The sequence below is a fragment of the Polyangium sp. 6x1 genome (genome assembly GCF_029946515.1).
Classification (GTDB): domain Bacteria; phylum Myxococcota_A; class Polyangia; order Polyangiales; family Polyangiaceae; genus Polyangium.
This window is the reverse complement of the sequence record NZ_JARZHH010000035.1, coordinates 1-56083: the sequence shown is the minus strand read 5'-3', so window position 1 is coordinate 56083 and position 56083 is coordinate 1. Positions and strand designations below refer to the sequence as shown.

Annotated in this window: 51 protein-coding genes and 1 pseudogene (1 of these 52 cut by a window edge); 25 read left to right on the top strand and 27 right to left on the bottom strand. The window is 69.8% G+C overall.

Going from position 1 to position 56083, the window contains the following annotated elements; genetic code table 11:
- The 4 genes in view from QHF85_RS28880 to QHF85_RS28865 are tightly spaced (at most 58 nt apart) and all read left to right on the top strand, a layout consistent with a single transcriptional unit that may run on beyond the window.
- Nucleotides 1-406, top strand: the 3' portion of a protein-coding gene (locus tag QHF85_RS28880; RefSeq protein ID WP_281330571.1) for a glycosyltransferase. It extends 173 nt beyond the left edge of the window; only the last 406 of its 579 coding nucleotides appear in the window; the start codon falls outside the window, past its left edge; it ends in the stop codon at nt 404-406.
- Nucleotides 407-455: 49 nt separating this feature from the next.
- Nucleotides 456-1337: a class I SAM-dependent methyltransferase gene (locus QHF85_RS28875; RefSeq protein ID WP_281330570.1), complete on the top strand. Its 882-nt coding sequence runs from the start codon at nt 456-458 to the stop codon at nt 1335-1337.
- A gap of 58 nt (nt 1338-1395) precedes the next feature.
- Nucleotides 1396-2664 (top strand): AAA family ATPase, encoded by a 1269-nt coding sequence (locus QHF85_RS28870; RefSeq protein WP_281330569.1) that lies wholly within the window; start codon nt 1396-1398, stop codon nt 2662-2664.
- Complete coding sequence (locus QHF85_RS28865) at nt 2661-4871, top strand: metallophosphoesterase (RefSeq protein ID WP_281330568.1); 2211 nt, start codon at nt 2661-2663, stop codon at nt 4869-4871. Before QHF85_RS28870 ends, QHF85_RS28865 begins: the two co-directional genes overlap by 4 nt.
- 11 nt (nt 4872-4882) lie before the next feature.
- Here the strand turns inward: QHF85_RS28865 and QHF85_RS28860 are convergent, their stop codons facing one another.
- From QHF85_RS28860 to QHF85_RS28845, 4 genes are all read right to left on the bottom strand, one after another.
- On the bottom strand, nt 4883-5515 hold the full coding sequence (locus QHF85_RS28860) for a hypothetical protein (RefSeq protein WP_281330567.1): 633 nt from the start codon (nt 5513-5515) through the stop codon (nt 4883-4885).
- A gap of 74 nt (nt 5516-5589) precedes the next feature.
- Entirely contained in the window at nt 5590-6138 is a 549-nt protein-coding gene (locus QHF85_RS28855) for a hypothetical protein (RefSeq protein ID WP_281330566.1), read from the bottom strand.
- Between the two features lie 10 nt (nt 6139-6148).
- A complete protein-coding gene (locus tag QHF85_RS28850) occupies nt 6149-6733 on the bottom strand; it encodes a Uma2 family endonuclease (RefSeq protein WP_281330565.1) in 585 nt (194 codons plus the stop codon).
- Nucleotides 6734-6777: 44 nt separating this feature from the next.
- Nucleotides 6778-8529, bottom strand: coding sequence for a carbamoyltransferase C-terminal domain-containing protein (locus QHF85_RS28845; RefSeq protein WP_281330564.1), 1752 nt, complete (start codon nt 8527-8529; stop codon nt 6778-6780).
- A gap of 102 nt (nt 8530-8631) precedes the next feature.
- On the opposite strand from QHF85_RS28845, the gene QHF85_RS28840 reads away from it, so the two are divergent.
- The 4 genes from QHF85_RS28840 to QHF85_RS28825 are packed head-to-tail and all read left to right on the top strand — an operon-like array spanning nt 8632 to nt 13285.
- Nucleotides 8632-9870, top strand: a complete 1239-nt coding sequence (locus QHF85_RS28840) for a glycosyltransferase family 4 protein (protein WP_281330563.1) — start codon at nt 8632-8634, stop codon at nt 9868-9870.
- A 55-nt stretch (nt 9871-9925) separates the two neighbouring features.
- Entirely contained in the window at nt 9926-11446 is a 1521-nt protein-coding gene (locus tag QHF85_RS28835) for an MraY family glycosyltransferase (RefSeq protein WP_281330562.1), read from the top strand.
- Between the two features lie 46 nt (nt 11447-11492).
- The gene (locus QHF85_RS28830; RefSeq protein ID WP_281330561.1) at nt 11493-12242 is read left to right on the top strand and encodes a polysaccharide deacetylase family protein; all 750 of its coding nucleotides are present in this window, start codon (nt 11493-11495) and stop codon (nt 12240-12242) included.
- 8 nt (nt 12243-12250) lie between these two features.
- A complete protein-coding gene (locus QHF85_RS28825; protein ID WP_281330560.1) occupies nt 12251-13285 on the top strand; it encodes a GNAT family N-acetyltransferase in 1035 nt (344 codons plus the stop codon).
- A 22-nt stretch (nt 13286-13307) separates the two neighbouring features.
- Here QHF85_RS28825 and QHF85_RS28820 read toward each other — a convergent pair whose 3' ends face one another.
- On the bottom strand, nt 13308-14870 hold the full coding sequence (locus tag QHF85_RS28820) for a hypothetical protein (RefSeq protein WP_281330559.1): 1563 nt from the start codon (nt 14868-14870) through the stop codon (nt 13308-13310).
- Nucleotides 14867-17185, bottom strand: a complete 2319-nt coding sequence (locus QHF85_RS28815; RefSeq protein WP_281330558.1) for a polysaccharide biosynthesis tyrosine autokinase — start codon at nt 17183-17185, stop codon at nt 14867-14869. The genes QHF85_RS28820 and QHF85_RS28815 overlap by 4 nt, the downstream gene beginning before the upstream one ends.
- A 164-nt stretch (nt 17186-17349) precedes the next feature.
- On the opposite strand from QHF85_RS28815, the gene QHF85_RS28810 reads away from it, so the two are divergent.
- A complete protein-coding gene (locus QHF85_RS28810; RefSeq protein ID WP_281330557.1) occupies nt 17350-17616 on the top strand; it encodes a hypothetical protein in 267 nt (88 codons plus the stop codon).
- 99 nt (nt 17617-17715) lie between these two features.
- On the opposite strand, the gene QHF85_RS28805 is transcribed toward QHF85_RS28810, so the two are convergent.
- Genes QHF85_RS28805 through QHF85_RS28775 form a run of 7 tightly spaced genes read right to left on the bottom strand, consistent with a single transcriptional unit; the run spans nt 17716 to nt 23322 of the window.
- Nucleotides 17716-18078: a 2Fe-2S iron-sulfur cluster-binding protein gene (locus tag QHF85_RS28805; protein WP_281330556.1), complete on the bottom strand. Its 363-nt coding sequence runs from the start codon at nt 18076-18078 to the stop codon at nt 17716-17718.
- The gene (gene hscA / locus QHF85_RS28800) at nt 18078-20036 is read right to left on the bottom strand and encodes a Fe-S protein assembly chaperone HscA (protein ID WP_281330555.1); all 1959 of its coding nucleotides are present in this window, start codon (nt 20034-20036) and stop codon (nt 18078-18080) included. Before hscA ends, QHF85_RS28805 begins: the two co-directional genes overlap by 1 nt.
- 16 nt (nt 20037-20052) lie before the next feature.
- On the bottom strand, nt 20053-20583 hold the full coding sequence (gene hscB, locus QHF85_RS28795; RefSeq protein ID WP_281330554.1) for a Fe-S protein assembly co-chaperone HscB: 531 nt from the start codon (nt 20581-20583) through the stop codon (nt 20053-20055).
- Between the two features lie 40 nt (nt 20584-20623).
- On the bottom strand, nt 20624-21043 hold the full coding sequence (locus tag QHF85_RS28790; protein ID WP_281330553.1) for an iron-sulfur cluster assembly accessory protein: 420 nt from the start codon (nt 21041-21043) through the stop codon (nt 20624-20626).
- Nucleotides 21044-21078: 35 nt separating this feature from the next.
- Entirely contained in the window at nt 21079-21483 is a 405-nt protein-coding gene (gene iscU, locus QHF85_RS28785) for a Fe-S cluster assembly scaffold IscU (RefSeq protein ID WP_281330552.1), read from the bottom strand.
- A 24-nt stretch (nt 21484-21507) separates the two neighbouring features.
- Nucleotides 21508-22725, bottom strand: coding sequence for an IscS subfamily cysteine desulfurase (locus QHF85_RS28780; RefSeq protein WP_348652770.1), 1218 nt, complete (start codon nt 22723-22725; stop codon nt 21508-21510).
- A gap of 33 nt (nt 22726-22758) precedes the next feature.
- Nucleotides 22759-23322 (bottom strand): MerR family transcriptional regulator, encoded by a 564-nt coding sequence (locus tag QHF85_RS28775; RefSeq protein WP_281330550.1) that lies wholly within the window; start codon nt 23320-23322, stop codon nt 22759-22761.
- 171 nt (nt 23323-23493) lie between these two features.
- On the opposite strand from QHF85_RS28775, the gene QHF85_RS28770 reads away from it, so the two are divergent.
- A complete protein-coding gene (locus QHF85_RS28770; RefSeq protein ID WP_281330549.1) occupies nt 23494-24429 on the top strand; it encodes a hypothetical protein in 936 nt (311 codons plus the stop codon).
- 75 nt (nt 24430-24504) lie between these two features.
- Here the strand turns inward: QHF85_RS28770 and QHF85_RS28765 are convergent, their stop codons facing one another.
- The 4 genes from QHF85_RS28765 to dctP all read right to left on the bottom strand — a co-directional run bounded on the left by QHF85_RS28765 (nt 24505) and on the right by dctP (nt 29958).
- On the bottom strand, nt 24505-25791 hold the full coding sequence (locus tag QHF85_RS28765) for a choice-of-anchor L domain-containing protein (protein WP_281330548.1): 1287 nt from the start codon (nt 25789-25791) through the stop codon (nt 24505-24507).
- A 177-nt stretch (nt 25792-25968) separates the two neighbouring features.
- Nucleotides 25969-27435 carry a choice-of-anchor L domain-containing protein gene (locus tag QHF85_RS28760; protein ID WP_281330547.1) on the bottom strand — a complete coding sequence of 489 codons (1467 nt, stop codon included), beginning with the start codon at nt 27433-27435 and terminating at the stop codon, nt 25969-25971.
- Nucleotides 27436-27554: 119 nt separating this feature from the next.
- Complete coding sequence (gene metK, locus QHF85_RS28755; RefSeq protein ID WP_281330546.1) at nt 27555-28811, bottom strand: methionine adenosyltransferase; 1257 nt, start codon at nt 28809-28811, stop codon at nt 27555-27557.
- A gap of 145 nt (nt 28812-28956) precedes the next feature.
- Nucleotides 28957-29958, bottom strand: a complete 1002-nt coding sequence (gene dctP, locus QHF85_RS28750; RefSeq protein WP_281330545.1) for a TRAP transporter substrate-binding protein DctP — start codon at nt 29956-29958, stop codon at nt 28957-28959.
- A 249-nt stretch (nt 29959-30207) separates the two neighbouring features.
- On the opposite strand from dctP, the gene QHF85_RS28745 reads away from it, so the two are divergent.
- Complete coding sequence (locus QHF85_RS28745; RefSeq protein ID WP_281330544.1) at nt 30208-30603, top strand: YbjN domain-containing protein; 396 nt, start codon at nt 30208-30210, stop codon at nt 30601-30603.
- A gap of 43 nt (nt 30604-30646) precedes the next feature.
- Here QHF85_RS28745 and QHF85_RS28740 read toward each other — a convergent pair whose 3' ends face one another.
- A complete protein-coding gene (locus tag QHF85_RS28740; RefSeq protein WP_281330543.1) occupies nt 30647-31027 on the bottom strand; it encodes a PDZ domain-containing protein in 381 nt (126 codons plus the stop codon).
- Nucleotides 31028-31102: 75 nt separating this feature from the next.
- Between QHF85_RS28740 and QHF85_RS28735 the strand changes: the two genes are divergently transcribed.
- Both QHF85_RS28735 and QHF85_RS28730 read left to right on the top strand, forming a co-directional pair.
- Nucleotides 31103-31351, top strand: coding sequence for a hypothetical protein (locus QHF85_RS28735; protein ID WP_281330542.1), 249 nt, complete (start codon nt 31103-31105; stop codon nt 31349-31351).
- A 298-nt stretch (nt 31352-31649) separates the two neighbouring features.
- Nucleotides 31650-32648, top strand: coding sequence for a phosphatase PAP2 family protein (locus tag QHF85_RS28730; protein WP_281330541.1), 999 nt, complete (start codon nt 31650-31652; stop codon nt 32646-32648).
- Between the two features lie 31 nt (nt 32649-32679).
- Here the strand turns inward: QHF85_RS28730 and QHF85_RS28725 are convergent, their stop codons facing one another.
- Nucleotides 32680-32994 carry a 2Fe-2S iron-sulfur cluster-binding protein gene (locus tag QHF85_RS28725; protein WP_281330540.1) on the bottom strand — a complete coding sequence of 105 codons (315 nt, stop codon included), beginning with the start codon at nt 32992-32994 and terminating at the stop codon, nt 32680-32682.
- Between the two features lie 78 nt (nt 32995-33072).
- Between QHF85_RS28725 and QHF85_RS28720 the strand changes: the two genes are divergently transcribed.
- Nucleotides 33073-34320 carry an NAD(P)/FAD-dependent oxidoreductase gene (locus tag QHF85_RS28720; RefSeq protein WP_281330539.1) on the top strand — a complete coding sequence of 416 codons (1248 nt, stop codon included), beginning with the start codon at nt 33073-33075 and terminating at the stop codon, nt 34318-34320.
- Nucleotides 34321-34327: 7 nt separating this feature from the next.
- Here QHF85_RS28720 and QHF85_RS28715 read toward each other — a convergent pair whose 3' ends face one another.
- From QHF85_RS28715 to QHF85_RS28705, 3 genes are all read right to left on the bottom strand, one after another.
- Nucleotides 34328-34621 carry a hypothetical protein gene (locus tag QHF85_RS28715; protein ID WP_281330538.1) on the bottom strand — a complete coding sequence of 98 codons (294 nt, stop codon included), beginning with the start codon at nt 34619-34621 and terminating at the stop codon, nt 34328-34330.
- Nucleotides 34622-34714: 93 nt separating this feature from the next.
- The gene (locus tag QHF85_RS28710) at nt 34715-36079 is read right to left on the bottom strand and encodes a DNA methyltransferase (protein ID WP_281330537.1); all 1365 of its coding nucleotides are present in this window, start codon (nt 36077-36079) and stop codon (nt 34715-34717) included.
- The gene (locus QHF85_RS28705; protein ID WP_281330536.1) at nt 36079-36846 is read right to left on the bottom strand and encodes a zinc ribbon domain-containing protein; all 768 of its coding nucleotides are present in this window, start codon (nt 36844-36846) and stop codon (nt 36079-36081) included. The genes QHF85_RS28710 and QHF85_RS28705 overlap by 1 nt, the downstream gene beginning before the upstream one ends.
- 218 nt (nt 36847-37064) lie before the next feature.
- Here QHF85_RS28705 and QHF85_RS28700 point away from each other — a divergent pair, with 218 nt between their 5' ends.
- Complete coding sequence (locus QHF85_RS28700) at nt 37065-37673, top strand: CPBP family intramembrane glutamic endopeptidase (RefSeq protein ID WP_281330535.1); 609 nt, start codon at nt 37065-37067, stop codon at nt 37671-37673.
- A gap of 30 nt (nt 37674-37703) precedes the next feature.
- Here the strand turns inward: QHF85_RS28700 and QHF85_RS28695 are convergent, their stop codons facing one another.
- Nucleotides 37704-39488, bottom strand: a complete 1785-nt coding sequence (locus tag QHF85_RS28695; protein WP_281330534.1) for a response regulator — start codon at nt 39486-39488, stop codon at nt 37704-37706.
- A 157-nt stretch (nt 39489-39645) separates the two neighbouring features.
- Here QHF85_RS28695 and mnmA point away from each other — a divergent pair, with 157 nt between their 5' ends.
- From mnmA to QHF85_RS28655, 8 genes are all read left to right on the top strand, one after another.
- On the top strand, nt 39646-40761 hold the full coding sequence (gene mnmA, locus QHF85_RS28690; RefSeq protein ID WP_281330533.1) for a tRNA 2-thiouridine(34) synthase MnmA: 1116 nt from the start codon (nt 39646-39648) through the stop codon (nt 40759-40761).
- A complete protein-coding gene (locus QHF85_RS28685) occupies nt 40758-41405 on the top strand; it encodes a hypothetical protein (protein ID WP_281330532.1) in 648 nt (215 codons plus the stop codon). Before mnmA ends, QHF85_RS28685 begins: the two co-directional genes overlap by 4 nt.
- A gap of 143 nt (nt 41406-41548) precedes the next feature.
- Nucleotides 41549-44041 (top strand): protein kinase, encoded by a 2493-nt coding sequence (locus tag QHF85_RS28680; RefSeq protein WP_348652769.1) that lies wholly within the window; start codon nt 41549-41551, stop codon nt 44039-44041.
- A 72-nt stretch (nt 44042-44113) separates the two neighbouring features.
- Entirely contained in the window at nt 44114-45487 is a 1374-nt protein-coding gene (locus QHF85_RS28675) for an RsmD family RNA methyltransferase (RefSeq protein ID WP_281330530.1), read from the top strand.
- A 28-nt stretch (nt 45488-45515) separates the two neighbouring features.
- Entirely contained in the window at nt 45516-45710 is a 195-nt protein-coding gene (locus QHF85_RS28670) for a hypothetical protein (protein ID WP_281330529.1), read from the top strand.
- Nucleotides 45707-46597, top strand: a complete 891-nt coding sequence (gene tilS / locus QHF85_RS28665; protein WP_281330528.1) for a tRNA lysidine(34) synthetase TilS — start codon at nt 45707-45709, stop codon at nt 46595-46597. The genes QHF85_RS28670 and tilS overlap by 4 nt, the downstream gene beginning before the upstream one ends.
- Nucleotides 46598-46745: 148 nt before the next feature.
- Nucleotides 46746-48689, top strand: coding sequence for an ATP-dependent zinc metalloprotease FtsH (ftsH, locus tag QHF85_RS28660; protein WP_281330527.1), 1944 nt, complete (start codon nt 46746-46748; stop codon nt 48687-48689).
- Nucleotides 48686-49315 carry a DUF882 domain-containing protein gene (locus QHF85_RS28655; protein ID WP_281330526.1) on the top strand — a complete coding sequence of 210 codons (630 nt, stop codon included), beginning with the start codon at nt 48686-48688 and terminating at the stop codon, nt 49313-49315. Before ftsH ends, QHF85_RS28655 begins: the two co-directional genes overlap by 4 nt.
- A gap of 120 nt (nt 49316-49435) precedes the next feature.
- Here the strand turns inward: QHF85_RS28655 and QHF85_RS28650 are convergent, their stop codons facing one another.
- Genes QHF85_RS28650 through QHF85_RS28640 form a run of 3 tightly spaced genes read right to left on the bottom strand, consistent with a single transcriptional unit; the run spans nt 49436 to nt 54517 of the window.
- On the bottom strand, nt 49436-50944 hold the full coding sequence (locus tag QHF85_RS28650) for an alginate export family protein (protein ID WP_281330525.1): 1509 nt from the start codon (nt 50942-50944) through the stop codon (nt 49436-49438).
- A gap of 1 nt (nt 50945) precedes the next feature.
- Nucleotides 50946-51731, bottom strand: coding sequence for a hypothetical protein (locus tag QHF85_RS28645; RefSeq protein ID WP_281330524.1), 786 nt, complete (start codon nt 51729-51731; stop codon nt 50946-50948).
- A 2-nt stretch (nt 51732-51733) separates the two neighbouring features.
- Complete coding sequence (locus tag QHF85_RS28640; protein ID WP_281330523.1) at nt 51734-54517, bottom strand: DUF4339 domain-containing protein; 2784 nt, start codon at nt 54515-54517, stop codon at nt 51734-51736.
- Between the two features lie 160 nt (nt 54518-54677).
- Here QHF85_RS28640 and QHF85_RS28635 point away from each other — a divergent pair, with 160 nt between their 5' ends.
- Nucleotides 54678-55358 (top strand): phosphoribosyltransferase family protein, encoded by a 681-nt coding sequence (locus QHF85_RS28635; RefSeq protein WP_281330522.1) that lies wholly within the window; start codon nt 54678-54680, stop codon nt 55356-55358.
- Here the strand turns inward: QHF85_RS28635 and QHF85_RS28630 are convergent.
- Nucleotides 55355-55570, bottom strand: a complete 216-nt coding sequence (locus tag QHF85_RS28630) for a hypothetical protein (RefSeq protein ID WP_281330521.1) — start codon at nt 55568-55570, stop codon at nt 55355-55357. The two genes, QHF85_RS28635 and QHF85_RS28630, sit on opposite strands and share 4 nt — an antisense overlap.
- A 25-nt stretch (nt 55571-55595) precedes the next feature.
- Here QHF85_RS28630 and QHF85_RS28625 point away from each other — a divergent pair.
- Nucleotides 55596-56083 (top strand): annotated as a pseudogene (locus QHF85_RS28625) (hypothetical protein); the annotation flags it as partial.

Here is a 56083-nt window from a genome sequence, read left to right as displayed (position 1 = left end):
ATTCGAGCGCGAAATGGATCAGGCCGACGTGGTCGTCTGCCACGCGGGCGTCGGAACGCTCGCCGATGCGCTTCGCCGCGGCCATCGCCCGATCGTCGCCGCGCGCCGCGCCGGGTTCGGCGAAATCGTCAATGACCACCAGCTCGAGATCGTCACGGTCCTCGGGCAGGAGGGGCGTATCGAGGTCGCGGAGGACGCCGAATCCCTTCGTGCGGCGCTCCTGCGGTATGCGCGGGGCGAGGCGCGGCGCGGCGCTCCGCGGGACGAGGATCCTGCGCGGCTCTTGCCCGTGGCGCGCGCGATCGCCGAGGGTCCTGCCCGCGCGCGCCCGCCGCTCTTCGGAAAACTCGCCATGGGCGCGCTCGCCGCGCTGGGCCCTTCCCTCGATCGCTTGCGCGTCCGATGAGACCGCGCGCTTGCCCCGGCGCCGCGCTCCCGCTACGTTCGGCGGCGCGATGAGCATGACCCGCGAAAACGCGCGTTCCGCGTGCCGGATCTGCGGGGCGCGTGGAGCGCCGGAGGAGTCCTTCGAGGAGATCGCCTGTTTCCGCTGCGCCACCTGCGGCACCGTGCAATCGAACGTTCTGCCCACGGTGGAAGAGCTGGCGACGCATTACGCCGGTTTTTCCGAGGGCTACACGGCCGGCATGGGCGCCGAGCGGTTCGCCCGCGAGATGCCGAAACGACACGCCGCGAAGCTCGCGCTCGTGCGCCGTCATGCGCCCTCCGGCAAGCTGCTCGACGTCGGCTGCGGGGAAGGCGGGTTCCTCTCGCAGGCCCTCGAAGCCGGCTTCGACGCCGTCGGCTGCGATTACTCCGTACGAAAAGAATACCCGCCCGGCGTCAAGGTTTTTCCGGGCAACCTCGACGCCGAGGGCGGGCTGCCGTTCGAGGACGCGAGCTTCGACGCCGTCACGTCCTGGGCCGTGATCGAGCACGTCCGCGACCCGCACGCCGCGATGCGCGAGGTGCGCCGCGTCCTCAAGCCAGGCGGATTTTTCTTTTGCGATACGCCCCTCTGCGGCGATGCCTCGGAGCGCCTCGTCGCGGCGCGCTCGCACTGGTTCTGCCCGCCCGAGCATATTCACGTGTTCTCGTATGGCTCGCTCTCGCGCCTCGTCTGGGCCGCGGGCCTCGACGTCGTGTATTCGACGCCCTCGTTCGAGCGCTCGGCGCCGAGGTATGTGGCGCGGCGCCTGCGAAACGTGCTGGTCGGCGTCGTCCTCGGGCGCACGCTGCGCCATTTCGACCCGGGCGCGTGGGAGCGACGGCGGCAGAGCGTGGTCACGCAGATCGGGGACATCCAGCTCCTCGTCGCGCAGAAGCCGCGGGGCTGACCGTGCCGCCCGCTTGCCCCCCGGCCGCGAGGCCGCTAGTTTCATCGGAGGTGCCGGCATGAGCCCCGATCCTCGAGCGAAATTCCGCGCGCTGACCCGGGTCTTCGACCCGATTTACCGGCCGTACCTCGACGCCGACGACGGACCCGGCTCGTCGTACGTCCCGGAAGCGCACGAGCACTATCGCGCCGAGCTCGAAGCCGCGCTCGACCTGAACGACAACGCGAAGCTCCTGCTCGCAGGCCAGCCCGGATGCGGCAAGACCACGCTCTTGCTCAGCATCGCCCACAGGCTGCGGCGCGAGGGGCGGCTCGTCGCGTTCGTCGACCTCGAAGCACAGACGGCCGTGCAGGACCTCGGCTCGCTGGAGATGTACCTCGCGGCCAAAGCCGAGATCGTCGCGGAGGTGAAACAAGCGGGAATCAGCCTCTCGGAGAAGACGACCGAGATGCTGCGCAGCGCCCTCGAGCGCCTGCTGGGCTCGCCCGTCGCGCCCGACCTCGACGCCCTCGGCGCAGCGCTCCGCCGGCTGCTCTCCACGGTACGCGAGAGCAAGCTCTTGCGCGACGAGCTGCGGCGGCAAATCAAGGAATCGGGCTTCGAGCCGATCGACATGCTCGCCGGCCTGCTTGACGATCTCGAAGAGCACCGGCCCGTCGTGCTGCTCGATGGCCTCGACAAACTCCCGCCCGTGCAGGCGCGCGACGCGTTCCTCGGCGATGAGAAGAAGCCGATGGTCGAGGCGCCGGGCGCGGCGATTTTGACGATCCCGATCTCGCTGATCTACGAGCCGACGTTCAACGTCCTCTCCGAGAGGTACAACAACGCGGGCAGCGCGGTCCTCCCCGCGGTTCGTCTCTACGATCTGAACCCCCACACGAACACGCGCAGGCGCTCCGAGCAGGGCGTGAGCATCATGCGCCGCATCGTCGAGGCGCGCGTCGAGCCGATCGATCCGCGGATCGTGATGCCCGAGGCCGTCGAGCGCGCGATCGTGGGCTCGGGCGGGAACATCCGCGAGCTCGCGCGGCTCTTGCAATCGAGCGTGGTGAAGGCGCACGTCCGCCGCGGCACGTTCATCGAGGAGCAGGACGTGGCCGCCGCCATCGCCGACCAGCGCGAGTCGTTCCGCCGCGCCTACGATCCACGCTTCTTGCCGGTGCTGGAGAAGGTGCGGCGCGAGTTTCGCCTCGAAGGACAGGGCGACGTGACGAAGCAGCTCCTCTACGGGCTCTGGGTGATCGAATACCGCAATGGCATCGCCTGGTATTCGCTGCCCGACCCCGTGGAGCAGCTCCTCCGGCAAATGGAGAACTGGGCCGGATGACGCCGGAGGCGCGCATCGAGGAGATCTCGGCGCGGCTCTCGCTCGCGCAGGGATCGCCGTCGCTGCTCGTCGTGGTGGCCGAATCCGACGCGACGCTCGACGAGGCGCGCGGGCTGCTCGTGGGCATTTTGCAGACAGCGTCGATGCGCGTGGAGGACCTCGGCGCGTGTGACGTCGACACGGGTCCGGCGCGCTGGGTCGAGCTCACGCACGAGCGCGCGGGAGGCGCGTACGTGCTCTCCGCGGCGCCGTGGGGCCCGTTCAGCGGCGGCGCATTCGCGGGCCTCCTGAACGCCGAGCGCGAGTTCTTGCGGCGGCTCTCGGGCCCGGTGCTGCTCGTCGTCTCCCGCGAGACGGAGCGAATCCTCCGGCAAAAGGCGCCCGATTTCTTCACGTGGGCCGCGCGGGCGTACGAGCTGCCCGCGCCCGCGGAGCTCGCCGCGATCGCGCGCAAGCTCGGCGTCCTGCCCGCGCGCGCGCCCGGCGTCCCCTCGGAGGAGGCGCCGATTCGATTCCTCCACCTCTCGGACCTCCATTTGAGGCCGCAGCGGGTGAAGCGATACGATCAAGACCGCGTGCTCCGCGGCCTCGTCGATTTCCTCGCGCAGGACCGCGCGCGTTTCCCGCTCGACCTCGTCTTCGTCACGGGCGACCTCGCCCACAGCGGCAAACCCGAAGAGTTCGAGCTCGTGGTCGATCTCTTCCGGCACATCCTCGACGTGACGGGCGTCCCGCCCGCGCATTTCTTCGTCGTCCCCGGCAACCACGACGTCGACCGCGACGTGGGCCGGTGGCTCCGGCGCACGCTCGACAAGGACGAGGAGGCGATTGCCTTCTTCGAGGACGAGCACGCCCGGCGATTCCACGCGCAGAAGCTCGAAGCGTATCGCGCGGGCCTCGCGCCGCTGCTCGGTGAGGACCGCGCGCTCGGCCTCGGTGTCGGCGCGAATACGGTCGAGGTCGTGACGGTGCGCAGCGCGCGGATCGCGGTGGCGTCGTTCAATTCGTCGTTTTTCGCGCAAGGCGACGACGATCACGGAAAGCTGTGGCTCGGCGAGCCGAACGTCGATCGCGCCGGCGACCGCATCGCCGACGAGGGCGCGCGGGCCGCCATCGCGCTCATGCACCACCCGTTCGAGGAGCTGCACGAGCTCGAGCGCGACATCATCGAGCACCGCTTCGAGCGGGTCTTCGACCTCGTCCTGCGCGGCCACATGCATCAGCCGAAGAGCCGGGGCATTGCCTCGCAGCGCGGCGGGTTCGTCGAGCTCGCGGCGCCGTCGGCCTACCAGGGCAGCCCGTGGCCGAACGGCTGCCTGCTCGGCGAGCTCTTCCCGCGCTCGGGCAAGGTGCGAATCACGCCGTACACGTATGCTTCGGGCGCGGATCCCTGGGTGCTCGATACCAAGGTGTTTCCGGACGACGCGAAGGACGGATACACGCACACGTTCAGTGTGCCCGAGAAGAAGCGAACGCCGAGCGTATTGCGGAGGCATCTGGCCCGGGCGACGGAAGAGGCGGTGGAAGCCGCGCCGGAGGCCGTGCAAAGGCAGGTCGCGAAGGTGCTCGGCATCGAGGCGCCGAGCAGCCGGATGTCGAAAGAGGTCGCGAAAAAGGTCGCGCGGGCCGCGGCGGCGAAGGTGGACGATCCGGCATTGCTCGCGAACGTGGTGGACGAGCGGCGCATGAGCACGGCGCTGAGCAAGACGGCCGCGGACGAGCTCGAAGCAGGAGGACCGACACGGATTCCGCGGTCGGACCCGCAATTCTTGGAGAAAGCGCTCGGGCGGGTGGCGGAGTTCATCCACCGCAAGGTTCGCGGCAAGGTGGCGAAGGACGCCGCCCGCGACGAGATGCTCGTGCAGCTCATCGCCACGGCGCTGAGTCACATCGTGGATGGGCCTGTCTCGGTGGAACGCTTGCTCCCGGACGCCGGGCGACCGCTCATCGTGATTGGCGCTCCGCATGATGCGCCGGCGATTCGGTCCGTCATCGGCGTGCATCTGGTATCGAAACTAGGGGATTGGGCGCACAACGAGCTTTCGGAGAAGAGACGCGAGCGACTCGATCTCCATCTGGAGAGCGCGCATGCCGAGCACGGCGCGCTCGTGGAAGTGTACACGGGCGAGGGCGACGCGGTGCCACGCATCGAGCCTACGAAGACGCCGTCAGGCCGGAACGTCTTCGTGCTTCATCTGTACTGGTAGGGACGCCGCTCTCAGAACGAAAGCGCGAATCCGTCCGCCGTCGGCTGGAAGCGGACCTTGGTCTCGTCCTTCCGCGCCGCGCTCGTGGGTTTGTCCGGGCTCGAAGAGCGCGTCGCCACGAAAACGATGCCGACGATCGTGAGCGGCAAACCCACGAGCATGGCCGTTCCGCCCGTCGAGATGAGCACGATGCCGAGCGGGTCTTTTCCCTTGTCCCGCACGCGATCGATGCCCCAGGCGAGGCTCGCCGTGCCCATCCCGAGCGTGATGGCGCCGCCGATCAGGAGCCCCACGCCGGACGAGCGCTTCTTCTTTTTCTTCGGCCGCCGCAGCTTCTCCAGGTCGACCTCGACGGGGGACGCGGAGACCACGGGGACCTGCGGGAGGTCAATCGTCACCGAAGCGCACGCGCAAAGCGAGAAGATGCCGCGCGAATCGCAGGTCTGCGTGCCCGGCCGGCCATCCTGGCAGGCGCAACGAACCTCCGCGCCGGGCCTGCACATCCGCGGCCCGGCCGCGAGGAACGTGGGATCGTAGCTGAACGACACGGACGGCGCCGAGGGCGAAGGCTCCTCCGCGCGCGCGAGCGACGCCACCGTGAGGAGCGCCGCGACCATCAAGCAAATACCAAGCGATTTCGCCATGATGCCATTCCTTGGCGTGAATGCGATAGCGCAAGGTACCACGAAGCGGACGGGCGGCGCAATCTCGCGCCGCGTCACGCGTCCAGGAGCGCTGCAAAGCCCCGCGCCGGATCCTGCGGGTCGAAGACGAGCGTGAGCGTCCCTTTTCCTGCAAACGCGCGCCATTGTTCGCGGAGACGGGAGAGCACGCGTCGCGCCTCGCGCACCCGCTCGGGCGCGAGCACGGGGGCGGCCTCGACGCCCGCGCGGGCGCAATTCGAGGCGATGACCTCCAGGATCGCGGCGTCGGCGTCCTCCGCAGAGGACCATCGGGCGCCCGCGAGCGCCTCGGCGAGCAAAAGCTCGGCGAGGTCGTCCCCGAAGCCCGCGTACTTGTTTGCGCCGCCCTTGCGATTGGCTTCGTCGTTGATGCGCGCCGGATCCACGCCCGCGTCGACCCGCCCCCAAAACCCCTTTTTCAGGCCAAACGCCGCCTCGACGACCAGGTGCACGAGGTCGTGCGGGAGCTCGTCGCCGTAGGTCGGAAAGACCCAGGAGACCTCGGTGCCGTCGCTCCGGTGGACGTAGATGCGGTCGCGCTGGCCGGGGACGCGGACGAAGGCGGCGCGGAGGTGCGGGGGCATGGACGTGGGATCAGGAGGCGAGCTCGGGCTCCTCGAAGGCTCCGCGGTACACCGCGTCCACGGACAGCGAGCAGCCAATCGACACGAGGTCGATCGAGCCGCTCGCCGCCTCATGCAGAATCCAGGCGCCTTCATCGGCTCGACGGTAGACCTCGATGAGCTTGGTCTGGTACGAGACGAGAACGTATTCGCGAAGGGAGGGAATTCGCCGATAGTGCGCGAATTTCTGGCCACGGTCGTAGGCCTCGGTGCTCTTCGAGAGCACCTCCACGAGCACGATGGGATTGACGATGCCGTTTTTGTCCTCGGCATCCACCTGGAGCTTGCCGCAGATGACGCTGACGTCGGGGTAGGTCGATAGGCCAGTCGCTTGGATCCGGATGCGAACGTCCGCAGGATGTACCCGGCAGGGACGGCCCTCGAGCTGGTTGCCGAGCGCTCGGAGCACGTTCCCCGCGAGGAGTCCGTGGTCAGGCGTCCCCCCGGCCGTGTCGTAGATCTGTCCGTCCAGGTACTCGTGCTTCGTCTCGCTCGCCTCTTCGAGGGCGAGGTACTTTGCGAACGTGACCTTGAGCTTCCCCGCCGGCTCCGCCATGACCGAACCTCCACCGACAACCTAGCGCGCCCGCCGCAACGCCGTCAGCTCTCGCCGCCCGGTTTTTCCAGCCAGAACGACCCGATCCCCAGCGCATCCATCCTCGTGCGCCGATAACAATCGATCGCCTGGTCCGGCGTGTGCACGATCGGCTCGTTTTCGTTGAACGACGTGTTGAGCAGCACCGGGACCCCCGTCTTCTCCTCGAAGACCCCGAGCAGGTCGTAATAAAGCTCGTTCTCGGCCCGCCGCACCGTCTGCACGCGGCCCGTGCCGTCCTCGTGCGTGATCGCCGAGAGTTTGTCCTTCCATTCCGGGCGGACCTTGTAGACGATGATCATGAACGGCACCTCGTGATCCCCGCGGAAACAGGTGCTCAGCTTCTCGAGGCGCACGACGGGCGCGAACGGGCGGAATGGCTCGCGGTTTTTGATGCGCGCGTTCAGCGTGGCCTTCATCCCCGGCCAGCCCGGATGGCAGAGGATGCTGCGGTTGCCGAGCGCCCGCGGGCCCCATTCCTCGCGGCCCTGGAACCAGCCGACGATCTTGCCCTCGGAGAGCGCTTGCGCCGCCGCCGCGAGCAATTCGTCCCGGCCGAGCTTGCGGAACGGGAGGCCCGAATGCACGAGCGCCGCCTCGATTTCGTGGTCCTGGAAGCTCGTCCCCCAGTACGCATGCTTCACCTCGGGCGTCCGCGCCTCGCCGTGCACGCCGTGCTTCACCCAGAGCGCCGCGCCCACGGCCGTGCCGTCGTCCGAGGCCGCGGGCTGGAAATAAGCCCGGTCGACCCAGCCCTCGGTGATCATTCGACCATTGCCGACCGAATTCAGCACCGACCCGCCCGCCATCGCCACGCTGCGCACGCCCGTCCGCTCGACCGCGTCCCCCACGAGCGCGAGATACACCTCTTCAAACCGCGTTTGCAGCGACGCCGCGACGTCCCGATCCCGATCCGTGATCGGCTCCTCGCGCCGGCGCGCAGGGCCGAAGAGCGTGGCCATCGCGTCCGACCAGAGCCGCGGGATCTGGATCTCCGCGCCGTCCACGGTCTCCATCCCCTCGCTCGACTTGTGGTGCCTGAAAAACGTCAAATCGAGCCGGAGGCCCTGCTCCGGATCCCAGCGCACGAGGCGACGCATCTCCCGGGCGAATCGATTGACGCCGTACGCCGACAGACCCATCACCTTGTATTCCTCGCCGAACTTGTCGAAGCCGAGGAACTGGCAGACGGCCGTGTAAAACACGCCGAGCGAGTGCGGCCAGAGGTTCTTTCGCAAGATCTGGATGCGATTGCCCTCGCAAAGGCCGACGAGGCTCGTCGCGAAATCGCCGGCGCCGTCGCAGGTGATCGCCGTTGCGCGGTCGAACGGCGACCAGTAGAACGCGCTCGCCGCGTGCGCGAGGTGATGCTCGACCCGGTGGAATTTCGCGCGGATCGAGGCCTCCGGGACGCCGAGCGCCTCGGCCACGAGCCCGCCGCTCGTCGCGACCTCGCGGTGCACCGCGAGCCGCTTCACCGCGCTCGGCACGCCCGTGAACGGCCTCGACGCGATGAACGCGACCTTCGCCGCCACGTTCGCCCGCGGATCACGCGCCACCGCGATGTCCGTGAGGTCCTGCGCCGTCGCCCCCGCGAGGCGCAGGACCTCGGCCACGGCGAGGCGCGGAAAACCTGCACAGTGCTTTTTCCGGTTGATCCGCTCCTCGGCGATCGCCGCGAGGATGCCCCCCTCACCGATCAGCGCCGCCGATGCATCCCCGTGCGCCGAATTGATGCCCAAGACGAGACGCGACATTCATTTCTCCGTTGCGCCCAGGTCGCGCGGAGGCGAAAGGTAACGATCGAAAGCGGGCAGCGTCAAGCCGGCATGGTCCGGGGCCCGCAGGATCCCCTTCGCATGCGCGTCGTCGCCGTCAACCAATTTTATGCCCCCGACCACGCCGCCACGTCGCAGCTGCTCACCGAGCTCTGCGAGGACCTCGCCGCCGCGGGCGACGACGTGACGGTCATTGCGAGCCGCGGCGGATATCTCGGCGGCGACGCACCTCCCCTTCCAACTCGCGAGCACATCCGCGGCGTCGACGTCGTGCGGCCCTTCGCCACGCGCTTCGGCAAGGCCACGATGGCCGGCCGCCTCGCCGATTACCTTTCGTTCTGGGCCACGAGCGTGCTCGCTGCCGCCCGCGAAGCCAAACCCGACGTGCTGCTCGTGCTCACGACCCCGCCGATGATCGCCGCGGGCGGCGCGCTCGTCGCCCTCGCCCGCCGTTTGCCGCTCGTGACGTGGGTGCAGGACGTCTATCCGGAGGCCGCGATCCAGCTCGGTTATCTCGCGCCGCGTGGCCCGGCGTCGCTCGCGCTGCTCGGCCTCGGCCGCGCGACGCACCACGCCGCCGCCCGCATCGTCGCGCTCTCCGAAGGCATGGCCGATCGCCTCGTCGCGCAAGGCGCGCCCCGCGAGCGTATCCGCGTCCTGCCGAACTGGTCCGACGGCCGCCTCGTGTCGCCCCGCGAACGCGAGGGTCATCCTTTTCGTAAAGCCCATGGTTTGGACGGACGATTCCTGGCGATGTACAGCGGCAACCTCGGCATCGGTCACGACGTCCGGACGTTCGTCGAGGCCGCGCGGCGCCTGAAGGATTCGTTGCCCGAGCTCGTCGTGTTGTTCATCGGGGACGGCGTGCGGCGCGCCGAGGCCGAGGCGCTGGCGAAGGGCCTCGAAAACGTGCGTTTCCTGCCGTATCAGCCCCACGACGCGATCGGCGAGAGCCTCTCGGCCGCGGACGTCCACCTCGTCTCGTTGCGCGAGGATCTCGAAGGCTTGCTCGTCCCGAGCAAGCTGTACGGCGCGCTCGCCGCGGGGCGGCCGGTGCTCTACCTCGGACCGCCGCGCTGCGAGGTCGCCCGCGTGGTGCGCGACGACGATCTCGGCTGGACGGGCCGCCCCGGCGACGTCGAGGGCCTGTGCCGCGCGCTCGAAGACGCGGTCACGCGGAGGGCCGTCTGGGACGAGAAGGGCACGCGAGCCCGCAGGATCTTCGACGAACGGTACGATCGTCCCGTATCCTCGGCCCGCTACCGCGCCCTGTTGAAGGAGGCGTCGAACGCTCTGCCGCCGCTCGCGCGTCGGCCTTGAATGTGGAAGACCCACCGGACAACCAAGATCCAGCGATGATGGGAGGCATCGGAGCATGAGGACCTACCTGGCGGCGTTCGCGCTCTCGGCGCTCGTCAGTGGGATCTTCACGCCGCTCGTGCGCCTCCTCGCGTTCCGGCTCGGCGCGGTCTCGCGGCCCGGCGGCAGGCACGTGCACCGCCACGAGACGCCGAGGCTCGGCGGCCTCGCGATTTTTGCGGGGTTCTTCGCGCCGCTCGTGGGCCTGTTTTTCGTGCAATCGGTCGTGGCGCAGGCGTTCACCCAGGACGTGCGCAAGGTCATCGGCCTCTTCGCGGGCGGCGCGATCCTCTGCGGCGTGGGGGCGATCGACGACACGCGTGGCCTCCGCGCGCTGCACAAGCTCTATGCGCAGCTCGTGGTGGCCGTGCTCGCGTTCGCCTGCGGATTCCGGATCGAGGCGATTTCCTTGCCCTTCGTGGGCGAGCTGTCGATGGGCATCTTCGCCCTGCCCGTCACGGTGCTCTGGATCGTGGGCATCGTGAATGCGGTGAACCTCATCGACGGGCTCGACGGGCTCGCCGCGGGCGTCGTGTTCTTCGCAGCCCTGACGAATTTCGTCGTCGCGTATCTGTCGTTCGGCACGCTGCCGGCGCTCTTCATGGCGACGATGATGGGCGCGATCATCGGGTTTCTTTTCTACAATTTCAACCCCGCGCGCATCTTCATGGGCGACTCGGGGAGTTATTTCCTCGGCTACGTCATCGCCGCGACGTCGCTCATCGGCGCGACGCAAAAGGCGTCGACCACGGTCTCGCTGCTCGTGCCCGTGGTGGCGCTCGGCGTGCCGATCTTCGATACGCTCTTCGCGATGGTGCGGCGCTGGCTCGAGCGGCGGCCGCTGTTCTCGCCGGATCGCGGGCACATCCATCACCGCCTGCTCGACATGGGCATCACGCATCGACGCGCGGTGCTCATCATTTACGGCGTGAGCGTGCTGCTCACGGTGGCGGCGATCGGGATCTCGCTCGGCCGGAGCTGGCAGGTGGGGCTCGCGCTCGTGGCGAGCAGCGTGGTGTTCATCGGGCTCGTGCGCGCCGTGGGCTATTTCGAGCAGGTGCACGGGCGGCGGCGGCAAAAAGAGAGGCTGCGCTCGCGCGACAGCGAGATCTTGCGGCGGCTCTTGCCGCGGCTCCCCGCGCGCTTCGAGGCGGCGCGGTCCGAGGCCGACGTTCTCTCCACGCTCGGGCTCTTCGCGCTCGACGGGCAGCTCGCGTACGTCGAGATCCTCCCCGTGACCGAAGGCGAGCCGACGGCGTTTCGCTGGACGAACCCCACGGACGAGGATCCCTACGGCCGGGATGTTGTGTCGGCGCGTTATCCGATCGGCCGGGACGACGCGGCGCGGGCGGAGCTGAAATTCGGCCTGCGCAGCGATTTCGGCGACGTCTCGCCGCAGACCGAGGTGCTGCTCCAGGTCGTGACGGACATGGTGGAGGCGAGCCTCGCGCGCGTGAAGAGTCGCCTCGCGCCGCGGGTGCTTGCGGAAGCGGCGGCAGCCGAAACACCGGCGCTCGAGGCCGCGTCGGGGACGTGAGGAGACGACTTGACGGCCAGTTTTTGATGGCCAAGGCTGCCCCGCGGTGATTCTGCTTTATCATCATATCCTGCCCGAGGGCGACGCCGCGGGCCTCTCCGACGAGGATGGGCTCTTTTTCCGGCACAGCCCCGAGGCGTTCCGGTTTCACCTGGAGGAGCTTCAGCGGCGGGGTTATCGGTTCGGCTCGCTCGATGATCTCGTGCGCCAGATCGACGACGGCCGCGCGGAGGACGATCACTCGGCATTCGTGACGTTCGACGACGGCTGGCGAAACCAGCACGAGCACGCCTTGCCGATCCTGCGGGCGCTCGGCATCCCGGCGACGTTCTTCGTCACGACGGAACACCTCCGCAAAGGTGTCTCGTGCGCGAAGCGGATGGGCCCGGCCGAGCTGCGCGCGCTCGTGGACGCGGGCATGACGATCGGCTCGCATACGCGCACGCACCCGGATCTCGTGCGCCTCGACGATACGCGCCTGGAAGACGAGCTGCGCGGGAGCCGGCAGGATCTCGAGGATCTGCTCGGCAGGCCCGTCACGCTCTTCGCCTATCCGGGCGGCTCGCTCTCCGCGCGCGTGGTCCGCGCCGTGCGCCGCGCCGGCTACGAGGCCGCGTGTTCGAGCTTTGGTCCGGCGCGGAACGACGCCACCTCGATCTTCTGGCTTTATCGCGACGTGATCAGCGCGTCGATGCAGAGCCCGCGGGATCGTTATCGTCTCTCGCCCGTCGCGCGGCGGCTCCTCACGTTCCGCGTCGAGCGTCGCTTGCGCGCGAGCCTGCACCGCCGCGCCTGAGGAGAGCCATGACGGAGATTCTGGTTCGTGCCATTGCGCGCGGCGAGGTCAGGGAGCACGTCGCGTCGTTCGCGCAATTGCACGGCGTGCGGCCGGAGGAATTCGACGCCGATTTCATGGACTGGTGGTTCTTCCAGAACCCCACGCACGACGGGCTCCTCTCGGGTGCGTTCGACGGCGACAAGCTGGTCGGCTACGTGGGTTTCGCCGCGCAGCACCTTCGCGTGGAGGGGCGGCGCGTCTCGGCCGCGATCCTGAGCAGCGCGTTCACGCACCCCGACTACCGTGGCAAAGGGCTCTTCCAGCGATTGATCCGGTTTCTCGTCGAGGCCGCGGGCGCGCGTGGTCACGAAGCCGTCTTCGGCTGGCCCAACGAGACCGCGCTGCGGATCTATCTGGGCCGGCTCGGCTTCTCGGCGATGTTTTCCGTGGACCGATCCGCCCGTCCGGTGTCCTGGGGCCCGCTCGGCGCGCGATTCGGCGCGCCGGGCGTCTTCGCCGCGACATGCGTAGGCGCCGCGTTCGATCGAATGCTGCCGCTGCGCCTCGGCCGCTACCGCTACGAGGTCGGACCTCCTGGCGAAGAGGAATGGCAAGGCTTCATGGCGAGGGTGCTCGCGGATTCCGATTGCGTGCTCGAACGCCCGCATGCGTACGTCCGCTGGCGCCTGTCGCGTCCGCGGCGCGAATACATCGAGGTGCGGATCCTCGACGAGGGCCATACGCTCCGCGGTTGGGCCGCCGCCCGCCTGCCCATCCCGGGCGAGCCGCAACGCCTGCACGTCGGCGATTTTCTCGTCGCCCCGCGGAGCCGCGGCGCGCCCCGGGCGCTCTTCGCGGCCTGCGCCATGGAGGCCCGCCGCCATTCCCTCGAGCAGGTCTACACGATCGCGCGCTCGGCCCGGATCGGGGGCTCGCTCGCCTCGCTGGGCTTTCTGTCGAGGCGCTCCACGACGCCCATCGTGGCGATCGCGACGTCGAACGCGGACCTCTCGCTTTATCGCAGGTGGGAGTACCGCGACGCCGACATGGACATGTTCTGAGCCACGTCCGGGCTTTTCGCCGCTATTGCGAATGCACGCCGGAGCAGGGATTCGAGGCGACCGCGTCCCCGCTTCGCCGCCGGAGCACGATGAGGCCGTGCGCCCCGACGCACCGATCGAACCGGGCGAGGACGGCGGGATCGAGGTCCCGCCCGAAGAAACCGTGATCCACCGCGATATCGAGGTCCGAGGCGGCGAGCCACGTGGCGAAGTCGCCGGCCCGAATGGCCGCGAGGACGCGTCGATTCATCTTGCCGTCGAGGTTCACGACGCCGGGACGTACCCACCCCGGGAGCCCGCTCTGCAGCGCGCCGATCCGCGTCCCGGCCGGCTGACTTGCGACGAACGCGGCGAGCTCCACGGTATTCGTGCGGAAGCTGCCGCCGCCGCTCGAAATGCGCCGCACCTCGACGCCGAGCTTCGCGACGTAAAACAAAACGGTGACGGCTGCGAACGCATGCAGGGCGCGCGGGCGCTTCGAGGCGAACACCGCGGTCGCCCCGAGGATCCCCACCACCACGAGCGGCGCGAGCCACCGCCGAACCATGTGCGTCGCGCCAAACGCGCCTCCATAAACGAGGACGAGGAGGATCGAGGCCGCCGCGGCGCACCGGAGCACGGTGGAAGCTCGATGCTCGACGCGCCACAGGAGCACGAGACCCGCGAGCGCGAGGGGGACGCCGAGGAGGATCACGACGTGGCCGAGCCACGCGGGCGAATCGACGGGGATGTTGGCGACGGCCAGATTGACGACGGCGGACACGGCGACGGCGCGCCATTGCGCCATTCGACCGATGTCGTAGAGGCCACCCGCGGCCTCGGCGGCGCCGCTCTGGGGCATGGGTGAGCTGAAAAGGACGAGGTTTCGGAGGAGCCAGGGTGCGGCGAGGAGCGCCATGACGACGGCCGCGATCGACGCGAGCCGCGCCCGCTCCCCGAGCGGAGCCCCGGCCGAGGAGGCGCCGAGCATCCGCGGAAAAACCGTGGAAAGGACGGCCAGACCGCAGAGGACGGCAATGTCGTTCCGCGCCAGGAACGCAAACCCCCCGGCCACGCCGAGCCAAGCCGCGGCGCGGAGGGACGGGCCCGCGTGATAATCGTGCAAGGTCGTGAGGAGCCAGAGCCAGCCACAAAGCGCGAGGGGCGTCTCCAGGCCGCTATAACTCGCAAACCCCGCGGCCGATGCATTCCAGAGGACCGCGAGCGAGAGCCCGAGCGGCAAGCTCACGGGCCCGAGGCGCGACGCGAGGCGCACGAGCAGCCACGTCCCGAGCAGGTGAAACACGGCCAGGTTGAAAAGAACGAGCGCCATCGGCGCGAGCCGCTGGTCGAAGCCCGTGATCAGGCCGAGCACGACGCACGCCGCCATCTGCAGCGGGTGAAAGCCGTTCGTCGCGGCGCCGTCGTAGGTGATCCCCTGCCCCGCTCCGATGTTCCGCGCGACGGTCAGGTAATAATAGGCGTCGTCCCCGAGAGGGCGGGAGAGCCAGTCGCCGCTCTGCAGGGGGCAAAGCAGGAGCTTGCTCGCGAAGAAGGCCGCTGCGACGAGGAGGGCGCCGCGGGCCGCGGAGGCCGGTCGATTCAAGTCGGCGGAGCGCTCCCCGCGCCGTGCTCGTCCTCGGCCGCCGCTTTGGCCCGCGCCGCCTTCCGCGCGGGCCGCGCCGCCGCGGCTTCCTCGCCCTCGTAATACCCTTCGCGGCGATAGTAATAATATCGATACTTGTACTCGTCGCGGTTGAAGTTCACCGCGTTGAGCACCGCGCCCGCCTTCGTCGCGCCGATGTCCTGCAATGCGCGCACCGCGTGCCGCGCGAGGTCCTTCGTCGTCTTGAACGCGCGCACGACGAGCACCGTGCCGTCGACCAGCGTGGAGAGGACGGCCGCGTCCGTGACCGGCACGATCGGCGGGCTGTCGATGATCACCCGATCGAAGCGCTTCTTCACGTCGTCGAGGAACTTCCTGAATTTCTCGCTGTGGAGCAACTCCGCCGGGTTCGGCGGGATCGGGCCGGCGGGGATGACCCACAGATTCGGCACGTCCGTGTCGAGCACGGCCTCGTCGAGCGAATCGTCGAGCATCGCCGTCGTCACGCCGACCTCGGACGTCTTGCGGAAGACGCGGTGCACGCGCGGCCGGCGCAGATCACAATCGATGAGCGCGACCTTCTGCCCCGCCTGGGCCATGACGATCGCAATGCACGTGGCGACCGTGGTCTTGCCCTCCGAAGGCCCCGCGCTCGTGACGAGCAGCGTGCGGTAGGGTTTGTCCGGGGCCATGAAGAGCAGGTTCGTCCGGATGGTGCGCGCCGCCTCCGCGATGCCGCTCGTCGGATGCTCGTGCACGATGAGCTCGGAGTTCGCCACGCGCACGGGCTTGCCACGCTGCCGCCGCGGCGAATACGAGCCGGGCCGGGTCCCATTCTCGTCGATCTCGGGCAGGAGGCCGAGGAACGGCAAGCCGAGGTCTTTTTCGACCTCGTCGGGCGTCTTCAAGCTGCGGTCGAGCAGCCCCCGGGCGAGCGCCGTCGCGATGCCGAGCAGGACGCCCAGAAACACGCCAATCGCGATGCTGCGCGTGACCTGCGGCCGCACCGGCGCGCGCGGGACGAGCGGCCGATCGAGGACGCGGATGTTGTTGACGCGGAGGACACGCGCCAGATCGCTCTCCTTCGTGCGTTCGAGGACGAGCGAATAAAGCTTTTCGTTGTTCTCTTTCGAGCGGCGGAGGCGGTTGTACTCGATTTCGAGCAGGTTCAAATCGAGGGCCTGCTTCTTCGACCGCTCGAAGAGCCCCGAGAGCCCCGCCTCCTGGCGCTTCAGGACGGCGAGATCCTTGTCGAGGGCGCGCTGGATGTTCTTCACCTCGGCGAGCAAGGCCTTCTTCGCCGCATCGGCCCGCGCGTCGGCCTCCTTCACGTCGGGGTAATTGCGCCCTTTGCCCTCGCCGAGAAGGCCGTCGCGCGTGCGAATCGCCTCCTCGTACGAGGTCCGGAGGCCCATCAAGACGTGGCTCTCCAAAAGCTCGCTCGCCGGCAAATCCGTGGGGTTTTCCCCCTTCACCTTCGCGAGCTCGTCCCGCCGCGCCTGGACCTCTTCTTTCCGCGTTCGGACCGACGTCAGCGTGTCATTGAGCTGCTTCATCTCCTCGCGCAGCATGTTCGACTGATCGTCGATCGCGACGGAGAGGATGTTCTTCGTCTCCTTGTACTCGTGCAGCGCCATTTCGCTCGACTCGAGGTCGACCTTGAGTTTGTCGAGCTGGCTGCGCAGCCAATCCGCAGCCGTCGCCGTCGAGGTCACGGCGTCGTCGAGGTTTTGCTGGACGTAGGTATCGACGAGGACGTTGAGGATTCGCTGGGCGCGCTGCGGATCGGCGTCTTCGAGTTTGACGACGGCGAGCCGGCTCTCCTTGATCGGCTCGACTTTGATCCGGCCGCGGAGGGCCTCCGCCGCCATTTCCTCGGGCACGCTCGCATCCGGCGCGGGCGTCCCGGGCGGGAGGTTGCCGAGAAAGCCGCCGTCGTGGTGGAGCCCGAGCTCGCTCACCACGGACGACGCGACCTTCATCGATTGGATGATCTTGTATTGCGTCTCGTAATACTCGCGGTTGTCCCAGAAGCTGCCCGCGCCGAGATCCACGATGTTCTCGACCTTCTGGCCGAGGGGACGCGGCGGGTTCGGGTCGAAGAGGATCGTCGACTGCGCCTGGTAGATCTTGACCTGGCCGAGGGTATTGAACGTCGCCGCGAGCGAGACCACGAGCGCCGCCCCGAGCGCCGTGGACCAGTACTTGCGGACCATCTGCCAGACGACGGCAGGGCTCAGGGCCCCCTCGGGCGCGCGCTCCACGGCCTGGGTGGGCTTGGGCGTCAGGGGCGAGGTTCCGGGTGCGTCCGTCACGGTGGCAAGTCGCTGGGTGGCCGAGCTGGCCAGCTCCGCCTAAGGTGCGCCCGCGCCCCCCGATGTTCAAGCAGGCCGCGATCGCAGGAGGAGCTTACCCGCTCGCAAGGATCGCGGCCGAAAATTGGGGGGATCGAGGTCGGGCGGGCTACGGTCGGCCCCACGTGCTCGGTGATCTCGTCAAGCGGCTGGTGAACGGCGTCGTGCTCCTGCTCGGGAGCCTCGCGTTTTTCCTCGTCCCCGTCGGGAGCAAGACGTCGGCGCAGCACGTCGTCGCGATCTTCTCGACGAAGCCTGCGCGCGAAGCCGCACAAGCGTTCGCCCACGCGGCGCGCGACCTCGCCCACGAGGTGGCCGCGAACGTCGAACGAGCAAAGCGCGCCCCCGCGCTGCCCGACGCGAAGCCGAAGCACGCGAGCGGAGAGCGCTAGCTCTGCGAGATCGCGCAGCGATCTCGCCTCGGGGGGTGAATCGGCCGGGCTTCGCCTGGCCGAGAGGGGGACGCGAGGCGTCCCCCTCGGGAACGAACGCTAGGCCTTCTTCTTGCGCGGATCCGCGTACTGCGGGTGCTCGTTGTAGAAAGCGTCGAGGCTCTCGCGCGAGATCTCCGCCTCGATGTCGCCTTCACGCTGGATCTTCGCCTGGCAGCCGAGCCGCGAGTTCAGCCGCACGTCGAAGGCCTTGTCGAGGATGTCCTCCTCTTCCTCCTCCGCGTCGGAGAGCAGCTCCTTGCCGCGCAAAACGTAGACGTGGCACGTCGAGCACGCGCACACGCCGCCACACGCCGAGCCCTCGGGCGCCTCGACCTTGCGCGCCGCTTCGAGGAGCGATGTCCCGATCGGTACCTCGACGTCGTACGTCGACCCGTGCGCCAGAAACCGTACCTTTGCCATCAGCTCCCCGTCCCGGAGGCGCCGCCGTCCGGTGCGTTATGCCCCGCGTGCTCGGCGAGGTGCGCCTCGACGCCCCTCGCCTTCGCCACGGTGCTCTCGATCGACGTCACGTCTTTGCCCGCGATCGCTCGGGCGATCGCACGATCCATGCGCCTGCCGGCCCAGCCGTGCGTGACCTCGTCGAGGACCTCGGTACGGCCACGGATGATCGGCGCGCGCGTGCCACGGATGGCCTCTTCGAGCCCGGCGAGCGCCTCGTCGATGCGCGCGCGCTCCTCGTCGCCTTCGAGCAGATCGGCGTCGGCGACGAGCGCCTTTTTCGTGGCGAGCACGACCCGCTCGGCCTCGACGCGCGCCTCGATGAGCTGACGTTTTTCGAGGTCCTCCTCGCCGTGATCGAGCGCGGCCATGAGCATCGCCTCGACTTCCTCGTCCGTGAGGCCGTAACTCGGTTTGACCTCCACCTTTTGCTCGACGCCCGTCGTGAGCTCCTTCGCGGTCACGCTGAGCAAGCCGTCCGCGTCCACGCGGAACGTGACTTCGAGCCGCGCGAGGCCCGCCGGCATGGGCGGGATTCCTTTGAGGACAAAGCGTGCGAGGGAGCGGCAGTCGGTGGCGAGCTCGCGCTCTCCCTGGACGATGTGCAGATCGAAGCCGGTCTGGTTGTCCGCGTACGTGGTGAAGGTTTGCCTGGCGCCGGCCGGGATCGTGGTGTTGCGCGGGAGGATCTTCTCGACGACGCCGCCCATCGTTTCGAGGCCGAGCGAGAGCGGAAGGACGTCGAGGAGGAGGACCTCGTCGGCGCGCTCCTTGGTGCCTGCGAGGATGTCGGCCTGGATCGCGGCGCCGAGCGCGACGACCTCCTCGGGATCGAGGTCGCAGAGCGGCGGCTTGCCGAAGAGTTTTTCCACGTACTGCCGCACGTACGGCACGCGGGTCGAGCCGCCGACGAGGATGACGCCGTCGAGCTCTTCCGCAGAGACGCCCGCGTCGCGGAGCGCGCGCCGGCAAGCGACGCCCGTGCGCTCGACGATCGGCTTGATCAGCGCCTCGAATTCGTCCCGCGTGACGGCGAGCTTGCGCGTGCCGCCCGGGACCTCGATCTCGGCCTCGACACGATCGTTCTCGGTGAGCCCGTGCTTGATCTTGCGCGCCGTGTCGAGCGCGAGCCGCACGAGCTCACGCGGGCGGTTCTCCGCAGCGACGCCGAGATCCTGGAGCAGCCGCTCGGCGAGCGCGCGATCCATGTCGTCGCCGCCGAGCGCGCTGTCGCCGCCGGTCGAGCGCACCTGGAAGACGCCGTCGTCGAGCAGGAGGATCGTCACGTCGAAGGTGCCGCCGCCGAGGTCGTACACGGCGAACAGGCCGTTTTTCTGGTTTTCGAGGCCGTACGCGAGCGCCGCGGCGGTGGGCTCGTTGAGGAGCCGGAGCACGTCGAGGCCCGCGAGCTTGCCCGCGTCCTTCGTCGCCTGCCGCTGCGCGTCGTCGAAGTACGCAGGCACCGTGATCACCGCGCCGCCGACGGAGCGCAGCTCGTCCTCGGCGAGCGAACGGAGGACCCTGAGGATCTCGGCCGAGACCTCGACAGGCGTGACGGCGCGGCCCTGGACCTTGAACCGCACGCTCTTCGCTTCCTCGGGCGTCTTTGGCTCGACGAACTCGTACGTGCCGAGCCGGCGCGTCTCCGGATCGTCGGCGCCGCGCCCCATGAAGCGCTTCACGCTGACGATGGTCTCGCGCGGAAAATCGACCGCGAGGCGCTGCGCGTCGGCGCCGACGATCACGCGGCCGCGCGGGTCGTAGTGCACGACCGAAGGGACGAGCTTCTCCGCGTTGCAGTCGGCGATGACGACGGGCTTGCCGTCACGGACGCGCGCGACGAGCGAGTTCGTGGTGCCGAGATCGATGCCGATCGGCCTCGGGGCCGCCTTGGGGTCGAAGATTTCGAGTAGCGCCATGACGAACTTTCAGGGCTCAGGTCGTGAGCTCTTCCTCGATCGCGCTCGCCTCGTCGAGGAAGCGCCGAAGATAACGAAGCTCACCGAGCTCGGGCAGGACGACCGCGAGCTTCGTCGAGTCCGGATCGGAAACTGCAAACTGGCGTCCCATCGACGCGAGCACCTCGCGCTCACGCACGCGGATCGCCTCCGTGAGCGCGCGAACGGCCACGAGATCCTTGCGACGACGCGCGTCGCCGAGCTCCTCGCGCCGCTCCATCATCTCCATCAGGAGATCGGGCGACGGCTTGGGCTCGGCGGTCTCGCCGACGGGCACGCCGGCGCGGCGAAGGAGCGCCTCGGCGCGGCGGATCGGGTCTTTCAGGACGCGGAAGGCGTCGTTCACCTCGATCGCGCGCGACAGGGACAAACGCCGCTCGGCCGCGGGCGCGCCCGCGTAGCGGTCGGGGTGGAGCGCGCGCGAGAGGTCACGATGCCGGCGCGCGAGCTCGTCCGGATCGAGGTCGAAGCGGGCCTCGACGCCCAGCGTCTGGAAGGGATCGATCATCGTGGGAGGAGCGGTGGAAAGCACCCGCCGCGCCGCGGGCTCACCCGACGGTGAACGAGTGCCCGCAGCCGCAACGGCTCGCTTCCTTGGGGTTCTTGAACTTGAAGCCCTGGAACATCAGGGTCTTCTCCCAGTCGAGCACCGAGCCGCCGAGGTAAAGGATGCTCTTCTTGTCGCAGTAGACGCGCGCCGTGCTCTTGCCTTCCTCGGGGAACTCGAGGACGAGATCACCCTTGCGGGGTGCGTCGTCGTCGAACTCGATGACGTACGAAAAACCCGAGCAGCCGCCGCCCCGGATCCCCACGCGGATCGCAGCGTCGGGCGTGCCGCGCTTGGCGAGGTTCGTCCGCATCGCCTCGACCGCGGCCGTCGTCACGCCGATCGTCTTCTTCGCGTCGGCGGGCGCGGGCGCTCGCTGCTCCGTCTGGTTGCCCTGCGAAACTTCGCTGGTCGCGTTCATCGTACGTCCTCCGTCCGCCGTCCCGAGGGGCGCCGTCACTGGCCCGCGAGGGCCTTCTTCGCCGCCTGCTTCGATCGGAAGTCGGCGATCGCGCTCTTGATCGCGTCCTCGGCGAGGACCGAGCAGTGGATCTTCACCGGCGGCAGGTGGAGCTCCTCCGCGATCATGCTGTTCTTGATCTGCTCGGCCTCGTCGATCGTCTTGCCCTTGAGCCACTCCGTGGCGAGCGACGAGGAGGCGATCGCCGAGCCGCAGCCGAACGTCTTGAACTTCGCGTCCTCGATGACGCCGGCGTCGCTGACCTTGATCTGGAGGCGCATCACGTCGCCGCACGCGGGCGCGCCGACGAGCCCCGTGCCGACGTGTTCGTCGTTCTTGTCGAGCGTGCCCACGTTGCGCGGGTTCTCGTAGTGCTCGATCACTTTCTCGCTGTATGCCATGGCTCGAAACTCTCCTACCTCAAATCAATGCGCGGCCCACTGCACGGAAGCGAGATCGATGCCTTCCTTGTGCATCTCGTAGAGCGGGGACATCTCGCGGAGCTTGTTCACCTTGCGGATCACGAGGTCGGCAACGTAGTCGACCTCCTCGTCGGTGGTGAAGCGACCGAGGCCAAAACGGATCGACGAGTGGGCGAGGTCGTCGCCGATGCCCATCGCGTGCAGCACGTACGAGGGCTCGAGGCTCGCGCTCGTGCAAGCCGAGCCGCTCGACACCGCCACGTCCTTGATCGCCATGATGAGGGCCTCGCCCTCGACGAACGCGAACGAGACGTTGAGGTTGCCCGGGAGCCTGTGCTCGAGCGAGCCGTTCACGATGACCTCGTCGAGCTCGCTCGTGATGCGCCGGCGGAGTTTTTCGCGCTGCGCGAGGATGCGCGCGCTCTCCGCGCGTCCCTCCTCCAGCATGATCTCCGCGGCCCGCGCGAAGCCCACGATGCCCGGCACGTTCAGCGTGCCCGAGCGCATGCCGTACTCGTGCCCGCCGCCGTCCATCTGCGCGACGAGGCGCACGCGCGGCTTCGACCGACGCACGTAGAGCCCACCAACCCCTTTGGGCCCATACATCTTGTGCGCGGTGATCGAGGCGAGATCGACGTGCATCGCCTCGACGTCGAAGGGCACCTTGCCCACGCCCTGCACCGCGTCCGAGTGCAGGAGAACGCCGCGTGACCGCGTGATCTTGCCGATCTCCGCGATCGGCTGCACCGTGCCGACCTCGTTGTTCGCGAGCATCACCGAGACGAGGATCGTCTTGTCCGTGATCGCCTTCGCGACGTCGTCGGGATCGACGCGCCCATCTTTGCCGACGGGCAGGTACGTCACTTCGTACCCCTGCTTCTCCAGGCGCTTGCACGTGTCGAGCACGGCCTTGTGCTCGATCACCGTGGTGACGATGTGGTTGCCCTTTTCCTTGTAGAGCTCGGCGACGCCCTTGATCGCGAGGTTGTTGCTCTCGGTCGCGCCCGACGTGAAGACGATCTCCTTCGGGTTCGACGCGCCGACGAGCTTCGCCAGGATCTCGCGCGAGCGCGTGACCGCTTCCTCCGCCGTCCACCCGAAGACGTGGCTCCGGCTGGCGGCGTTGCCGAACCGGGCGTTGAAGTACGGGAGCATCGCCTCCACGACGCGCGGGTCGACCGGCGTCGTGGCGTGGTAGTCCATGTAAATCGGGATCTGGATCGACATCGGTTTCGTCTCTCTTCGAAGCACCCTCTAGCGGTCCACGCCACCTCGGGAATGCCCGTTTCCACCGTGAATTCCGGCCACCAGCTCGGGCTCGGCCTGCGTCCGATCATGCACAGCGCAATCCGTGCAAGCGGCCACGAGCTCGTCGGGTGCACACGTGTCGCACGTGTCGAGGTAGTCGATGCTCGCCACGAGCTCACGCTCGAGCGAGGAGAGCCGCGCGATCTGCGCGCGCGTCTCTTCGAGTTTCTGCAGGTAGATCGACCGGACCCGCGCCATCGCCTCGGGCGCCGAGGGCGCGCTCTCCCAGAACGCGACGATCTCCTGGATCTGCGAGAGGCTGAGGCCGAGATCGTGCAGCTTGCCGATCCACCGGACCCGCGTGACCGCCGCCCGATCGTAGAGCCGATACCGACCCTTCGAACGCGCGTGCGGCCGGAGCAAACCCACCTCCTCGTAGTGGTGAATCGCCCGCACCGTCTTGCCGACGGCCCGCGCGATGTCACCGACCTGAAGGAGGCGCTCGCCCCCTTGCCCGTCCCGCTCGTCGTCGATCTCCGGTAAAACCAGCCCCGCCTCGACCGGCGGCACAGCCGGCGCACGAACGCCATCCGGGAGAGGAAGAGCACCTCTCTCGAAGCCCCGCGCTAAAGGTAGGTGGCGAACCGGCATCCAAAACTCCAACCCTCACGCACGCGTTAGGGTTACCTAACGGAAGGTTTAGGCGGCCCTCGGGAGGCTGTCAACCGGAGCAGGACGAAAATGCATGGGATCGAGCTGACGCAGCGCCCCATCGTCGAAGCGCTCGCGCTCGGCCCCGCGCTCGTCGGGCGGGCCGAGCAGTCCCAGGCCGCGCACCTCGGGCTGAGCCTGGTCGACGGAACGGCGGTGGTGCTCGGCGCGGCGCAGCGCGCAGGCCGCGTCCTGGACCTCGCGGCGTGCGCGCGGAGGGGCATCCCCATCCTGCGCCGCGCGACGACGGGGACAGCGGCGTGGCTCGGCGGTCGGGGCCTCGTCATCACGCTCGCGTTGCCGCACGTCGCGGCGCTCGTCACGGACGCGACGCCGAGAACGCTGCTGAACCGCAACGTGCGCCCGCTCCTCGGAGCGTTCACCCGCGCAGGAATGCTCGCGCATTATTTCGGTCGTGAATGGATCACGCTGCGTCGGCGACCGGCGGCGCTGCTCGGCTTCGACGTGACGGCGTCCGGCGCGGTCCTCGTGGAGGCGTTCGTCGGGTACGACGCGGCGATCGCGTTGCCGCGAGAGATCACGACGGAGAGCGAAGGCGAGGTCGATCGGTTCCTCGGCAAGGAGCCCGCGTCGCTCGCCGGGCTCTCGACCGACGCGCCGCTCGACCTCGATCGTTTCGCGCATGCGCTGCTCGATGCCTTGCGGACACGCACGACGATCACGACGCCCGCGATCGGAGCGGACGCGCTCGACACGCGCCCCTTCGCGCCGATCGAGCGCGCGCTCGATCCCATCCCCGAAGGCCTGATCCTCCGCCCGGCCGCGCGTGTTCCGATCGGCTGGATCGAATCCGCGGTCGAGCCCGAAGGCGCGCGGCGCGCTTGGCTCGGCGGAGACGTGCTCGCGCCGCGCTGGGCGCTCGCGCGCATCGCAGCGCATGGAGACGCAGGCCTGCCCGAGATCCCGCTCGAAGGCGCGACCATGGCCGACCTGCTCGCCTGCTGAGGATCGATCGTTCGACCCCAAAAGAAAAACGCCCCGCGATGGCAGGGCGTTTTTCGTCGCAGCGAGCCGCTCAGCTCACGTGGGATCTTCGATCGGATCGGTGCCGACGACGACCGTGCCGCCGTTCGCCACCCACTCGAACCCGTCGACGAGGACCGTCGAGTCCCACGCGGTGTCGCCCGTGTCCCAGATGGCCCAGCGGATCGTCACCTCGTCGCCGCCCTTGATCGGGGCCTGCGTCTGGAGCCACGACGTGCCGCCCGCCTCGTCCCACGTGCCGAAGCCCGTGCCCTCCATCTCGCCCGGCCCGAGCGGGCAGGTGAACTGCGGATAGAACGAGTCGTACGCGCAGACGTCGAAGAACGCGATGTTGACGCTGACCGGGTTCGTGTTCTTGTCGAAGGAGATGTTGCCGTTGATCGAGCCCATCGGCGCCGGCGTCGCGAGCGCGATGAACTGATCGTTGAACGACGTGCAGACGTACTCGGGGAACTCCATCGAGTAGAACTTGAACTTGAACTTGTAGCCCGTCGCGTTCTTCGGCGACCGGATCTTCACCTCGAGCCCGACGTCGTCGTTGATCTCCGTGTCGCCCGCGCAGCCGGGCACGTCCTGCGGGAAGCCCGCGGGCGCAATGCCGGCGCCGATCTGGCTGCAGCTCAGGCCGCCGCAAGCGCCGGCCTGGTTCGGCAGGCGCGCGTAGCCCGAGGAGAGCGTGAGCATGCGCGTGCCCTTCTGCACGTTCACGTTCGGCCCGAAGCCGCTCTGGATGCCGATGTGCTTCGTGTACGACGCGGGGCCACCGTTCGCGCGCACGTACTGCGCGCTGAGCACGCCCCACTTCTTGTCGGCCGGCGTGATGAACTGGCAGAGGTCGAGCGCGCGCGCGCCGTTCTGCGGATCCGTGTCCTCGAGCGCGATGTTGTCGTCGCACGACGCAGGCGCGACGTTGTCGACGACCATGTCGCAGTCCTCGTCCGCGGGCTTCGCCTCCGGATTGCTCGCGTCCGTGGCGACCTCGATCGAGCCCGGCGAGACGTTGACGTCGCAGTCGTTGCAGTCGCCCTGCGCCTCGGAGAACCCGTCGCCGTCGTTGTCGACGTTCTGATCGTTGCTGCACTGCGCCTCGCCGCCCGCAGAGCCGCCCGCGCCGGGTCCGACGAAGCTGCCGCCGACGCCGTCCGAACCTCCATTGCCGCCGTGCCCAGGGCCTCCGGAGCCTTCGCCCGCCGAGTCGTCCCCACCCGCCCCACCGTCGTTGAACACGTTGCGACCGCCGGTCGCTCCACAACCGGCGGTGCCTGCCGCGGCGACGCCCAGAACCGCGGCGAGACCGAACAGAACAAGATGGCTACGCTTCATGATCCTTCTCCATCCTCGCTCGTCGGAGGACAAGCCAAGCCGAACGCGAACACAGAGCCGCACACCCCGCGCGCACGGACGGTGGCGACAAAGTGTACCCATGCCGGGGAGATCTTGAACAAAGATCGCGTCCGGAGCGCCGAGAAGGAGAAGACGCTCCGGACACGCGCGGGCGCGTCACTTCGGGATGATGACCTCGGTCACCGTCGTGCCTGGCTTGCCCGACCAGCGCCAGTTGTCGATCAACGTGGACGAGTCGACTTTACCGTCCGTGGAATCGTACGTGACGAGGCGAAGCCGGATCGGGCTCCCCGGGGTCACGGCCGTCGTCGTACGCAGCCACCCCGTCGAGCCGTGCGTCCACCCGATGTTCGCTTCGTCCTTCTCGAACGTAGTGCCGAGAAGCTGCTTCGTCTCGAGAGAGCACTTGAAAGAGAACGTGCTCGCGATGCACTCCCCCGTGGGCCCGACGGGGTTGCCCGGACAACCGCACGCCTCGAAGAACTTGTTGTTCACGCTGATCGGCGCGCCGAGCATGTCGAACGCGATGTTCCCGTCGCTCTGCTGCATCGGGAACGGGATCATGTACGCGATGAAGAAGTCGTTGTACTCGCGGCACAGGAAGTCCGGCCACTCGTAGCTGAAGAACTGGAAGTCGAACGAGACGCTGAGCGCGTTCGTGGGGACGTCGACCTCGATCTCGAGGCCCGTCGCGTCGTGCGGGAGGCCCGTGGTCACGTTGGGGCACGAAGGGCTCGGCTTCGGGAAGCCGAAGGGCGCGTTGCTCGTGTAGCCCTTGTCGAACGTGCGGTACGTGGCGTCCGCGTCGCCCTTGTCCCGCGCCTTGCCCGACGACAGGAAGAGCATCGCGTTGCCCTCCTGGGGGTTGTTGTTCGTGCCGAGCTTCGGGACGAGCCCATGCCCGAGGTGGAAGTTCGCGAGCTGCGCCGCGTTGACCGGCGGGGGGCTGCCGTCCGCGAGCACCCACGTGGCGCTCTTCAAGAACCTGCAGATGCCCATCGCCTTGGCCGCGTCGGCCGGATCGAGGCTGGCGAGCGCGAGGCCGCTGTCGCAGGCCGGCGGCATGACGTCGACCGTGCCGTCGCAGTCCTCGTCCGCAGGCTCGGGGACCATGCCGTTCTCGTCCGGCTCCGCGATGACCTCGACCGCGCTCGGGTTGACGAACTCGTCGCAGTCGTTGCAGTCGCCTTCGAGCTCGGTGTAGCCGTCACCGTCGTTGTCCGCGTCGGGCAAGCCTTGATCACAAGCGCCGCCGCCCGCGCCCCCGGTGCCGCTCGACGAGTTGCTCGTCGTGATGAGGACGTCCCCGCCTTGGCCGCCGGCGGAGCCGCCCTGCCCGCCTGTGCCGCCTGTGCCGCCCTCTCCCGCCCCCGTGTTGCCGCTGCCGCCGCCCGCGGCGCATGCGCCCGCCGCCGCAGCGGCGACGACGCACAACCCGACGAGCCCGAACCAAGTGGATGTTCTCGACCGCTTCATGACGACGCCCTCGTGATGCAAAAGGATTCCTCGGGGACTCACGGTCACCGTCGTCGACCCACGGCCTGCTGGATCGGCCACGTCGAGCGAGCGATACGTCGGGGAAAGGAAGACGCGCGTATCGATGGACACGGCGAGCGCAAGCATGCCTAGACTAGCCGAACGGCCGGCAGGCTGTCACGCGCTCGGGGCGCTCGCGTCGTGCTGGAGGGAGGGAGCCGAGAGGGGCGAATGTGGGAGAAGATGCGGCGCGGGCGCGCCCGCGCTCAGGCCTCGGGCGACGCCGAGGAAGCCTTCTTGCGCTTCTTCTGATCCTTCTTGTTGCTGCCGTTCGCGTGCGCCGAGCCGTTCGTGGCCGACACGCTCGGGCGGAGCAGATCGTCGGCCATCTTCGCGGCGCGATCCGTCTTCTCCCAGGAGAAGTCGTCCCGGCCGAAATGCCCGTACGCCGCGGTCTTGCGGTAGATCGGCTTGAGCAGGTCGAGCTGCTCGATGATCGCCTTCGGCCGCATGTCGAAGCTCTCGAGGATGTACTTCTCGAGCACCTCGTCGGCGACGCGGCCCGTGCCGAAGGTGTTCACGTGGACGCCGACCGGCTGCGCGACGCCGATCGCGTAGGCGATCTGCACCTCGCAGCGCGCCGCGAGCTTCGCCGCGACGACGTTCTTCGCGACGTACCGCGCGTAGTAGCAGGCCGAGCGATCGACCTTCGTCGGGTCCTTGCCGCTGAAGGCGCCGCCGCCGTGACGGCCCATGCCGCCGTACGTGTCGACGATGATCTTGCGGCCCGTGAGGCCCGCGTCGCCGTAGGGGCCGCCGATGACGAACCGGCCCGTCGGGTTGATGAAGAACTTCGTGTTCTTGTCGACGAGCTTCTGCGGGAGGACCTTGTCGATGACGAGCGTGCGCATCGCCTCGATGATCTCCTTGTGCTTGACGTCGGGGCCGTGCTGCGTCGAGAGCACGACGGCCGCGATGCGCGCGGGGACGTCGTTCTCGTACTCGATCGTCACCTGCGTCTTGCCGTCCGGCCGGAGCCAGTTGACCTTCTTCGACTTGCGGACCTCGGCGAGCTTGCGCGCCATGCGGTGCGCGAACGAGATCGGCGCCGGCATGAGCTCGGGCGTCTCGTCCGTCGCGTACCCGAACATCAGGCCCTGATCGCCCGCGCCCTGCTCCTTGAACAGGCCCTCGCCCTCCGTCACGCCGCGCGAGATGTCCGGGCTCTGCTTCTCGATCGCCGTGAGCACCGCGCACGTCTCGTAGTCGAAGCCCATCGACGAGTCCGTGTACCCGATGTCCTTGATCGTGCTGCGGACGACCACGGGCATGTCGACCCACGCGGAGGTCGTGATCTCACCGGCCACGATCGCCATGCCGGTCTTCACCATCGTCTCACAAGCGACACGCGCCGTCGGATCCTGCGCGAGGATGCCGTCGAGGATGGCGTCGGAGATCTGGTCGCAAATCTTGTCGGGGTGGCCTTCCGTGACGGACTCGGACGTGAACTGATAACGGCGCATGGATGCTCCTGATGCTCCTTGAGACGGACGGGGCGTACGCATACGCCGTGGACGATGTACCGTCAACGCGCCGAATACGACAAAAGCGAAGCGCCGGGCCTACGTGAGGCGACCCGGCGCACGCGACAATGTCTCTGGAAATCTCTCAGCCGCCGAGGCCTTCGAGCTTCGCGACGAGGTCGGGCGAGAAGGTGCCCTGCGCGAGGCGACCACGCACCTGCTTGAAGAGGCCTTGCCACTTGGCCTTCTGATCGGCCGTGAGATCGACGACCGTCATCTTGCCCTTCAGGCGGGCGAACGCGGCGTCGTCCTCGCTGCGGATGCGCTTCGTGAGCGCGGAGGCGGCGATCTTGCCCGTGTCCCTGAGGACGGCCCTGAGGTCCTCCGGGAGCGAGTCGAGCTTCTTGCTCGTCAGCACGAGCGCGCCGACCGCGAAGCCGGACGAGTCGCTGACGATCGTGTCGAGCTTCGACGCCCACTGGAGCTGCTCGGCGACGAGCGCGGGGGCGACGAGCGCGTTGACCGCGCCCGTGTTGAGGTTCGGGAGGACCTCGGGGATGTTGAGCGGGACGGGCGTCACGCCGCCGATGACCTGGAAAAACACCGGCATCGCCGCGTCGTCACGCCACACGTAGGGCTTCGTGCCCTTGAAATCTTCGGGCGCTCGCACCGCGACGCCCTTCGTCATGAGGTGCGCCTGGCCGACGTCGCCCCAGCCCATGATGCTGAAGCCGGCGTCCGCCGCGCCCTTCTCGAACTCGGGCCGCATGGTCTCGCGCGCGGCGTCGAGCTTCGCCCACGAGGAGAAGAGGCCCGGCATCTGGAGCGCGAGGATGGGCTTGTAGATCTTGCCGAGACCAACGGCCGTGACCGCGGCGCCGTCGAGCTGGCCGGCCTTCATCTTGCCGACCATCGCGCCTTCATCGCCTTGCTGACCGTTGTAGAAGAACTGCAGCTCGAGCCGGCCGCCGCTCTTCTCCTTGACGGCCTTCTCCCAGACACTGAACACCTGCCCCCAGGGGCTCGCCTTCGGCGCAAGCGTGCCGATCTTGATCACTTCAGCGGCACTTGCATCCTGCGACGCGCCGATCCCCACGAGGACCGTCAGGGCGCCGAGGAGTTTCATCATCGCTCTTCGCTGCATCATGAGAAGCCTCCGTCTCGGTTCTTCCGACCCTCGTTCGCGACGTGTCTCGAGGGTTCCTCCTGGCCTTTGCGTGTTCGTATACCGGAGCTTGTCGCTCTCGAACAGACAGGCTCGCCCCGCACGCACGCACGATGCACCGCAGCATCGAGCATCGCGTTCCAGGAAGAGGGCGGCACGGGACAGTGGACGGCGAACCAAAGACGTTATTCACGTTGCCGCATCGCGAAAAACCCTGATGATAGCGACCCGATGACCCTGGATGAGATCCGCGCCGTCCTCGAGGCGCAAGGATGGCCGGTCGAGCGGCTGTCCGAGGCCACGCTGCGCAGTCGCTTCCGCAGCAAGGACCGGATTTTTCCGCTGTTCGTACACCTCGAACCGCTCTTCGTGACGTTCGCGGTGATCCCCTACGCGCGTTTGCCCGAGGAGCCGGACATGGCCGAGGCGCTCATGACGCGCCTGCTCAAGCTCAACCGGGAGATCAACCTCGCCAAGTACTCGGTCGACGACGATGGCGACATCATCCTGAGCGTCGAGTACCGGATCGAGCACCTCGACCCGAGCGAGATCCGCGACGCCGTGGACGTGCTCTCGTTCTACGCAGACAAACACCACCAGGACGTGCACAAGCTCTCGGGGCAGTGAGCGCCCCGCGTTCGTTCGAGGCGAAGTCCGGCGCGACGAACCGTCACTCGGCGATCGTCTCGGTGCGCGGTCGCTCTTCCTTCTTCGCGTCGAGCAAGGCGCGGCGCTCGACGCGCACCCGGCGGACCTCTTCGCCACGCACGATCGTGAGGCGCACGGACGATCCGACGTCGCCGCGCAAGAGCGCGCGGATCTCCTTGGCGTCGAGGTCGCGCACGTAGCGGCCCTCGATCATCACGAGCTCGTCGCCCGGCAAGAGGCCCGCGCGCTCGGCGGAGAGTCCAGACGAGACGTCGCGCACGTGGAGCGCGCCCGTGTCGTTGTCCCGCGAGAGCACGGCGCCGATGGAGCCCTTCTGCTCCGCCGCGCAGGCGAGCCCCACGAAGAGAGACGTCACGAGGAGCAGCGCTCGTGCGACGCGCATGCCCCGCATCCTAGCGGACGTCGCGACGAACGAGCCGGCTTGCAGCGCGGCAGGCGCTCTGGTGTGCTTTTCGGCATGCGCGCGCGACGCCTCTTCGTGCGGCTCGTCGCCTGCACGCCGATCGCCACGAGCCTCTTCGCATGCACGCTCGGCGCGCCCGAGGAGCCCGGCTGCCAGAGCGACATGGAGTGCGGCGAAGGTCTCGTTTGCCGGGCCGGCGCGTGCTTCCGCTTCGTCGGGGAGGGCGCGCCGACGAGCGACGCGGACGCGGACACGAGCGACGGAGGCACGGTCGACGGTCACGACGACGCGGCCGGTGCGTAGAGGATTTCCGAGAGCGAGACGACAGCGCATCCGGCTACGCGCCGAGGTCCTTCCCGCCCTACGTCGTTCCCTCGAATTCGACAAAACCTCGACGTTTCGCGCATGTTCGACGGGCGCCGATCTTGCTTGAGCCCGCCGCACATCTCATGGCGATGAAGCCTCGACCTGATGGGTCTTCCCCCCTAGACTCCGCCGCGTCATCTCCCGCGGCGTCGTGGTTCGTCGCTGGATCACGGCGACGCGGAGAGAACAAGTGAGCACCTCCACGCACCAAAACGGACTCTGGAGCCCGTCGGACATGCGTGCCTCCGAAGAGCACGTCGAGGGAGCCCCCGCGCAGATCACCGCCGTGCGCAGCGGGTGGTTCAAGTTTTTGCTCGGTAGCTTCACCGTGCAGGACGTCATCCTGCTCGTCTACCTGACGGTCGTGCGGCTGCTGCTCGCGCAGCGGCAAGCGACGGCCGAGCAGGTGTCGTGCGCCCGGACGACGGAGCTCTGCATCGGCGTCGTCCTCGGCGCCGTGCTGATCGGCCGCGTGATCCCGGGCATCCCGCCGCTCGTCCGGAAGATCGTCTACCGCGTGAGCATCGTCGGCGTGCTCCTGCAGAACTACCTCGTGCTGCGCTGGCTCTTGCCCGTCGTGCGGCCCGACTCGGTGGACGGGACGCTGCTCCGCATCGACGAGTGGATCTTCGGACGCGAGCCTGCGCTCGTGCTCGAAGCGCTCAACGTGCGGCCGGTCGTCGAGTGGTTCTCGTTCTTCTACTTCAGCTACTTCCTCATCGGCGCGACCTACATGGTCGTCGGCGTGTGGCTGACGAAGCCGAGCCGTCGGACGAGCGCGTTCGCGATCGGGACGTTGCTCGTCTTCGGCATCGGCCAGCTCGGCTACATGGCGGTGCCCGGCTACGGCCCGCACCAGTATCTGGCCCAGCAGTTCAAGGGCCCGATCGACGGCGGGTTTTTCTGGGGCTGCGTCTGGGACACGGTGCAGGCCGGCAGCGCGATGAAGGACATCTTCCCCTCGTTGCACACGGCCGCGCCGACGTGGTTCACGCTGCACGCGCTCCATAACGCGAAGACGGATCGACGCTGGCGCTGGCCCGCGTTCGTGACGGGCTTCTTCGCGGCGAACATCATCTTCTCGACGGTGTTCCTGCGCTGGCACTACGCGATCGACGTCCTCGCGGGCCTGACGCTCGCCTTCACCGTCGGGGCACTCGCGCCCTGGATCGCGCGACGCGAAGAAGAGTGGCGCCTCGCCCGAGGCCTGCGCGGCGCGTGGGTCTTCGACTGACGAAGACGCGAACGACACGCCGCACCGTCGATCATTCGTCACTCCCCGCCCACCGAAGCCGCACGAGCCCCTCGCCCCGAGCGACGAGGCGCGCCGAGCAAGCGAGCCGCTGCGAAGGCGGCGCGTCGAAGATGTCGAGCACCTCGGACTCGTCGCTCGAAGGTGGTTCGAGGAGCGCGGCGCCTTCGAGGACCTCGACGCGGCACGTGCCGCAGCTCGCGGAGCGACAGGAGAACGAGACGGGCGCGCGGCACGCGTCGCTGACGTCGACGAGCGCATCCCCCGGCTCGGCGTCCGCGGTCGCGGCAGAGCCGAGCTCGTTCGCAAGGAACTCGACCCGGATCACGAGGCACCTCTAACGGAAGCCACGCCCGTCGTCGACCCGGGCATTGGCGAGGCCGACCGGCCGCGATATCCAGGGCCAATGGCGAATCATGGGTGGGATGCGTTGATCCTCGGGGGCGGGCCCGGGGGTTCCACGCTCGCCGCGAGCCTCGCGAAGCGCGGCCGGCGGGCGCTCGTGCTGGAGCGAGAGAAGTTCCCGCGGTTTCACATCGGCGAGTCCCTGCTGCCTCGATCGCGCGAGGTCTTCGCCGAGCTCGGCGTGGACGAGGAGCTCGATCGGAGGTTTCTCCGCAAGTACGGCGCGCGGTTCCTCTGCTGCGCGACCAAGCGCGAGAGCACGTATCGCTTCGCCGAGAGCTTCGATCCGAAGTTCACGTACGCCTATCAGGTCCCGCGTGCCGAGTTCGATCACGTGCTGCTCGAGCACGCGCGCAAGCTCGGCGCCGAGGTGCGCGAGCAGTGGGAGGCGACCGACGTGCTTTTCGAAGGCAGCCGCGCCGTCGGGGTGCGCGCGAAAAACCTCCTGAACCCCGCCGAGGTGGTGGAGCTCTTCGCGCCGATCGTCGTCGACGCGACGGGGCGCGACACGCTCCTGGCCTCACGCACGCGGCGGAAGGCGAACATTGCGCGGCTCGACAAGACCGCGTTGTTCTCGCACTACCGCGGCACGTTCCGGCCGAGCGGAGAGGACGAGGGCAACATCCAGGTCGTGATCTTCGAGCACGGCTGGTTCTGGTTCATCCCGTTCCGCGGCGACGTGACGAGCGTGGGCGTGGTCGTGTCGTCCGAGTGGATGCGGCAGAAGCAAAAAGGCGAGACGCTCGAATCGTTTTACGATCGTACGTTCGCGCGATCGGCGATGGCGCGCGAGATCCTCGGCGACGCGACGCGGCTGCGGCCCGTGGGCGCGCTGGCCGATTTTTCGTACCGGATCGATCAGCTCGCGGGCGACGGCTGGCTCTTCGTCGGGGACGCGGGCGGGTTTCTCGATCCGCTGTTCTCGACGGGCGCGCACCTCGCCATCAAGGGCGCCGCGCTCGCGGCCGAGGCGATCGATCACGCGCTCACGACGGGCGACGTCTCGCGCGCGGCGTTCGCCACGTACGAGGCGAACGTGCGGTACGCCGTCGATCTGTTCCTGGGCGTCGTGCAGAGCTTCTACGCGGGGCAGTTCCGCGAGACGTTGTTCGAGCCGAACCAGCGACAGACGATCCGCAGGCTGATCACGTCGATCCTCGCGGGCGACGTGTTCCACGTGGAGCGCCGTCCTCCGTGGGCGTCGTTCCTCCGCGAGCACTACCCGGCCGAGCTGCCCACGTTCGCCTGAACGCGCGCTACTTCGAGGGCACGTTCGCGAGGTTCTCCTTGCACGTCGCGGCGAGCCCTTCCTTGCCGCCGGGCGCCTGCGCGGCGTCGCGCCACGCTTGACGCATCGCCTTGAAGCCGGGTTCACGCGCGGCGCGCGCCTCCTCGGGCAAACCGTCGAGGAAGGCCTCCATCTTCTTCACGTACGCGTCGCACTCGGCGACGCCGATCGCGCCCTCGGACTCCGCAGCGGTCGCCTCGCCGTCGCTGCCCTTGTTGCAGCCGAACATCGAAAGAGAAACCGCGACCAACGCGACCGTCAAACTACGCATCTCGAACGTCTCCGTGGGAAGCCGGCAGCCATCCTGCCACACGAGGGCGCAACGAGGACAGTTCGTGGCGACGCGGCGCAGGCGCTACGAGCGGACGAGCAGGATCGCGTGCTCCATTCGCGGGCGCGTGGCGAAGGCGCGGCGCGTGGGGGCATGGAAATGCGGGCGCGGCTGTGAGGCCACGGTGTCGAGGCGGAGGCGCGCGCGCGGCGCGACGCGGCGGATCACGTCGACGGAGTAGACGGGGCGGCCCGCGACGACGCTGTCGGCGAGGAGGAGGATCGCAGCGGCCTCGGGGCGCATGACGCGGGCGAGCGCGGCGAGGGTGTCGCCGATCTCGCGCTCCCAGCGCGCCACACCTTCCTCGGGGCCCATCGGATCGAGGCGGCGACGCGCGCCGATCTCGGCACGTTCGAAGCGCTCGGGGCGAAGGCGCAGCCAGCGAAGGCGCGCCTCGTGGTGCGCGAGGTAGTCGTAGACGCCCGGGTACGGCGGCGACGTGACGACGAGATCCACCGAGCGATCGTCGATGCCGTCGAGGCGGCGCGCGTCTCCTTCGAGGACACGCGCGCGCGGCGCGGCGGCGAGGCGCGCAGAGGCCTCGGCGCGACGCGCGACGAGCTCCTCGGTCTTGCGCACGAAGAGGCGCGCGGGGTAGCCGGAGGCGATGCGTCGTTCGAGCTCACGCTCAGACGTGTCGGAGGTGCGTCGGCTGAGCTTCGTGAGCATCGACGAGAGCACGAGCTCGAGCTCGGCGCGCACGGTGAGCTCCTCGATGCGATCGATCCCGGCGCGCACGCTGTCGAGCTCCAGGAGGACGTGCCTGTCGAAGAGGGCGAGGTCCTCGGGGCCGTATCGCCGCGTGGGGCCGCTTTTCGCCTTGCGGCGTTCGTCCGCGAAGAGCGCGACCGCGCGCGCAGCTTCGACCAGCGCGGCGCGCTCGGCCTCGGTGGTGTCGCGGAGTTTCAGCGCGGCGAGGCGCACGGCGAGCGGGTTCGCGTCGACGCCGATCGCCTTTCGACCGAGGAGACGCGCTTCGACGAGCACCGTGCCGCTGCCGCAGAACGGATCGAGCACGGCGCCGCCGGGGCGCGAGAAGGACTCGACGAGCCGCGCCGCGGTGACCGGGTGCATGCGCGCCGGGTAGCTGTGGAAGCCGTGCACGTGCGCGCGCGCGGCCTCCTCGGCGACCTCGGACGGCGGGACGTCGAGCGCCCTGACGAGCGCCGTGCCTCGCTCGATATCTCCCTCGACGGAGGTCTCTCCGCCGACGTGGGAGAGCGCGCGCCGCACGTTCGGCTTTGTCGGCTCGCTGGGCTTGGCCTGCTCCCTCGGCTTCGCCGGCCCCCTCGGCCTGGTTCGCTCGTCGGGCCTGGTTCGCTCGTCGGGCCTGGTTCGCTCGTTCGGCTTCGTTCGCTCGCCGGGCTTCGGCTTCGTTCGTTCGCGCATCACAGCTTCTCGCGCGTGACGCCGGGCGCGCGCGCCTCGGCCTCCGCCTCGGCTTCAACCTCTGCTTCGACGGCGGCGAGGTCGGGTTTGTCCGCGGAGGCGCCGATCCGCATTCGCGTGAGGCTCCCGTCGTTGCGGACGATCTCGTGCGCTTCGAGCAGCGCGAGCATCTCCTCGGCCTGCGACTCCGCGATGGGGAGCGCATCGGCGAGGGCGCGCGCCGTGACCGGCCCCTTGATCTGCGCGGCCACGTCCGCCGCCACCGAGAGCCACGCCTCGTCGAGCGCAGGTTCGATCTCCTTGCCTCGCGCCCGCGAGCGCGCGAGCAGCCACGCGACGAGCCCGGCGAGCGGGCCGGCCGTCAGCAAGCTCGCGAGGAAAAACCCGAAGCCCGGGTTCACCACGCCGACGACGCCGAGCAGGCCGTAGATCGCGAGGATGCCGATCGTCCCCGCGAGCGCGACGCCCGTGAACGCCGCGGCAGCGCGGTTCTTCGCGCGCCCCTTCCGCGCGAGCTCGGCGCGCTTCAGCGCCCCGATCTCCTTGCCGCTGCGCCGCATCTTCTTCGTGCCGAGCGGCACGCGCGGGCCTCCGCAGACGTCGCAGCGGTACCTGAGCTCCGCGTCGCGCGTGGCGCCCGCCGTGGCCCCGCAGTGCGGACAGACCTCCATGCGTTGCGACGTCCCGCAGCGCGGACAAACCGCGGCCTCCGCGGGGACGTCGGTGCCGCAGGCGACGCAGCGACCCTCGGCCGATCCGCTCGTCATGGCGAGACGCGGGCGAGACGTCTGCGCGTCGCCCTCGCGCCCTTCGGAGCCGGCATGATGAACACGGTCGCGTGCATCTGGGGCGCATCTAGTCCGGGGCCGGTCCCACGGCCAGAGGAGAGCGCACCGATCGATGCTGCGGGCCCGTCGGACGCGGACGGGCGCCCGACCCGGACGGCTCGCTTCCCGGCGACGCGGGGACGTGCCAACATGTCGACATGCGGGGACGTTGGGCCCGGACGGGCCGGAGCGCGCAAGCGTGGAGCGTGGCCGCCGGTTATGCACTCCTCGCCTGCCTCGCGACCGCCCTCGCCCTGGCGCTCCGAGACGGCACGCCCTGGAATCATCCGGACCCGTGGCTCAGCCTCACGCCGACCGTCGGCACCCTGGCGAGCGCGCTCGCCGGCATCGTCCTCGCCACGATCCTCGTGGCCAGCACGCGCTTCGCGGTCGGCCGGTTCTCGTGGGCCAGGCGCCTGCACGGCGAGCTTCGTCCGGTCGCGAAGGATCTCTCCGTCGGACAGATCTTCATCCTCGCGGGCCTGTCGAGCCTCGGCGAGGAGATCCTCTTCCGCGGGCTGCTCACGGCGGTGATCGGCGTCATCGGCTCGGGCGTGCTCTTCGGCCTCTTGCATCAGATGCGCGGGCCGAGCCGCTGGGTCTGGACGGCGTGGGCGATGGCCGTGGGCCTCATCCTCGGGGCGATCTTCGCCGCCACGGGCTCGCTCGTCGGGCCGCTGATCGCGCACGCGATCGTGAACGCGGTGAACCTCGGGTACCTGCGTGATCACGATCCGGGAAACGATCCCGAGCAGAACCTCGCCTGAGCATTCGTCTCGCCGCGGCGGCGAACGCGCTCAGCGCTTCTTGTCGTTGACCGGGCCCGTCTGCCGCGGCGGGAGCGGCGGAGGGGCCGGACGAACGCCGCTCTCGCTGAGATCGGGCCGCGTCTGCGTGGCCTGGCGCGGCGGCGGCGTGGGCGAGCGCGGGATGGGGCCCGTGCCCGTGCCCGGGTTCGGCAGCGGCGGCGGCGTGCTCTTCGAGTGTCCCGGGACCGGCGGGCGCGCCGCGGGTGCGGGGCCGGGGAACGACGGGCGCGTGTACTCGCCGCTCGTGCGCGCGGGCGCGACAGGTTGTCGCGGCGGCGGCCCAGGCAGCCGATTTGCCCCGCCGGGCGCGCGGGGCGGTGGTCCGGGCAAACCTCCCGCGGTCCGCGTGGGCACGGGTTGACGCGGCGGCGGACCGGGCAACCCCGGGGACACCGCAGGTCGAGCGGCCGGCGTGAGGCGCGGCGGAGGCGCGCCCGGCGAGCGCGGCGCGAGTGCACCCGGACGAACCGGCCCCGCCCCGTACGTCGCGGCAGGTCGCTGCGGACTCGCGGCTGCGGGCGCAGGCCTCACGCCGGGCTGTCGCGGCGCGTTGCCCCAGTTCGGGCGATACGCGGGCGCGCCATCGAGGTCCTCTTCTTCGAGCTGGTACTCGGACGCGGGCGACACGTCGACCTCGTCGAACGCCTCCGCGGAGAGATCGGTGAGCTGCTCCGGCTCCTCGACGAGCTGCGCTTCTTCGCCGTACGCGGACTCGGGGACGAGCTCTTGCGAGGCCGGCGCCGCTCCTGCGCGGTTCGCGCTTTGCGGCGGCGCCACGGGCTCGTCCATGCCGAAGTCGGCCCAGTCGTAGTAGGCCTTCCGATCGGTCTCGCTGTCGTCGTGCGCTTGCGCGACCGGCGCGTGTGCGCGCGCTGCTTGCACTGGTTTCGCGGGCTCGGCGAGCGCCTTCGACGACGGGGGACCGAGGTCGGTGTGTCGCGACGGAGGCCCGCCCATCGAGGGCGCGGAGAGGCGCGTGGACGGCGCGGCCTTGCTCGAACGAGGTTGCTCGCCGTTGTGGATGCTCTCGTCTTCGAGGCGCACGGCTTCGAGCAAGAGATGACCGATCGGCTGCGCGCTCCCGGTCGGCGGACGATCGGGCTGCGGGACGAACGAGAAGCGACCGACCTTCCAGCCGAGGATGTTGCGCAGGATCGTGATCGCGTCGGTCGTCGTGCCGCCGATGGTGCCGGTCACGACGAAGCCAGTGGCGACGTCGAGCTGCACCTTGCGCTTCTTGCTGACGACCTCGACGACGCCCGTGCGTCGCTCGAGCTCGAGCACCGTGAGCACCGTGGCGATCGACATCTGACTGAGATCGCCCTGGATCGCCGTCGTCTCCGTCGCGGACGAGGGCGGCACGGAGACGAGCGAGTTGCGACGTTGCCGCAGACGCCACGCCATCTGCACGAGCGCGCCGACCTGCGCGACGACCTCGTCGACGCGAAACGGCTTCGTCATGTACGCATCGGCGCCGACGTGAAACCCTTCGAGCCGCGCCTCTTGATCGTCGAGGGCGGAGAGGAAGAGGAACGGCGTCACGGACACGCGCGACGGCTGCGTGCGGACGTTCCGCGCGACCCAGTAGCCGTCGTTGTCCGGCAGGTCGATGTCGCAGATGATGCAGTCCGGCTCGCGATCGCAGGCCGTATCCAGGCCTGCTTGCGCGGTGTTGCAGACGATGACGTCGTAGCCTGCGTCACGGATCGCGCCCGAGAGCAGGCTGCTGACCCACTCGTCGTCTTCGATCACGAGCACGAGCCCTCGGGGCATTGGCGAAACCGTATCACGTGCGCTCGCCGGCGGGCCAAGTGGCAAGGGGCCCGGCCGGTCGGTTTCGTCCTGGGGGTGCCGGGTGCCGCGTCTCGGCCCGGCCGTCCGGCGGGATTCGGCCGCGCGCGCCGGGCTTTTCGGCGCTAAGCTGGGCCCCGTGACGAAAGGAACGCGGATCGTGGTCGCCATGAGCGGCGGAGTCGACTCCTCCGTGGCGGCGGCGCGCCTCTGCGACGCAGGCTACGACGTCATCGGGGTGACACTGCACCTCTGGGACTACCCCGACGACCGGAGCGAGCGGGGTCGTTGCTGCGCGCCCGAGGACCAGCACGACGCGCGGCGCGCGGCGGATCACCTGGGCATCCCGCACTACACGTTCGACCGCCGGGAGCTCTTCCGCGCGCACGTGGTCGATCCGTTCGTCGACGCGTACCTCGAAGGCGAGACGCCGAGCCCCTGCGTCGCCTGCAACCGCTCGGTGAAGATGCGCGAGCTCTTCCCGCTGGCGGAGCGGCTCGGCGCGTCGTTCATCGCGACGGGCCACTACGCGCGCACGGAAGTCGGCGAGGACGGACGCGGACGCCTTTACCGAGGCAAGGATCGCGTCAAGGATCAGAGCTACTTCCTGCACATGTTGCGCGAGGACGAGCTGCGAAAACTCGTGCTGCCGCTCGGGGACGCGACGAAGGAAGAGGTGCGCGCCGAGGCGCACGCGCGAAAGATCCCGCGCGCGGACAAGGGCGAGAGCCAGGAGCTTTGTTTCGTCCCGGCCGGCGGCTACGGCGCGTTCGTCGAGAACCGGGCGGGGCGCGAGCGGGTTCGTCCGGGTCCGATCGTCGACGACCGAGGGCGCACGGTGGGGCACCACGAGGGCGTGCATCGGTTCACGATCGGCCAGCGCAAGGGCATCGGCGTGGCGCTCGGAAGACCCGCGTTCGTCGTCGGGATCGACGCGGAGTCGGGCGCGGTGCGCCTCGGCGGCGAGGACGCGCTGCTCGCGACGGGCGCGCTGCTCGAAGCGGGCGCGTGGAGCGACGACGTGACGTTCCCGCTCGAAGCCGACCTGCGGGTGCGCGCGCGTCACGAGGGAGAACGCGCGACGATCGAGCGCGTGTTGGATCCGGAAGCAGGCGAGGTGCTCGTCGCGCGCTTCCGCACGCCGGTGAAGGCGGTGTCTCCCGGGCAGGTCGCGGTGGCGTACGACGGCGATCGCGTCTGCGGCGGGGCCACGATCAAGGCTGCGATTCACGCGAGCGCGGGAGGCGCGGCGTGAGGGCGCGTCTCTGCCTCGGGGTCGCGTCGCTGCTCGCGCTCGGCGCGATGGGCTGCTCGCTCGGGCAGGGCGAAGGCGAGGTCAAGAGCGACGCGCTCGTCGCGAAGGATTGTTGGTTCGACGCCTACGATCTGCGGCCCGACTTCTTCGCGGCGGTGCCGTACCGATCGACGCTCCAGATGCGCGTGCAGCGCGGGACCGATCTGCAAGAGGTGTCCGACGGGATCGCGGTCCTCGTCGAGGACGTGGGCAAGGTGCGCGAGGAGCTGCTCGGCAAGCCACTCGACGTGACGCTCTCGCCGGGCGTCTTGCCTCCCGGCTCCGATTTCCCGACCCCGCCGCCCGAGGATCAGCCGGCGATCCACGTCGCGCTCTACCTCCAGCGCTCCTGCCACAACCAGAACGTGATCCTCTACGCCGTGGATGGCACGGTCACGTTTCACTCGCTGTTCAGCGGTGATCCGAACGAGGCCGAGGCCGCGGAGAAGTACACCGACGCCGAGTTCGACGTGTGGATGGGCGATCCCCGCGACGCCCCCGTCGACGCGCCGGCCAACGAGATCCCGAAGGAGCTGCAATCGCGCGTGACGGGCTTCTTCCGCTTCTACTTCGAGCGCGGCCAGCCCGGGCAGCCCTTCCCCTGAAGTCCGAGGCGCTTCGGTAGGCGCCCACCCCGCGGGGGTCTGCGGGCCTGGCTCGGCTTGCGCGGGCGAGCCCCCAAACGTGGGCGCGAGGGCGTGCTCGCCCGCTGAACATCCGGAAGCGTCCACGCGCTCTCTCCGGGCGCATGGAAAATCGAATCGTTTTCGCGGTAGGATTCAATCAACGCGTCATGGCTCAACCTCCGCCTCGACCCGCTGCTTCGCGACCGGGCGGTCCGGCACCGGCGAACACCAGGAGCGCCCCCGCCTCCTCATCCGGCCTCCGCTCGAAGGAACCGGAGAAGCAGCAGCAGCCCGGGACCTTCTTCCTCGGACGATACCGCGTCGTCGACGAGATCGGCGTCGGAGGCATGGCGAGCGTGCATCTGGCGCGCATGGACGGCCCCGGCGGCTTCCAGAAGTGGGTCGCGATCAAGCGCATCCACCCGCACCTCGTCGAAGACGATCAGTTCGTCGACATGTTCCTCGACGAGGCACGCATCGCGGCCGGGATCAACCACGCGAACGTCGCGCAGGTCTTCGATCTCGGCAAAGACGACAACACGTACTGGATCGCGATGGAGTACCTCCACGGCGAGCCGCTGCGCGAGGTCATGCGGCGGGCCGAGGAGAAGCGGATGAACATCAGCCCCGAGCTCGCGGCGCGCATCTGCGCGGACGCGGCCGAGGGCCTCCACGCGGCGCACGAGCTGCGCGGCAAGAACGGTCAGCTCCTCGGTCTCGTCCACCGCGACGTGACGCCGCACAACCTGTTCGTCACGTACGACGGCTACACGAAGGTCGTCGACTTCGGCATCGCGAAGGTCGCCGACCGGCTCGCGTCGACCCGCGCCGGCACGCTCAAGGGCAAACTCGCGTACATGTCGCCCGAGCAGGTGCGCGGCGCGGACGTCGATCGCACGACGGACATCTTCGCGCTCGGCGTCGTGCTCTGGGAGCTGACGACGAACCAGCGGCTCTTCCGCATGGACACCGATCTCGACACGCTCGAGAAGGTGCAGGCCTGCATCGTGCCGCTGCCCTCGACGATCGTGCGCGGCTATCCGCAGGGCCTCGAGGCGGTCGTCATGAAGGCGCTCGCGAAGAACAAGAAGGACCGCTACCAGACGGCCCGCGAGTTCTCCCGCGCCCTGCAGGTCTACCTGAACCAGAGCGGAGCGTTCGTCGGACCCGAGGAGGTCGCGCAGTTCGTCCGGCACGTCTTCACCGATCGCATCGCCAAACGCGAGGCACACCTCGCGTGGGCCGCCGAGGTGACGTCGACCGTCAACGTCGATCAGCTCCGCGCGCAAGGCGGGCTGAGCGATGACTCGCTGCTCGAGGACGACGACGACGATCGTCGCGGCCGCGCGAGCGGGACGGCGCCGTCGAAGTCGGCGGCGCAGCCGATCGCGAACCGCGCGCCCGCGCCGCTGCCCGCGCCCGAGGATCGTTCGTCGGCCTCGCAGCAGATGGCCGCCGCGTCGCTCATGGACGACGACGAGGACGTGCCGACCACGGTCGCGACGCGCGATCACCTGGAGAAGGCACACGGAGGTCCGCTGCCGAGCGCAGGGCGTCCCTCGCCGCAAGCGCAGCAGAGGCCTCAGCTCACGACGCCGCTGCCCGCCGCGGGCATGCCCGGTTCGGGGCAAAACGAGCGCACCGCGGCGCTGCCGAACAGCGGGTATCCCGGCGACGCCGACGATCTCAACGCGACGATCGCGCTTCCGGCGAACGCGAAGCTCCCCGATCCGGGGCCGCCGCGGCAAGGGTTTGGCGCGCCGCAACAGCCGGGCTTCGGCGGGTACCCCGCGCCGCAGCAGCCGGGCTTCAACGGCGGCATGGCGCAGCAGCAGCCGGGCTTCGGCTTCGGGCAGCAGCCGCCGCAACCGCAGTACGGGCAGCAGCAGCCCGGCTACCAGCCCCCGATCAGCAACCCGAACGCGCATGTGCCGCAGCAATACGGCCAGCGCGTGGCGCAGTCGCAGATCGAGACCGCCATGTCGTTGCCGCGCCCCGATCCCGCCGCGCTCTGGATGGCGCAGCAGGAAGCGGCTCGTCAGCAAGGCGGACCGAAGCGCAACACGGGCGTGTTCGTCCTCGTCGTCGCGCTCGTCGCGCTCAGCGTGATCGGCATCGGCGTGCTCGTGTATTTCAAGCTGAAGCAGCCGCAGGAAGCGGCGACGCAGCCGGCGGTCACGGCCGTGCCCGAGACGCCGCCGATCCCGAGCACGGTCGCCGTGCCCGCGCCTGCGCCGGCTCCCGCGCCCGCGCCGACCGAAACGGCCGCGGCCGCGCCAACGGAGACGGCCGCGCCCACGCCCGCGCCGGGCCCCGCAGGCGGAAACGCGCCCGCCACGGCGAAGACGACGACGACCGCGCCCGCGGCTGCGCCCACGGCGACGGCGAGCGCAGCGGCCGCGGCCGGCGAGCCGGGCTTCCTGACGATCGTGTGCAATCCGTTCTGCGACGACGTGCTCGACAACGGACGCTCGCTCGGCCCCTCGCCGATCGTGCACCTCTCGGTCAAGCCGGGCTCGCACCGGGTCACGCTCAAGAAGGGCGACATGACGAAGGTCGTCTCGGTCATCGTCGTGTCCGGTCAGGTGACCGCGCAACGCGTGTCGATGAAGTGAGACGAACGCGGGCCGCTCGCTCCGGACGGGGCGGGCGGTGCGCGTACGCTCGTCGTGACGTAGGCTCCTGCGATGTCGCAAGGAACGCGTCTCGCTGGAAAGCCGGACCGCAGGGACAAACCGGCGAGGCCGAAGCAAGCGCCGACGCCGGAGATCCTGCACATCGAGAACCTGGCCGCGGGTGGGGCGGGCGTCGCTCGGCTCGCCGATCGCACGGCCGTCTTCGTGCCGGGCACCGCGCCGGGCGAGCGCGTGGAGGCCGAGGTCGACAGGAACACGCGGCCCGCGCGAGGACGCCTCTTGCGGGTGATCGAGGCGAGCCCCGAGCGCGTGGAGCCCGCGTGCCTTTACGCGGAGGCGTGCGGCGGATGCGACTTCATGCACCTCACGCCGCGCGCGCAGGAAGCGGCGCACGCGGAGATCGTCCGCAGCGCGGTCGCGCACGCGACGGGTGAGACGCCGCCCGCCATCCACGTGCACGCCGCGCCCGAGCCGCTCGGCTACCGCACGCGCGCGCGGCTCTACGTGCGCGGCGAGCGAGGTCGTGTGCGGATCGGATATCGCGCGCCGGGCTCGCACGCGCTCGTCGCGACGCCGACCTGTATCGTGCTCGCGTCGTCGATCGCCGGCGCGCTCGACGAGATCCCGGCGGCGCTCGCGGGTTCGTCGGGCGAGGGCGACGTGCAGGTCGCGCGAGGCGCGGGTGGGCGGCTCGTCGTGGATGTGACGTGGCGCGGCGAGATCGCGCCCGCGGCGTGGTCGGCGATCGATCGGCGCGTCGCGGAGGGCGCGTGGGCCGGGGCGCGCGTGCGCATGGAGGGCGCGAAGACGCCGGCCGTGTTCGGCGATCCGCGGCCGGTGCTCGAAGGCGTGGACGGCGCGCCGCTCGTCATCGCGGCGGGATCGTTCGCGCAGACCTCGGATCGCGGCGCGGCGCTGCTCGCTCGGCGCGTGGCGGAGCTCGCCCGCGCGGACGTGGACGCACCGCAAGGAGATGCGGGCGAGGCGACGAACGGGCACGTGCTCGAGCTCTTCGCCGGCAGCGGCACGCTGTCGATCCTGCTCGCGCGTGGGGCGGCGTCGTTCGTCGCGGTCGAGTCGGACGAGTCGGCGGCTCGTTCGGCGCGGGAGAACCTCGCGGCGCGGGATCTCGCGGGCAAGGTCGTCGCCGTGGACGCGGACGCGTACCCGATCCCGCCGCGCGTGGAGGTCGTCGTGCTCGATCCGCCGCGGGCCGGCGCGGAGGGCGCGACGGCTGCGATCGCGGCCTCGCGGGTGCATCGCGTCGTGTACGTCGCGTGTGATCCGGCGACGCTCGCGCGGGACCTCGGCGTGCTCGTGCGCGCGGGTTTCGCGCTCACGCACCTGGAGACGGTCGAGCTCTTCCCACAGACGAGCCACGTGGAGACCGTCGCTCGCCTCGTGCGTCGCCGCGGGGCGCGCTGAGCGCTCGCGTGCGCTACGCTCTCGCAGGATGATCCACCACGTCGACGACCGGCTCCGACAGGAGGCGCGCCGCTTTCGCCTCGTGTTCACGTGCGGCGACTGCGCGCAGTACGATCCGGAAGGCGATCGTTGCTCGCTCGGTTATCCGCACGTGATGCACAAGGAGCCCGACCTCGACGCGCGTGACGAGGTCGTCTTCTGCAAGGCCTTCGAGCTCTGTTGACCAAGCCCTCGCACCCGCCTTCGTTACGGCGCCTCGCCGAGCGCACCATCCGCGACGAAGCGCTCTTCGATCGCGGCGATCGCGTGCTCGTCGCCTGCTCGGGCGGCCCCGACTCGACGGCGCTCCTGCACGTGCTCGCGCTCCTCCGCCGCACGATCGGCCACGAGGTGATCGGGCACGGCGTCGATCATGGATTGCGCCCCGAGGCGCGGGACGAGCTCGCGCTCGCGGCCGCGCTCGCCGAGAAGCTCGGTGTTCCTTTCGAGGTGACGCGGCTCGACGTCGAGCCCGGAGGAAACCTCCAGGCGCGGGCGCGTGAGGCGCGTCATCGAGCGCTGCAGGACGCTGCGGCGCGATGCGGCGCGGCCGTGATCGCCACGGGGCACACGGCGGACGACAAGGCCGAGACCGTCCTCCTGCGCCTGTTACGCGGCGCGGGTCCGCGTGGGCTCGCCGTGCTCGAACCACGCGCGCCTGCGCCCGTGCCGCCGAGCGGACCCGAGGCGCCGCGCGACCTCGTGCGTCCGCTCGTCCGCGCGCGCCGGGCCGACGTCCTGCTTCACCTCGATCGCCACGCGATCGCTCACGCGCGCGACCCTTCGAACCTCGACCCTCGATTCACGCGCGTCCGGGTGCGCCGCGAGCTGATTCCGCTGCTGGAGGAGCTATCACCGCGGATCATCGACCATCTCTGTGCCCTCGCGGACATGCTCCACGACGTCTGTCCGGCGGAGGACCCGATGAGCAACTTCGGCCGGGCGCAACGGTGGACGATCGAGCGAGCCCAAAAGAAGGGCGTTCGGATTGTGAAGATTCGTATGAAGGGGGGGCGGGAGCTCGACGTGACCTTCCCAGCGGGGAAGATCGTCCTTAACGAAAAGAAATGATCATCCCGCGGCCGTACCGAATGGACGGCGCGGCTTGGCTTCCATCGACGGGCATGCCACCGCGTGGCATGCTGGTGCAAAGAAGCGTTACATTTGGACGCAGTCTGCTCGTCCCGAGAAGATCGGGGCCGGCAACCCGAGGATCCTCGTGAAGCAATCGCACAAGACGCTCCTGCTTTGGGTCCTGCTGATCATGATGTTCCTCGTGATCTGGCAGTTCCTGAGCCCCGATCGCCCGCCCGCGACGCAGGTCTCGTTCAGCGAGTTCATGAGCCAGGTTCAGGCCGATCGCGAGAAGGACCCGCACGTCGACTCGGTCTCGATCAAGGATCGTGAATACACGTTCTGGGTAAAGGACCCGAAGAGCAACTCGAAGGTCAAAAAGGTCACGATCGGCCCGGACAACGCCGACGAGATCACGAAGGCGCTGGTCGACCACAAGGTCGCCGTCACCTTCGAGAAGGAGGACGCGTCGCCGTTCTGGTCGGGCGCGCTCGTGACCATCCTGCCGATGGTCTTCCTGCTCGTCATGTTTTACCTGTTCATGCGGCAGCTCCAGGCGGGCGGCGGCAAGGCGATGAGCTTCGGCAAATCGCGCGCGCGGCTGCTCTCGGAGTCGCAGAACAAGGTGACGTTCGCCGACGTCGCCGGCATCGACGAGGCGAAGGACGAGCTCGAAGAGATCATCGCCTTCCTCAAGGATCCGAAGAAGTTCCAGAAGCTCGGCGGTCGCATCCCGAAGGGCGTGCTCATGATGGGCCCGCCCGGCACGGGCAAGACGCTGCTCGCGAAGGCGATCGCGGGCGAGGCGGGCGTGCCGTTCTTCTCGATCTCGGGCTCGGACTTCGTCGAGATGTTCGTGGGCGTCGGCGCGAGCCGCGTGCGCGACCTGTTCGAGCAGGGCAAGAAGCACGCGCCCTGCATCATCTTCATCGACGAGATCGACGCCGTCGGCCGGCACCGCGGCGCGGGCCTCGGCGGCGGGCACGACGAGCGCGAGCAGACGCTGAACCAGCTGCTCGTCGAGATGGACGGCTTCGAGTCGAACGAGGGCGTGATCATCATCGCCGCGACGAACCGCCCGGACGTCCTCGATCCCGCGATCCTGCGGCCCGGCCGCTTCGATCGGCGCATCGTGGTGAACCGTCCGGATGTGCGCGGCCGCGAGGGCATCCTCCGCGTGCACACGAAGAAGGTGCCGCTCGGTCCGGACGTCGACCTCGACATCATCTCCCGCGGCACGCCCGGGTTCGTCGGGGCCGATCTCGAGAACCTCGTCAACGAGGCCGCGCTGCTCGCCGCGCGCCAGGACAAGGACCTCGTCTCGATGGTCGACTTCGAGATGGCCAAGGACAAGGTCCTCATGGGCACCGAGCGCCGCAGCATGGTGATCAGCGAGGAGGAGCGGAAGACGACGGCGTGGCACGAGGCCGGTCACGCGCTCGTGGCGAAGCTGCTCGAGAAGAACGCCGACCCCGTGCACAAGGTGACGATCATCCCGCGCGGCCCGGCGCTCGGCATCACGCAGCAGCTCCCGAAGGAGGATCGCCTGAGCATGTCGCGCGACTTCGCGAAGGCGCGCCTCGCGGTGCTGATGGGCGGCCGCGTCGCCGAGGAGATCGTCTTCGGTCAGTTCACGACGGGCGCGGGCAACGACATCAAGCAAGCGTCGAACCTCGCGCGCCGCATGGTGACCGAGTTCGGCATGAGCGATGTCATCGGCCCGATCTCGTACGCCGCGAACGAGGAGAGCGTCTTCCTCGGCCGCGACTTCACGAGCCAGCGCCGCGACTACTCGGAGACGGTCGCCAACCAGATCGACGACGAGGTCCGCAAGTTCGTGTTCGACGGCCACGCCGAGGCGCGCCGCCTGCTCGACGAGCACCGCGAGGCGCTCGACAAGCTGGCGAACGCGCTGCTCGAGCGCGAGACGCTCGACGCCGAGGAGGTCGACGCGATCGTGGCCGGGCGCGAGCTGCCCGAGCGGCAGAAGGTCGTCATCCCGACCTACGCCGACCGCGAGCGCGCCGCGAAGGAGAAGCGCCGCGCGGCCAGCATCTTCGGCGCCCCGAAGCCCGCGCCGAGCACGTGAAAGGGAGGGCGATCGCGCCGGCCCTCGTCGCCGCGGCGTTCGCCCTGCCCGTCCCCTCTCCCCTCTCCGAAGCTCCCCTCCCTCCCCCACGCAGAAGCACCGCCGCCGCGATCGACGCGGCGGCGGCGCCTGCTCCCTCGATCGATTCGAGCCCCACGGATCCCGCAGCGAACGCTTCGCCCGCGAAGAAGCCGCTCGCGACGATCGTGCACGGTCACACGCAGGAGACGCTCGCGCTCACCGAGGACGAACCCACGATCGAGCGCTTCTCCACGTTCCTCGCGGACCACGGCTACGAGCAGGAGACGCGCATCGATCCGCGGCTCGTCGATCTGCTTCGTGCGATCGCGAAGAAACACGAGGGCGCGCGGATCGAGATCGTGAGCGGCTACCGGAGCCCCAAGCGCAACGAGGTGATGCGCAAGAAGGGCCGGCACGTCGCATCGCACAGCCAGCACACGCTCGGCATGGCGATCGATTTCCGCGTCGACGGGCTCACCGTCCCGAAGCTCGCAGCCGAGATCCTGCAGGCGAAATGGCAAGGCGGGCTCGGCACCTACGCGGGGAAGCGCGACAGGTTCGTGCACGTCGACACGGGGCCGAAGCGGCGCTGGAGCGGGATCTAGCAGGCTGTTGAGAAACGTAGCGAGCGCCCTGGAGCTAGGGAGGAGGACGCAGGAATACAGGCGTATTCCGAGGACGACGACCGCCGATCCAGGGCGCGCAGCAAGTTTATCAACAGCCTGCTAGGGCGCGCGCAGCACCGCCTGGAGATACGCGAAGTGCTGCATGTCGGGCTGGCCGCGGCTCGAGGCCTGGAGGATGTTCCGCGCGCCTTCGCCCGTCAGGAAGAGGCCGTAGGAGGCCTCGATCACGAGCGGATCCCAGACGCGCAGGCCCACCGTCGCGTCGATCTGGTGGCCGAGGACGCGCGACTCGTTCGTGGCCGAAGCGCCGATCGGAGTGAGCGACGCGCTCGTCCAGCGGCCCTTCGGATCGGCGAGGCCGACGAAGCGGTAGCCGAGGTTCACCGAGAGCGTGTCGGTCGGGCGCATCGAGACGTCGCCGCCGGCCTCGATCAGGTTCGACCACGCGTAGAGGCCCATGCGGCCGTGCATCGGGCGCTCCTCCGGGAGGATGGGATCGAAGCGCGTCTGCACGGCGAGCGGGTCGGTGCTGCCGTTGTCCCCCGAGGCATACGCGCCCGACGCGCCGAACGTGAGGTGCCACGGGAGCGCCGTCTCCCACGCGACGCGCGCGGCGAGCGCGAAGGCGCGCAGGTCGCGGTTCGCGCCGAAGCTCGAAACGCGGCCGAGCTCGTACGCGCCTTCGACGGCGTACCGGAAGCCGCGGTAGTCGCCCGAGAAACGCGCGTCGAACACGTACGTGTCGCTCGGCGTGAGGTCGACGGCGGCCGGCGGGCGGACGATCCGCGCGAGCGCCGTGACGTCGATCGCGAGCAGCGGGAAGATACGGAAGACCGCGTGTGCGCCGTAGAGCTGGCTGCCCGTCTGCGGCGTCACCGTCGTGGGCGTCGACGTGTCCGTGCTGCCCGCCGATCCCGAGCCCGTCGTCCCGCCCGCTACCCCGACGCCGCCGAGACTCCCGAACGGCGAGGTGCCGATGAGCGCGGCGAGCAGCTCGACGTCGATGTTCTTCCAGGACAAACCAAGCCGCGCGGCATCGAGCGCTCGCGGCCGTTGCGTGAAGTCGCTCTCGCCGACGAGGCGCCCGTCGCCCCACACGACGCGCTGGCGGCCGAGGCGGAACCACATGCGGCGGTTCTTGCGGTGCACGTCGAGGTACGCCTCGAAGAGGCCGAGGCCCGTGCCGAGCTGGCTCGCTTGCAGCACGCCGCTCCCCATGGAGCCCGCGATCGGACGCGCGTCCTGCAGCACGATCGCCGCCGTCACCGGCCCGCGATCCACGGCGAGCCCGAGCCGCGCGCGCGACGTCGCCGCCCACTGCGACGTGTAGATCGGTGTCATGTACGTCGGCGCGTCGAAGCGCGGCGGCAGGTTTGTCCCGTACGCGTCTTCGAGCACGGCGCCGCGGGTGAAATTCACGCCGCCGACGTCGAACGGATCGGTGCGGAACTCACCGCGCACGCGGAGCTCGAACGAGGGGCGGAAGGTGAAGGATCCGACCGGGATCGACTCGGGCAGGGGCGTCGCCTGCGCGTCGGCGCGAGGGCTCGCGAGCGAGAGCGCGAGCGCGGCCGCCGCAGCGAAAACGTGGGGCTTGGGTCTCGTCATGTCAGGGCTCGAAATCGTCGCTCGGCTTGGGCTTCGGCGCCGGGGATCCTCCCGCAGCCGCGCCGCCTCCGCCACCCCCGCCGCCGGGCCGTGGCCGCGCCGCCTTGCCGGTGAACTTCGCGAGCGCCGCGTCGGCCGCGCCCGTCTCCAGCGCCATCGCCAGGCCCACGACGAACGACGACGCGAGCCCCGCCTCCGTCGTCGCGCGACCGCGCAGATCGGCGAGCACGATCCGCGCGCCTTCGAGCTCGCGCGGGGCGTCGCCCGATTTCGCCGCGGGCGTCGCGGAGAGCTCCGTCCGTTTCGTGTCGAGGAAGCGCGCGCGCTGTTCGAGGTCGCCCATGCGACGCGCCACGTCGAGCGACGCCTTCACCGATTGCTCCACGGCCTTCGCGAGCGCCTCGGGATCCTCGCTCGTCTTGCCACGCTTCTGCGCGAGCACGATGAGCTTCGCGTCGGGCGTGAGCTCGAGGTGCAGCGACGTGCCCGCCTCGTCGAGCGTCTTCGCTTTCTTCGCGGCCGCCTCCAGCGCGGCCCCGGCCTCCGCCGTCTCCGCGAGGCCGAGGGCCTTCACGAGCTCGACGCGCGCAGCCTTCCGATCGCCTTCGGCACGATCGACTTCGCCGCGCAGCGCGACGACGGACTTGAAGAAGTCGTCGAGCGCGGCCTCCTTCGTGGTGATGGCTTTGCCTTGCTCGATCTGCGACAGCGAGGGCCCGCACGCAGGCAGCGAGGACAGGCTCGCCGCCACGACGAAGGCCCACGCGAACGCTCGCCTCGACGACACTCTCATCCGCACTGGAGCACGCCTCCCCAAAGCTCGTAGCTCGACTTGCCCCTCTGGAGGAACACCGCGGTCACGTACGCGCCCGCCACCGCGGCCATGCCCTGGCCGAAGTTGCCCGCGGGCGGCGAGAGCGCGATCGGATCCCCCACGGGCACGAAATCCGGGCCGAGCGTCTGCACACGCACGGCGCGCGCGCCCGCCGATCCCTCGGTCCAGACGAGCACCCATCGACCATCCGGCAAGCCCGCGATCCCAGGCGCGAACGCGTCGCCGCCGGGGCCGCCGGCAGGCAGCTCGATCACCTCGGTCGACGCAGGGATCGAGCCCGAAGGCGCGTGGCCGAGCCGGATCTTCCACGGGCTCTGATCATCGGCGCGATCGGCGAACAGGATCGCGACCTCGCGGCCGTTCCATCCGCTCATGGGCTTGCCGACCTGGCCGCCCGATCCGACGACCTTCACGAGCTCGCCGATCGGCTTGCGATCCGGGCCGATGAAGCCGCCCATCACCGCGCCGTCGCGGCGGAACGAGAGCGCGTAGCCCTTGTCGTCCGCGATCACCACGCGCGCGGCGTCGAGCGGATCCGTCCCCGCGATCGGCCAGAGCGGCTGCGGCGCGGCGTCGACCTTGTCGGCCGTGGCGAGGCTGCCGTCCGCGACGCCCAGGAAAAACGGCGCCCCCGCAGGCACCGGCACGAGCGACTTGAGCGTGCCCGACGACTCCTTCGCCGCGATGAAGTAGCCTTTGTCGGTGCCGGTCGGCGCGACGCGATCGATCTCGCCGCCGAGCTTCTCGACGAACCCCTCGTTCACCTGGCCGCTCGACGGCGTGACCTCGATGCCGACGGCCTCGTCGGAGCTCTTCGCGTAGCCGATCGAGACGTTGCCCGAGGCGAGCGGCAAGAGCTCGAACGGGACCTTGTTCGAAACCACGGGCGCCCAGCGCACGGGCTGCTTGGCGACCCAGCAAGGCTTCGGCGGCTGCGGGAGCGCGTCGCGAATCTCGCGGACCGTGTTCGCCAGGACCGAACGCGCGCCTCCGCCGGCCACCGTCGGCTTGACCGAACAACGCCCCACGAAAAACGCCGAGATCACCATCATCACGAGCAAGCCGCTGCTCGTGGCGATCACCTTCATCGGCAGCGTGCTCGACGCCGGCTCGGGCGGGACCCCGCGAAGGCTGTCCGACGTCGCGTCGAGCGCGGCGCGTCCGCGAGGCGTCTCGGTGTACGCGAACGGCGGGTTCGGCTCCGCGGCCGCAGCTTCGGCCGGTGGCGGCATCGCCCCGGGGAAGGCGGCGATCGGCGGCGCGCCGACGTCGGGCGGCGGCGGCGGCGTCGTCTTCGGCAGATCGGACGGACCATGCGCAGCCGCTTCCTTGTCGGGCAGCGGCGCGGTCGAGGGATCCGAGAGCTGGAGCGCGTCGATCCGGATCGTCCGCGTGACCTCGTGCGCGAGCTTCACCGCGCCGGCCATCGACGGGCCGGTGTACCCCGACGGACCCGTGTACCCGCCCGTGAGATCGGGCGGCAGGATCGCGGTCGTGCTCGGCTCGCGCGGAGGCGGCGCCGGGGGCAGCTCGTCGGCGCGGGAAGGCGACGCCGCGGGCGGAGGCGTGACCTCCTGCGGCGCGGCCACGGCAGGCGCCTCGGCCGCGACGGGCGGCGGAAGCGCGGCGGCCGCAGGCGCTTGCGCGACGGGCGGCTCGATCGGCGCGGGAGGCGGCGTGCTCGGTGAGGCCTTCGCGGCGCCGGCGCGTGGCACGGCGGCGGCGGGCTTGAGCAGGGCCGACGGGCGCAGGATGCCCGAAGGCTTGTCCGCACTCTTGTCCGCAGCCGGCCGCGGAAGGCTCGGCGACACGGCGGGCCGCGCGCCGAGGTCCGCGGGCTTCGTGAGCACCTTCGACGGCGCCCGCATCGGGGCCGGTCCCACGGTCGAGTATTCGGACGTCTTCGGGCCGAGCGGCTTCGGCGCAGGACCGATCGACGTGTTCTCCGCGCCGGCGCCGGCCTTGCCGCGCGGGCCCTCGGCCGGCTTGACGGGCGCGGCGACGGGCGGCGGCGGGGACGAGCGGGGCACCACGACGGGCGGCTTGGCAGGGCCTTCCGCGGCGCGGGGCGCGACCATCGCGGGCTTCGGCGACGCCGCGGCCGGGGTCGCCGCGGGCACCTTCGCGGCGGGCGGGGCGAGGTCACCGACGTTCGTCGTCTCGTCGTCGTTGACGTCGTTCCAGAGGTCGTCGACCGCGCTCGCGTTCGTCGTCGGGCGCTTCGGGCCGGCTTCGGCCACGGGCGCGGGCACGGCAGGTCCGACGGGCGGAGGCGGACGAACCGGGGCCGGCGGCTCGGGCAACGCGTTCGCGCCTCGGGGCAACGCGGCCTCGAAGGCCGCTCCGCCGTACTCGGGCCGCAGCGTGATCGGCGCGCCGCCCGGGGGCGCGGCCTCCGTGCCTCCACCCGACGGCACCACGATCGGCGCGCCCTGGGCGCCCTGCGCCTTCTGCGGCGCGGCCGGGCCTGGGATCCCGAGCAACGTGCCCATCTGGCCGCGCTTCTCGGGGAGCGGGGCGCCGAAGCGAGGCGGCGCGATCGGCTCCTGCGTGGTGGGCGTCGCGTCGGCGAACTCGGGCAGCGTGAAGGCGGGGACCCACTCGTCCATGCCCTCGCGCCAGACGAGGACGGACGACGGCAGCACGCGGGTCGCGATGGCTTCCCGCAGCTCGTCGGTTCGCACGAGCCGCTGCACGCCTTGCTCGTCGGTCCAGCGCCACTCGTCGCGGCTCGTCACGCGTGCCTCCGAGGGTTTGGGGGCGAGGCGCAGGTCGTGCGCAGATCGGGTTCGTGTCGGGCGAGCACCTCGCGCGAATCGTAGCAGCGACCTCCGCGACGTTGCGCGGAATTTCGTTCGCCCCGACGCAACTCCGGAGCGCTGCCCTCGATGTTCGGTCATGCCCCACGTGCGTCCCTTCCTCCTCGCGTCCCTCGCGGTGCGCGTGATCGCCCGCGCCCTGCTCGACACGCTCAGCCCCCCGGCTTGCGCGGCCTGCGACGCGCCCGTGCGCCGCGACCGCGTCTTTTGCCCGGTCTGCGCGGAGGCGGTGCTCCGGACCGAAAACGTGCCCGGCGAGCCGCTCGCCTTCGCGGCCTTCGGCGGCGCCATCGCGGCCGCGCTGCGACGGTTCAAGTACGAAGAGCGCCCCGATCTCGGGCGCCCGCTCGGCCATCTTTTGCGCGGGCTCGTGCGGGATGAGGCGCCGGTGGTGGACGTCGTGGTGCCCGTCCCGCTCCATCCGCGCAGGCTCGCGGAGCGCGGCTACAACCAGGCCGCGCTGCTCGCGCATGCCGCCGCGATCGAGCTCGGCGTGCCTCTCGCGGCGCGCGCGCTCGTGCGGCTCCGCGACACCCCGCAGCAGGCGACCCTCGGCCGCGTCGAGCGCTGCACGAACGTCGCGCGGGCCTTCGTGGCGCGATCCCCGCGCGCCGTGCGAGGCCGCCGCGTGCTGCTCGTCGACGACGTGGCCACGACCGGCGCCACGCTCTCGGCTTGCCGCGATGCGCTCGTCGAGGCGGGCGCGCGGGACGTGACGGCCTTGTGCCTCGCGCGCACCGGCGCGCCCTCGCCCGACTAACGCCGCTTCTTCCGCGGCACCTGTGGCGCCGGTTTGCCGGGGACGACCTCGATCCGCAGCGACTCCTGGCACGGCACGAGCACCGTCTCCCCTGCCGAGAGCCACTCCGGATAGCGCCCTTCGGTCGTGCTCGACACGCGCACGAACTTGCTCCCGCACGGCGCCTGGAACGCCTCGTTCGTGCGGCCGAGCTTCTTCCCGCTGATGTACACGTTTCCTTCCGAGGGGAAGGCGACCGTGAGGAGGCCGTATCCCGCGGCGGGCGCGGCGGGCGCGGTGGCCTGGGGCGCGACGGCGGAGTCGGTCGGACGGGTCTCGGGCGTCGCGAGCGGAGGTTTGACCGAGGTCGAGGCCGAGGCCGAGGCGCTGGGATTCGCGTCGGGATCCGAGCCACCGGTCACCAGCACGACGGCGCCCGCGGTGATCAACGCGACCGCGCCCCCGGCGATCGCCAGCGTGAGGGGCGGCGGTCGCTTCTTGCGCGTGGCCGGTTGCACGGACGCGAACGGCGAAACGGGTTCGGACGTGGAGACGGACACGGCGGCGGGCGTGGCTGTGGCAGCAGACGCGAACGCAGGCACAGCGGGCGCAGCGGCGGCGGCGGCCGTGAGCGAGGGCGCCCCTCCGGACGTGCCGAACCGCGGTGGCACGGGCGGCGCGGCCATCGGCGGCACCGGCGGCGCGGCCAGCGCGGGCGGCTTCGTGGCGGCCGGCGGCACGGGCGG

Bases quoted from the DNA above. Each gene is read 5' to 3' on its own strand.
- QHF85_RS28670 (WP_281330529.1), top strand. From the start codon at position 45,516: ATGATCCACCACGTCGACGACCGGCTCCGACAGGAGGCGCGCCGCTTT.
- QHF85_RS28765 (WP_281330548.1), bottom strand. From the start codon at position 25,791: ATGAAGCGTAGCCATCTTGTTCTGTTCGGTCTCGCCGCGGTTCTGGGC.
- QHF85_RS28680 (WP_348652769.1), top strand. From the start codon at position 41,549: ATGGAAAATCGAATCGTTTTCGCGGTAGGATTCAATCAACGCGTCATG.
- QHF85_RS28710 (WP_281330537.1), bottom strand. From the start codon at position 36,079: ATGCGCGAACGAACGAAGCCGAAGCCCGGCGAGCGAACGAAGCCGAAC.
- QHF85_RS28770 (WP_281330549.1), top strand. From the start codon at position 23,494: ATGCATGGGATCGAGCTGACGCAGCGCCCCATCGTCGAAGCGCTCGCG.
- QHF85_RS28860 (WP_281330567.1), bottom strand. From the start codon at position 5,515: ATGGCGAAATCGCTTGGTATTTGCTTGATGGTCGCGGCGCTCCTCACG.
- QHF85_RS28730 (WP_281330541.1), top strand. From the start codon at position 31,650: ATGCGTGCCTCCGAAGAGCACGTCGAGGGAGCCCCCGCGCAGATCACC.
- QHF85_RS28695 (WP_281330534.1), bottom strand. From the start codon at position 39,488: ATGCCCCGAGGGCTCGTGCTCGTGATCGAAGACGACGAGTGGGTCAGC.
- QHF85_RS28835 (WP_281330562.1), top strand. From the start codon at position 9,926: ATGAGGACCTACCTGGCGGCGTTCGCGCTCTCGGCGCTCGTCAGTGGG.
- QHF85_RS28850 (WP_281330565.1), bottom strand. From the start codon at position 6,733: ATGGCGGAGCCGGCGGGGAAGCTCAAGGTCACGTTCGCAAAGTACCTC.
- QHF85_RS28870 (WP_281330569.1), top strand. From the start codon at position 1,396: ATGAGCCCCGATCCTCGAGCGAAATTCCGCGCGCTGACCCGGGTCTTC.
- QHF85_RS28720 (WP_281330539.1), top strand. From the start codon at position 33,073: ATGGCGAATCATGGGTGGGATGCGTTGATCCTCGGGGGCGGGCCCGGG.
- QHF85_RS28650 (WP_281330525.1), bottom strand. From the start codon at position 50,944: ATGACGAGACCCAAGCCCCACGTTTTCGCTGCGGCGGCCGCGCTCGCG.
- QHF85_RS28855 (WP_281330566.1), bottom strand. From the start codon at position 6,138: ATGCCCCCGCACCTCCGCGCCGCCTTCGTCCGCGTCCCCGGCCAGCGC.
- QHF85_RS28760 (WP_281330547.1), bottom strand. From the start codon at position 27,435: ATGCTTGCGCTCGCCGTGTCCATCGATACGCGCGTCTTCCTTTCCCCG.
- QHF85_RS28805 (WP_281330556.1), bottom strand. From the start codon at position 18,078: ATGGCAAAGGTACGGTTTCTGGCGCACGGGTCGACGTACGACGTCGAG.
- dctP (WP_281330545.1), bottom strand. From the start codon at position 29,958: ATGATGCAGCGAAGAGCGATGATGAAACTCCTCGGCGCCCTGACGGTC.
- QHF85_RS28790 (WP_281330553.1), bottom strand. From the start codon at position 21,043: ATGAACGCGACCAGCGAAGTTTCGCAGGGCAACCAGACGGAGCAGCGA.
- QHF85_RS28745 (WP_281330544.1), top strand. From the start codon at position 30,208: ATGACCCTGGATGAGATCCGCGCCGTCCTCGAGGCGCAAGGATGGCCG.
- QHF85_RS28675 (WP_281330530.1), top strand. From the start codon at position 44,114: ATGTCGCAAGGAACGCGTCTCGCTGGAAAGCCGGACCGCAGGGACAAA.
- QHF85_RS28740 (WP_281330543.1), bottom strand. From the start codon at position 31,027: ATGCGCGTCGCACGAGCGCTGCTCCTCGTGACGTCTCTCTTCGTGGGG.
- QHF85_RS28845 (WP_281330564.1), bottom strand. From the start codon at position 8,529: ATGTCGCGTCTCGTCTTGGGCATCAATTCGGCGCACGGGGATGCATCG.
- QHF85_RS28825 (WP_281330560.1), top strand. From the start codon at position 12,251: ATGACGGAGATTCTGGTTCGTGCCATTGCGCGCGGCGAGGTCAGGGAG.
- hscB (WP_281330554.1), bottom strand. From the start codon at position 20,583: ATGATCGATCCCTTCCAGACGCTGGGCGTCGAGGCCCGCTTCGACCTC.
- QHF85_RS28700 (WP_281330535.1), top strand. From the start codon at position 37,065: ATGCGGGGACGTTGGGCCCGGACGGGCCGGAGCGCGCAAGCGTGGAGC.
- QHF85_RS28705 (WP_281330536.1), bottom strand. From the start codon at position 36,846: ATGACGAGCGGATCGGCCGAGGGTCGCTGCGTCGCCTGCGGCACCGAC.
- QHF85_RS28840 (WP_281330563.1), top strand. From the start codon at position 8,632: ATGCGCGTCGTCGCCGTCAACCAATTTTATGCCCCCGACCACGCCGCC.
- QHF85_RS28875 (WP_281330570.1), top strand. From the start codon at position 456: ATGAGCATGACCCGCGAAAACGCGCGTTCCGCGTGCCGGATCTGCGGG.
- QHF85_RS28735 (WP_281330542.1), top strand. From the start codon at position 31,103: ATGCGCGCGCGACGCCTCTTCGTGCGGCTCGTCGCCTGCACGCCGATC.
- iscU (WP_281330552.1), bottom strand. From the start codon at position 21,483: ATGGCATACAGCGAGAAAGTGATCGAGCACTACGAGAACCCGCGCAAC.
- hscA (WP_281330555.1), bottom strand. From the start codon at position 20,036: ATGGCGCTACTCGAAATCTTCGACCCCAAGGCGGCCCCGAGGCCGATC.
- QHF85_RS28635 (WP_281330522.1), top strand. From the start codon at position 54,678: ATGCCCCACGTGCGTCCCTTCCTCCTCGCGTCCCTCGCGGTGCGCGTG.
- metK (WP_281330546.1), bottom strand. From the start codon at position 28,811: ATGCGCCGTTATCAGTTCACGTCCGAGTCCGTCACGGAAGGCCACCCC.
- QHF85_RS28865 (WP_281330568.1), top strand. From the start codon at position 2,661: ATGACGCCGGAGGCGCGCATCGAGGAGATCTCGGCGCGGCTCTCGCTC.